This is a genomic window from Bradyrhizobium sp. DOA1 (assembly GCF_001593325.1).
Taxonomy (GTDB): domain Bacteria; phylum Pseudomonadota; class Alphaproteobacteria; order Rhizobiales; family Xanthobacteraceae; genus Bradyrhizobium.
In genome coordinates, this window is the sequence record NZ_JXJM01000001.1 from 2,333,971 (window position 1) to 2,391,641 (window position 57,671).

The following is a 57,671-nucleotide window of genomic DNA, read 5'->3' on the forward strand; positions in this document are numbered from 1 at the left end:
TGCCGCTCAACATCGCCTCCGCTATCTCGCCGCCGCTTCTTGCTGGATTGCTGACGGAGTTCGGCAGCCGCGCTGCGCTCGGTCTCACCTTCGTCTGCTCCTGCGCGGCCGTGGTGATCCTGGTGCTGCTGGGACGGCGACGGCCGCGGATTGCCCCGGTCCTGACCTAGCGTTATTCGCGGCGCGGAATTCGAGACCAGGCGATCCTGCTGCCGTGCAAGGGATAGCCGTATGCCGGGAGTGCAGTGCTCGGAGCCCGAAAATGGTGTATCGGCAGGGTGCGCGACCAGAGCTACGAGCCGCCGCGCCAAGATCCCAGTTCCCCGGAGGAAATCGACATGTCGGCCCTGCCGCTCTCAGGCATCAAGATCCTTGACCTCACCCGCGTGTTGGCCGGGCCCCTGTCGGCCCAGATGTTGGGGGATCTGGGTGCGGAGGTCATCAAGATCGAGCGGCCGGGCACCGGCGACGACGCACGCGCCTTCGGCCCGCCTTACCTCGCCGATCCCGAAGGCAGGGCCAACAACAACAATTCGTTTTATCTCTGCGCCAACCGCAACAAGAAGTCGGTCACCGTCAACATCGCCAAGCCCGAGGGGCAGGCCATCATCCGCGAGCTTGCCAAGGACGTCGACGTCTTCATGGAGAACTACAAGGTCGGCGACCTCAAGCGCTACGGCCTCGACTATGAATCGATCAAGGCGATCAACCCCGGCATCATCTATTGTTCGGTGACCGGCTTCGGTCAGACCGGGCCTTACGCACCGCGCGCCGGCTATGACGCGATCCTGCAGGCGATGGGCGGGCTGATGAGCGTCACCGGCCATATCGACGGCGAGCCGGGCGAGGGCCCGATGAAGGTCGGCCCCTCCATCGTCGACTACATGACCGGCATGAACTCGTCGATCGGCATCCTCTCGGCGCTGTACCATCGCGACGCCAATGGCGGGCAGGGACAGCACATCGACGTCTGCCTGTTCGACACCGTCATCGCCTCGTTGTCGCACTGGCTACAGATCTACCTCGTCAACGGCAAGACGCCGCCGCGCCGCGGCACCTGGGGCAATGGCGGCATGCCCGCCGGCGTGTTCCGTTGCACCGACGGCGAGCTGATGCTGGTGGTCGGCAATGACGGCCAGTTCCAGCGCACCTGCGCCGTGCTCGGCGAGCCCGGGCTCGCGACCGATCCGCGCTTCGTCAAGAACAACGACCGCGTCGTGCACGGCAAGGAGATCATGGCGATCTTCGCCGGCCTGTTCCTGAAGAAGCCGGTGGCCTACTGGCTGGAGAAGCTGGAGGAGACCGGCGTCCCCTCGGGCCCGATCAACAATTTCGAGCAGGTATTCTCCGATCCGCACGTGCAGTCGCGCGGCATGCGGGTGAAGGTCAATCATCCCTTCGAGCCCGATCTCTCGCTGGTCCGCAACGCACTCACGTTGTCGGAAACGCCGATCAAGGACTACCGCGCGCCCCCGCTGCTCGGCGAGCACACGGGGGAGGTGCTCGGCGGCAAGCTCGGCTATGATGCCGGCAAGATCGAGCAGCTGAAGCAGCAAGGCATCATCTAGCGCTTTGCTGCATCGGCCGCTCCGACGGATCGTTTCCGATCGCGCGGCGATGGCCGCGTGACGTTGCACTGCAGCCTTGCCCGAGGCTTGCCCGCAATCCCCAGATAATCCCGGTCCGTAGTCGCACAGGCTTCCGTTCCGCGCGAGACTCTGATTCGATCTCTCCACTTGAGTTCGGGAGGGAAGTGAATGTCCTACACGATCGGGTTCCAGGCAAAGAACCAGAAGGGAATTCTGGCGACCGAGGCGGCGACCGCCAATCAGGCCGTCGCCATCGTTGCCGCGCTGCGGCAAAGCTCCGACGAGATCAAGTTCATCCGTTCGCCTCAGGAAGGCGAGATGGGGATCGAGATGCTGCTGCTGCTGGCCAAGGAAGAGGCCGAGGAGATGCCGCAGCGGGTATAACCCGCGCTCTCTCTCCGATTGGAGACAAAAATCGAGATTGCCCGCGCCACCTGAGAGCTGGGCTTATCGCACGTCTCGCGCCAATGCGCGGGCCGGCGCCTTTGTTTCGACCTTTCCCGCCGTCAGCGCCATTGTCGCGACGGTGACGACGCGCGCGACCACGTCCTCGACGTCGTCGAGATCGCATTTGCCTTCCGACAGCTTGGTCAAACGCTCGCTTTCGCGGATGGTGTGGTGCGCCATGGCGAGCGCGAAGTTGAGGCCCCAGTAGATCTCGACGTCACTGCGGTCGGGCAGGGACCTGCGCATCGCCCCTGCGAATTTCCGCAAATGGTCGATCTCGCGGTTCTTGATGCGGCGGATCGGCGGCACGGATTCGATCGAGGCGCGGATCATGAAGCGTGCCGCGGTGGAGCGCTGGTTCTCGGGGCCGAGGCAGCCTCGCAGCGGCGGGCCGACCAGGGCGCGCAGGATCGCCTCGATCGGCGCGCGCCCGCCGCCTTGCTCCTCGGCATCCTTCAGTTGCCGCAGGCGCTCGCGGTTGGTCGCGATCGAGCGGGTGACGAACAATTCCGCAATCAACTCGTCCTTCGAGCCGAAATGATAGTTCACCGCGGCGAGGTTGACATTGGCCTCCGCGACGATGTCACGCAGTGTCACGTCGCTGAAGCCGCGATCGGCATAGAGCCGCTCGGCGGCGGCGAGAATGGCAGACCTCGTATGATCGCTGGCCATGGGTGCCTTGGATGGAGGGAGTTGCAATTCAAACACTTGTATGAAACTATCGTTTGAAGGCCGGAAAAGTCAATCCGCAATCGGGACTCGTTCGCAACTTGCGATCACATTCCGAAGTGGTCGCAAAGGCGCGCGCATTCGCGCTTGCGAGCCGCGCGCGGCGGGAGGACAGTCCGGCGCAAAACGAGATCGCAAAGCAAGACGAGGAGCGTCCCATGGATTTCGACCTGTCCCCCAAGCAGAAGGAATGGCTCGACCGCGTGCAGTCCTTCATGGCCAAGCATGTGCGTCCGGCGGTGCCGGTCTATGACCAGCAGGACAAGGCCGGCGATCGCTGGAAGGTCATTCCGGTCCTGGAAGACCTCAAGAAGAAGGCCAAGGCCGAGGGCCTCTGGAACATGTTCATGCCGCCGTCCGAGCACGAGGACGACGAATTCCGCGGCGCGGGACTGAGCAATCTCGAATACGCGCTGCTGTCGGAAGAGATGGGCCGCATCACCTGGGCCTCTGAAGTGTTCAACTGCTCGGCGCCTGATACCGGCAACATGGAAGTGTTCATCCGCTATGGCACCAAGGAGCAGAAGCGCAAATGGCTGCGCCCGCTGATGGACGGCGAGATCCGCTCCGCCTTCCTGATGACGGAACCCGCCGTGGCCTCGTCGGACGCCACCAACATCGAGACGCGGATCGAGAAGGACGGCGATCACTACGTCATCAACGGCCGCAAATGGTGGTCGTCCGGCGTCGGCGATCCCCGCTGCAAGATCGCGATCCTGATGGGCAAGACCGATTTCAAGGCGGCCAAGCACCAGCAGCAGTCGCAGATCCTGGTTCCGCTCGATACGACCGGCATCAAGGTCGAGAAGATGCTGCCCGTGTTCGGCTTCGACGATGCGCCGCACGGTCATGCCCAGGTGCTGCTCGAGAACGTGCGCGTGCCCAAGGAGAACATCCTGCTCGGCGAAGGCCGCGGCTTCGAGATCGCGCAGGGCCGTCTCGGTCCGGGCCGCATCCATCACTGCATGCGCACCATCGGCAAGGCCGAGGAAGCCCTGGAGAAGATGGTGAAGCGGCTGGCCTCGCGCACCGCGTTCGGCAAGAAGATCGTCGAGCACAGCGTGTGGGAGCAGCGCATCGGCGAGGCCCGCACCAACATCGAGATGACCCGGCTTCTGTGCCTCAAGGCCGCCGACATGATGGACAAGGTCGGCAACAAGACCGCACAGGCCGAGATCGCCATGATCAAGGTCGCAGCGCCCAACATGGCGCTGAAGATCATCGACGAGGCGATCCAGGCCTTCGGTGGCGGCGGCGTCTCGGATGAGGCGGGCCTTGCCAAGGACTACGCTCACATCCGCACGCTCCGCCTCGCCGACGGCCCGGACGAGGTGCACAATCGCGCCATTGCCAGGCTCGAACTTCGGAAGTATGCAAACTCTCCAAGTCACTGAGAGGGAGGGCCCCGCGGCGCTCCCGACCTGAAGAAACGACAGGGCGTGATCCGGTGACCGCTTGACGCAAGTGCGTCAGCGGTTACCGATTAGGATCATGCTCGACCTGAAATGGTCAGGACTGAAGAGGGAGCGTCACCGTGGCTGACGGCGTCAGGAAAGACGAAGAGTTCTCGGGCACCAAACCGGTCGAAGAGCGGCATCGCTTCGACGAGCTGCGGCTCGAGGCCTGGATGCGCGACAACGTCGAAGGCTATGAAGGCCCGCTGGTCGTTCTCCAGTTCAAGGGCGGCCAGTCCAACCCGACCTACCGGCTGAACACGCCGAACCGTTCCTATGTGATGCGGCGCAAGCCGTTTGGCAAATTGCTGCCGTCCGCGCACGCGGTCGATCGCGAGTACCGCGTCATTGCAGCCCTGGGAAAACAGGGCTTTCCGGTCGCGCGCGCCTACGCGCTGTGCCAGGACGACGGCGTCATTGGCGCCGCGTTCTACATCATGTCGATGGAGGAGGGCCGCGTATTCTGGGATCCGACGCTGCCGAGCCAGGATGCCGATGCGCGCCGCAAGATCTTCACCAGCAAGATCGAGACGCTGGCGAAGCTCCATATGTTCGATCCCGTCGCGATCGGCCTCGGCGACTTCGGCAAGCCCGGCAACTATTTTGCGCGGCAGATCGACCGCTGGACCAAGCAATACCGGGCGTCCGAAACCCAGCACATTCCCGAGTTCGAGAAGGTCGCCGAATGGCTGCCCAAGACCGTGCCAGAGCAGGCGCGCGTCTCGATCGTTCATGGTGACTATCGCCTCGACAACATGATTTTCCACGCGACGGAACCGCGCGTGCAGGCCGTGCTGGACTGGGAGCTGTCGACGCTCGGCGATCCCATGGCCGACTTCACCTATCTGCTGATGCAGTGGATCATGCCGGGCCTCGACGGCGTCGACCTCAAGGCGCTCAACATCCCGAGCCTGGAAGAGGCGGCGCAGATCTACTGCAACGTCACCAAGATGACCGTGCCGGATCTCAACTGGTACTTCGCCTACAACCTCTTCCGCCTCGCCGGCATCACGCAAGGTATCGCCGGTCGCGTCCGCGACGGCACCGCCGCCAACGCCAAGGCGCTGGAGTCAGCCAAGCGCACCGTGCCGCTGTCCAAGGCCTCATGGGAGTACGCGCAGAAGGCGGGTGCGGTGTAAGAGAACAAGGCGCGCCGATGGCCGCGCCTTTTTCGATTGTGTCAATCCCCGTCCCACACACTCGGTGTCATTGCCCGCGAAAGCGGGCAATCCAGTATTCCGGAGACAGGAATGCTCGAACCGAGAAGCCGCGGCGTACTGGATGCCCCGGTCAAGCCGGGGCATGACACCGAGGCGAGCTTGTTCCAGCGTCAGCGCGAGCGAAGCCATCGGAATATTCCTATAACGACGGTCGGGAGTACGCGTCGTCTCGCGCCTGGCGATTTGCGCGCCACACGTGCGCAACTCTTTCGAGGCGAACGCGTTCGCCCCCAAGGTTGTTGTGCGCGAGGCACTCGGCTTATGCGGAAGAATTCGGCTTAACATTTGTTACAAGCTCCTACGAAGAAGTACGGAGCTCAAATTTTACCGACCATAAAGCGTGTCTTTCTAGTTTTTCCCGATTGAGGAAAGCTGGGAGGCGCCGATGCCGACGATCAGAACGACGTTCATCATTCTAAGTAGCGTTTCAGTGCTTGCTGGAATGACGACGGCCGTGTCGATCATGAAATCGCGCGGCGCATCGGCGGACGAAGCGGCCGCCTATGACAATCGCTACCGCTCCTACCTGCTGGCCGACGAACTCCGCCAGAGCTCCGATGATCTCACCCGCCTCGGCCGGACCTACGTCGTGACCGGCGATGCCGCTTACAAGGCGCAATACCTCGATATCCTCAGCATCCGCAACGGCGAAAAGCCGCGACCGCAAGCCTATCACCGCATCTATTGGGACTTCGTCGCGGGCGGGACGGCGAAGCCGCGCCCGGATGCGGAGACCGTTGCACTCTCGGCGTTGATGAAGCGGCAGGGCTTCGCCGACGGCGAATTCAAGCAACTCGAACAGGCACAGAAGAATTCGGACGGCCTCGTCAATCTCGAAGTTGAAGCGATGAACCTGGTCGAGGGCAAGGACAAGAACGGCAAGCCGCTTGCGGCGCCGGATCGCGCGCGCGCGATCGAGCTGCTGCATTCAAAGACTTATCATCAGTACAAGTCGCAGATCATGGAGCCGATCGATCGCTTCTTCGTGATGCTGGACGAGCGAACCCAGGCGAGTATCGATGATGCGTCGTCGCGCGCCGCGCTGTGGCGAACCGCTTCGCTGGCCTCGATCGGGCTGTTGGTGATCTCCGTCCTGATGCTCTGCGCCTACATGTACCGCTTCGTGGTCCGCAGCCTGTCTAAAATCGAGAGCACGACCAGGACGTTGGCGGCCGGCAATCTGGATGTTGCGATCGAGGAGACCGAGCGTAGCGATGAGATCGGCATCATCGCGCAATCGATGGTAGAGTTCCGCGATGGGCTGAAGCGCGCCAGGGCCTTGCAAGGCGCGGAAGAGGCCGAGCGCGCCGCTAAGGATCGCCGGGCGAATCTGCTCGACAGTCTCGTGAAGCGTTTCGAACAGACGATGCAACAGATCGTCGGCAGTGTCAGCACCGCTTCGTCCGAGCTGGAGACGACCGCCAGCACGCTGACCAAAACGGCCGAACACACCCAGGAGCTGGCGGCCGTGGTGACCGGCGCGTCGGAGAATGCCTCGACCAACGTCCAGTCGGTGGCCTCGGCGACGGACGAACTCACCGCCTCGATCCACGAGATCAGCCGGCAGATGCAAGAATCGACCAGGATCGCGGCTGCGGCCGTCGAACAGGCTCGTGCAACCGACGACCGCATCAATGCGCTATCCGATGCCGCGAACCGGATCGGCGACGTGATCAAGTTGATCACCACCATCGCCGAGCAGACCAATCTGCTGGCGCTCAACGCGACCATCGAGGCCGCCCGGGCCGGGGACGCCGGTCGGGGCTTCGCGGTGGTCGCGCAGGAGGTCAAGGAACTTGCTGCCCAGACCGCAAAGGCGACGGGTGAGATCGGCGGCCAGATCACGTCGATTCAGAGTGCAACCAACGATTCAGTCGTCGCGATCAAGCAGATCGGCGACACCATCTCGCAGATATCTGGCATCGCCACGACGATCGCAGCTGCGGTCGAGCAGCAGGGCGCAGCTACCACCGAGATCGCCCGCAATGTGCAGAAGGCATCGGATGGCACCCGCGAGGTCTCCGGCAGCATCACCAAGGTCAATGCTGGCGCGCAGAAGACCGGCGCGGCGTCATCGCAGGTCCTGGCCTCGGCCAAATCGCTGGCCACCGAGAGCAGCAGGCTGCAGGACGAAGTCGCGCAATTCCTCAGCGAGGTCCGCGCGGCTTAGCTTTCGCAGTCGAGCAGCTCCTGCAGGGTGGGCAAGTGCGCGTAGCGCTGTGCCCACCATCTGTCTGCCGTTGCGTTGAATGGCGGGCTTACCCCTTACGCCGCGTCGCCAAAGAATCAGACTTCGCGCAATGCGCGATCAGCCGCTCCACGAACCCCGCGCATTTCTCCAGCTCCGCCATCTCGACGAATTCGTCCGGCGTATGCGCCTGTGCGATCGATCCCGGTCCGATCACGACGGATGGAATGTCGGCGATGTCGGCGAACAGGCTCGCTTCGGTGCCGAAGGCGACCTTGGCGTGGTCATTGCGTCCCGCAAGGCTCTTGGCGAGCGTGACGATCGCAGCGTCGGCGGCGGTGTCCAGCGCGGGATAGTCCAGGATCTCCTCGAAATCGATGCCGCATTCAGCGTGCTTCGCCTTCATCGCCGGCTCGAGCTCTGTCTTGGCCCAGGCGACGATCGCGTCGGTGACCTCGCGCGATTCCGTGATCCCGATGCCGCGGCATTCGAATTCAACCGTGCAGGTGTCGGGCACGATATTCAGCGCTGCGCCACCGTGCACGATGCTGGTGAGCAGCGTCGAGTGCGGAACGTCGTACAGGCTGTCGCTCGATCGCACGGCGGCGAGCTTCACGGCACGGCGGCGGATCTCGGTGATCAACTCGGCGGCATATTCGATCGCGTTGACGCCGTCCGGCGCGATCGAGGAGTGACGGGCGAGGCCGTGGAACGTGGCGCGGACGCCGTGCTTGCCCTTGTGGCCGATGATGACCTGCATCTGGGTCGGCTCGCCGATGAAAGCGCCGAGTGGCCTGACCTTCTTCTTCGCGATCTCGCGCAGCATCGGCCGCACGCCGACACAGCCGATCTCCTCGTCATAGGAGATCGCCAGATGAATCGGTGTTGCGAGCTTTGCCTCCAGCATCTCCGGCACCATCGCAAGGCAGACTGCGACGAAGCCCTTCATGTCGGTGGTGCCGCGGCCGTAGAGCTTGCCGTCGCGTTCGATCAGCTTGAACGGATCGTGGCTCCAGTCCTGCCCGACCACGGGCACGACGTCGGTGTGGCCTGACAGGACAAGACCCGGTCGGTCGGCCGGTCCGATCGTGACCCACAATGAGGCCTTCTCGCCGGTCTCATCGACGATGCGCTCGCCCTTGATGCCGAACGCGGCGAGGTAACTTTCGATATGGGCGATCAGGGGCAGGTTGCTGCGGTCGCTGACGGTGTCGAAGCCGACGAGGTCGGCGAGAAGGCGGCGGATGCGATCGGGTCTTGGGTTCTGCATTTTCAGGATCTAGTCAGGGGAATGGAAGCTGAAGGGCTTGCATGAACCATACCAACGGGATGGCGGGATGGGCAAATCAACACGACACTGGCCGTAGCCCGGGTGAGCGAAGCGACACCCGGGACGGTGCCGACGGAAATCCCGGATGTCGCTGCGCTCATCCGGGCTACCAGGCCTTGCGTTGCCCGTCGGGCAAAACACGCGAGCCCTAGGTCAACGCACGCCGCCAAAATATTCCACTTTACCGAAATTCGGAAACGGCGTATGTGTCACCGCAACCCGGCCCAACGAAGAGGGGCGTATCGCGATCGTCACGAACGCGGGCCGGGCGGCGGTGGACGTGGGTCACACCGGCGCGAAAAGCTTCGCAGGGCGGGCAACCGTGAGCGAACGCGTCGCGTCAACGACGGGTGCGGTTCGCGTACGGTAAAATCGTGTCGTCCTGGCGCCCGGGGTCTGTGCGCCAAGTCTCGCGGTGATGTGGCGGCCCAACCGGGCGCGCGCATCAGCCATCCGCAAGGCGACGGGGGCAATAGTGCATCGCTCCCCAGGGAGAGCACGACATAAGCCGTAAACCCACTGCGCAGGGAAGGCCGGCTGCTTGGCTTCACCTGTATGCCGCTGTGCAATCTTGTAAAGCACACGCTTTCGCACAGTGGACCGTGGGTGCCCGGCCGGCACCCGGTCTTCCCTGCGCCCTTTTCAATCGAGGGTGAGGCACCGACGCAAAGCTCGGGCGAGATCAGCCGCGAGGCTGCAAAGGTGTGTCTGCGGTTGAGTGCGAACGATCAAGCGGCCATGTCGCCCCATACTCAGTCATTGCGAGGAGCCCTTGCGACGAAGCAATCCAGACTGTTTCCGCGAAGAGATCTCTGGATTGTTTCCGCCTTCGCCAAGGCTTCGGCGGACAAGTCGCTCCGCTCGCAATGACGATGTGAAACAGCGTCGCGCCAAACTCCACTCTCGTGCCCCGGACGCAGCGCAGCGTCTCTTCGACGGTGCGCTGCAGAGCCGGGGCCCATGTATCAACGAGTGCCGTGGCCTTCTGGGTCCCGGCTCTGCGCAGCAACGCCAAGAGCGTTGCAGCGCGTCCGGGACACGAGAGCTACACCGGCTTGCCGGTATACGGCATCGACGCGGTGAGGCCACCGTCGACCGGGAACGCCTGGCCGTTCACATACGAGGCCTCGTCGCTCGCCAAAAACAGTCCCATCGCGGCGAGCTCGTGCGGCTGGCCGGGGCGCTTGAGCGGGTTGAGCTGGCCGATCTTGTCCTGGGTGCCGCGCTCCTTGGCGCGATCGAAGATCGGCTTGGTCATGCCGGTCTCGATCAGGCCGGGGCACACCGCGTTGATGCGCACGCCGGTTCCGGTGAGCGAATAGGCCGTGGTCTGCACCAGGCTGATCACGCCGGCCTTGCTTGCTGCGTAGGGATGTCCGCTGGCACCGGCCTTGAGGCCCGCGACGGACGCCGTCAGCACGATCGCTCCGGACTGTTGCTTGACCATGTGCGGCATGGCGTATTTTACCGCGAGGAACGGTCCGATCAGATTAACGCGCAGAATCTCCTGCCAGTGCTCCACGGTCTGCTCGGCAAGCGGAACGAGCCCGCCGGAGACGCCGGCATTGGCCCAGATCACGTCGAGCCGGCCATGCGCCTTCACGGCCTTGTCGATCACGGCGATGACGTCCTGCTCGGAGCCCGCATCCGCCACCATGGCTTCCGCGACGCCGCCGGCGGACTTGATTTCCGCGACGGTCTCCTTCACCGCCTCGGTGCGATCGACCGCGATCAGTTTTGCGCCTTCCCGGGTGAACAACAGTGCGGCGGCGCGACCGATGCCGCTGCCGGCGCCGGTGATGATGACGGATTTGCCTTGCAGGCGGCCCATGCGCTTCTCCCTTTGCTTCGTGCGCGCCCTTGCCGCGCGACGGAATTTCAAACAAGATTTCAAACGGTAAAGTGTCTTGAGACACGTTCACACCTGACGTACAGCGACATCACACGGGATGGAAGGGTTTCGATGGCAGGCGCAGACAAGCCGAACGTGGTCACGACGCGGTGGTGGTGGGTGCGGCACGCGCCGGTGCGCAATGACGGCGGCAACATCTACGGACAGTCCGACATCGCCTGCGACACCAGCGACAGCTATGTGTTCAACGCCGTTGCCAAGGTGCTGCCACGCAAGGCGGTCTGGTATTCGAGTAACCTGATGCGCACGCACCAGACCGCCGAGGCGATCTGGGCAACCGGCTTCCCGCGGCCCGCGTCAATGAAATGGGAAGCGGATCTCGCCGAACAGAATCTCGGCCGCTGGCAGGGTATGAACCGCGCCGCGTTCATCGCGAGCCGCCCCGTCGGCACGAGTTGGTTCGCCGACATCAACGAGCCCGCGCCCGGCGGCGAGAGCTTCATGGATCTCTACAACCGCACGCGCCGTACGATCGAGCGGATCAACAATGAGGCGGCTGGCCAGGACATCATCGCGGTCGCCCATGGCGGCACCATCAAGGCCGCCGTCGGGCTTGCGCTCGGTGACCTGCCGGAGCAGGGGCTCGCATTCGACATCGACAATGTGTCGGTGACGCGGCTCGATTATTTCGCAAGCCCGGAGCGGACCGTGTGGCGGTTGCCGATGGTGAACCAGCAGCCGTGGATCGCCGACGACGCACACGCGGCGATGCATCAGCCGGCGGGACCTGAAGTCAAGAAGCTGGCGTAGCTGAGCGGTCATTCCGGGTGGTGCAAAGCATCGACCCGGAATCTCGAGGTTCCGGGTTCGGTCCTGCGGACCGCTCCGGAATGACATCAAATACGAAGTTCATACTCTGGGAGAGAACCATGACCTTGTTCGATATGAAGGGGAAAGTCGCCGTCATCACCGGCTCGACACGCGGCATCGGACTCGCGATCGCCGAGCGCATGGCCGAGCACGGCGCCAAGGTCGTGATCTCCTCGCGCAAGGCCGACGTCTGCGATCAGGTGGCCAAGGGCATCAACGACAAATACGGCAAGGGCAGCGCGGTCGCGATCGCCGCCAACATCTCCTCGAAGGAGAACCTGCAAAATCTGGTCGACGAGAGCAACCGCGCCTTCGGCAAGATCGACGTTTTGGTTTGCAACGCCGCATCGAACCCGTATTACGGGCCGCTCGCCGGCATCTCCGACGACCAGTTCAGGAAGATCCTGGATAACAACATCGTCGCCAACAACTGGCTGATCTCGATGGTGGTGCCGCAGATGATCGAGCGCAAGGATGGCTCGATCATCATCGTCTCCTCGATCGGCGGCCTCAAGGGCTCGACCATCCTCGGCGCCTATGCGATCTCCAAGGCGGCCGACATGCAGCTCGCACGCAACCTCGCTTGCGAATACGGCAAGGACAACATTCGCGTGAACTGCATCGCGCCCGGCCTGATCAAGACCGATTTCGCCAAAGCGCTGTGGGACAATCCGGAGAACTTGAAGGCCTCGACCTCCCGCTCGCCGCTCCTGCGCATCGGCATCCCCGACGAGATCGCGGGCGCAGCGGTGTTCCTGGGATCGAAAGCCGGCGACTTCATGACGGGCCAGACCATGGTGATCGATGGCGGCGCGACGATCAGTTGACGCGGTGCGCGGGAAGGGGCCAGCAGCCCGCCCCAACATCGGTGTCATCGCCCGCCTTGTGCGCACTTGCGCACTGGGGCGGCAATCCAGTACGCCGCGGCGGCTCGATTCTAGCCGCGCTGCCCCGGAGTACTGGATGCCCCGCCTTCGCGGGGCATGACAGCGAGTGTGGATATATTGGCTTAAGCGAACGGACCTCAATCCACCGCCGCGTAAACCAGATCCCTGACCAGCGTGCGCGTGTAGTCGCGCTGTCCCGGGCCCTGGCTCATGAACACCGCGAACAGGTCTTCCTTCGGGTCGATCCAGAAGAACGTGCCCGCAATGCCGCTCCAGAAATACTGGCCGACGCTGCCGGGGAAGGGCGCGATGCCGGCCTCGCGGCGGACCGCAAAGCCGAGCCCGAAGCCGTGGCCGGGGGAGAGCAGCGTGCCGTTGGTGACGACGTGCGGGCCGAGATGATCGGACGCCATCAGCTCCAGCGTCTTGCGGCCGATGATCCTGTTGCCGTCGAGCGTGCCGCCATTGCGCAGCATCAGGCAGAAGCGGGCATAGTCCATCGTGGTCGAGACCAACCCGCCGCCACCGGATTCCATCACCGGCTGCTCGAGCATGTTGAAGAGCGCGACCTTGTCGCGGGTCCAGGGATCGGCCGCGAACGGCTCGGCGAGCCTGTTGGCTTTGGCCTCGGATGTCGCAAAGCCGGTCTCGGCCATCTGCAGGGGCGCGAGGATGCGCTCCGTGAGGAACGTGCCGAGCGATTGGCCGCTGACGACCTCGATGATGCGGCCGAGAACGTCGGTGGAGCGGCTGTAATTGAACTCGTCGCCGGGATGGCAGACCAGCGGCAAGCTCGCCACCAGCGCGGCGTGCTCGGCATTGGTGATCTTGCGGCTGCGGACGCGGGACTCCTGGTAAAGCTTGTGCACGGGCCCGTCACCCTGATGCTCATAGGTGAGGCCGGAGGTGTGGCGGAGCAGGTCCTGCACCGTCATCGGCCGCCTGGGCGGAACCAGCTCTAGCTTGCCGGCGCTGACCACGCCGACCTTCTGGTCGGCGAACTCCGGAATGAACTTGGCGACCGCGTCGCTGAGGAGCAGGTGGCCGTCCTCGACCAGCGCCATGATGCCGACCGAGACGATCGGCTTGGTCATCGAGAACACCCGGAAGATCGAGTCACGCGCCATCGGCGCGGCGGATGTCGGGCTCTGCCGTCCCAGCGCCTCGAACCAGCCGATCTGGCCGCGACGGGCGACCAGCACGGTGACGCCGGGAACGGTTCCCTTGTCGATCTCGCGCTCGAAGGCCTCCGACAGGACCTGGAGGCGCGGTCGCGACAGCCCGAGCGTCTCGGGGCGCGCTTCCGGCAGAGGCGGGGTCTGCGGCGCGCTTGTGCCCTGCGGGGCGGCTGGAGCGGTCGCTGTGGCTGTCATGGGCACTCCCGGTTGCTCTTGATTATCGGGAACGGACTGTGGCCCAAAAACCCCGGTACAAACAAGCGAAGCAGGCGCGGTTCACCCTTGCAAACCGGCCGTCCCCTGTGCTTGAAAGCGGCCCTGATCCCAAGGCGACGCGGGGTCCGTAGGAGTGTAGCTCAATTGGTAGAGCACCGGTCTCCAAAACCGGGGGTCGCAGGTTCGAGCCCTGCCACTCCTGCCAGAAAATCAAAGACTTAGCATTCTTAGCCCTTCAGTTTGAAAAGTGGTTGCTACCGCTTCTGTTCGCCCAATGTGCCCCCTTCCGTTGCTCATCAGGCAGTCGATGTAAGCAGACTTTGGCGCACTGTCTCGCGCTGTTCTTGCGCAAGGCAAAACGGAACATTGAATAGTAACTTAGCAACCGATCTCTAAATCAGCGCACGTTGCTATCGCAACGTCTTCCACTGTTTAAATGAGTTGCATTAACTTCACGCACCCGCTCACGCCGTCGTGGTTAGCGTGAAGGAATCCCAACTGCTCCAGTCGATACCGTCAAAGGCTCGGACGTACATTGTCTCAGTACCGGTGGCGGAGCCACCACGAAACCATATCTGCGGCACATCGCTCGCTGCGACCTCCAGGACCGTGCTTGCCGGCTGCTGGCCGGTCCCGACATCGCTCCAAACATAGCCGCTGTTGCCAGCCGTGCCGCCATCCCACAACTGATAGCGCGTAATTGTATCTCCTTCCGCGTCCGCCGATGACAGCCAATTCGACACGCGCGCCCATTCGTTGACGTGCAGCGCGTGGTCTGCGATGTTGGCTACGGGTGCCGTATTCGTCACCGTAGTGAAGTTGAATGAGTCCCAGGCACTCCAGGTGTAACCGTCAAAGGCGCGCACATACATCGTCTCAGCTCCGGTCGCGGCGCCGCCATGAAGCCAAATTTTTGAGACGTCGCTGGCCGCGACCGTGACTGCCGTGCTCGCCGCTTGCTGACCGGAGCCGGCATCGTTCCAGATGAAGCCGCTGTCGGCCGCGGTTCCGCCGTCCCAGAACTGATACTGGGTTATCGCATCACCGTCGGGGTCGGACGAGGAGAGCCAATTCGAGGCCCGTACCCATTGATTGACGTGTACGGAGTGGTCTTCGATGGTGGCGACGGGGGACGTATTCTGCGACGTCACGATGAATGAGTCCCACGCGCTCCAAGCCTGGCCGTCGTAGGCGCGCACATACATCGTGTCGGTTCCGGTCGCCGATCCGCCGTGAATCCAGATCTTCGAGACGTCATTTGCCGCGACCGTAATCGCTGTACCTGCGGCTTGAGGGCCGCCGGCGACATCGCTCCAAATATAGGCACTGGTGCCAGCGCTGCCGCCGTCCCAGAATTGATATTGCGTGGCTGCATCACCGTCCGGATCGGAGTAGGACAGCCAATTCGACGCCCGCGCCCATCCGCCGACGTGCATGGACTGATCTCCGATCGTCGCGACAGGCGCCAAGTTCGGCTGTGACGTCAGCGTAAAGGAGTCCCAGTTTCCCCAGTCGTGACCGTCAAAGGCGCGCACCCACATCGTCTCGCTGCCCGCGGCCGACCCGCCGCGTATCCAGATATTGTTGATTTCCGATGCCGCGACCTCCAGCGTTGTATTGGCCGCAAGCTGACCTGAGCCACCATCATTCCAGATGTAGCCACTGGTTGTGGCCGTTCCGCCGTCCCAGAACTGATAACGCGTGGCTGCCTCGCCATCTCCGTCGGAATAGGATAGCCAGTTGGAGACGCGCGTCCACTGGTCGAACTTCACCATATGATCACTGATGGTGGCGACCGGGCGCGAGTTGGGAATGGTGGTCAGCGTAAAGGAATCCCAGCTTCCCCAATCGCTGCCATCAAAGGCGCGCACCCACATCGTCTCGCTTCCGCCGGCCGCTCCGCCACGTACCCAGACTTGCGATAGGTCCGCAGCATTGATTTCTAGCGTCGTATTTGCTGCAAGCTGTCCAGAGCCGGCGTCATTCCAGATAAAACCGCTATTTGCGTCGGTGCCACCGTCCCAGAATTGATATTTGATTGCTGAATTGCCGTTGGCATCTGTGTAGGTCAGCCAACTGCCGATCTGATTCCACGCCAGTATACGAACCGAATGATCGTTTATTGTCGCAATGGGGGCCGTAATTGCCATGGCTTTGTTCCCTTCCTGGGACTGTTTCGATCAAATATCCTTCGAAATTGACTTCTCGATTAGCGTATCGTCTGCACCCGCGGCTTCGACTTCAAGTCGAGATCGCTCCAAAATGGTTTCGATCATGTTTCATCTCAGCTTCATTGGAACAGCCGCTTCGTCCCATACCGTGGGGCTGGAATAGGCGATCTGGAGCGCTCATCGCTGCGGTGCTTGGTGCGAGCGATCCCCACCGGCAATTGAAATCCCACTCCCAGCCGACTTGGGGAGCTTCTGAAAAATTTGCCGCGCGCAGCCGGGTCCCCGTGACTGGTGGAAGCGTCCTCCTTGCCAAACGAGCCCCAAGTCAAGACATTGGTGACTGGATAACCGCAAGCACGCCGTCGATGAAGGCTTGGCATTCAGCGTGAGTCTTGAAAGTCCCCTTGTATTTCCCAAATAAGAAGACGGTTCGACCCTGCCCCTTTCCGAATAGGTACTGGCCCACGGGCCGCCCGCGCTCGTCTTTGAGCTCATGGCTGACGATGGTTTGCACAGTCTTGAGGTCCGTATCGGGCAGGTTGATCTTCAAGTCAGTCTCCGGCTCTCTAACTGGTTGAGCTTCTTAGCGGAAGAGAGATCGGCAGCGACCGAGTGACAGCATCTATGGATGCGGGGACGAGCAGGCAAAGTCTGCTTCGTCAACTAAAGGCAGCCAAAGCGCGTGCGACCCCGTGCACTGTCCTCTGACTATTATCAAACCCCGCACTTCCAGCGGGGCAATAGGGGGCGACAGACGCGCGGTAGGTGGAGCCACTGCTCAATTTGCCGGCAGTTGTGGCGTACAGGTGACACTTTTAGAGCGACTCATGGGCTATATTGCATCATCAATTGAACTCGCATTTGTGCCTGAAATTTGGGGAAGATAATGAAGAAACTGGTCATCGCAGCTGCCGCTCTCGTCCTTGGCACCGCTGGCGCATCAGCCGCCGATCTGGCGGCTCGGCCTTACACCAAGGCTCCGGCACCCGTCGCCGCCGTTTACAACTGGACCGGCTTCTACGTCGGTGCGCAGGTCGGTTACGCCTGGGGTGACAACAGCACCCGTGAGTTCACCGATGCGACGGGCCTGCCCACGGGCTTTGTCCAGGGCTTCAACGCCGCTGGGGTCGTTGGCGGTGGCCACATTGGCTACAACTGGCAGTTCGGCCAATTCGTGTTGGGTCTCGAAGGCGACCTGGAAGCCGCGGACGTCAACGGCGGCTATCGTCTTGGAAACCTCAACGGCACGGATTTCCGGATCGATGCTCAGGCCTCTATCCGTGGTCGCCTCGGCGTCGCCTTCAACAATTCGCTGCTGTACGTAACGGGCGGTGCGGCCTGGGCAGACATGGACCATACCTACGTGCTCGCAAACGCTCTGTTTGAGACCGTCTCCACCACCCGCACCGGCTGGACGGTTGGCGCTGGCTGGGAATACGGCTTCACTCCCAACTGGTCGGCCCGCCTCGAGTATCGCTACACCGATTTCGGCAGCTTCCGGAACAATTCTACGGTGGCCTTCCCCGCCTTCTCGTACGAGCATGATCCGATATTCCACACCGTGCGTGCAGGTGTCAGCTACCGCTTCGGCGGCCCGGTTGTCGCGAAGTACTGATCTGTTCAACTGCTTCAAATCAGCAGCTCAAGGCCCCGGTTCGTCCGGGGCCTTTTCTGCTCTTGCGCCCACCAGGCTTTGAAGATTACTGCGCGAGGAGAAAAAGGGAGCGAGGAACAGGAAAACAAGTTGGAGCCGCAAGACCCGAGAACCCGCTAGGAAGCCCGTTCATGCGCCCAAACGACCCCGCGACGATCACAGACAGCCCCGAAACCGAAATAACGCACCAGCGAGCGGCTGTGCGGCGCTGTGGCTGGGGATGGCGCCGCCTGATGGGCCAAATGCGGCGATTCTTGATCGAGCGGGCGATCGATTTGGTGGTGCTGGTTGCCCCAGTAGAACATGACGACAGCGCGACGGTTTACAAAGCGGCGCGCCGCGAGCAGCGCCGGTGGGGAACGCAAGCCCCGGAGAAAACCCCGGAGCGTGGCGCGAACGGCGGCTAGGATATTGGTGAGAAGCGGAGGCGCCTCTGCACCCGGCTTGTTTCTACTCCGCGGGTGCAGGTTCGAGTCCTGAGGGATCGCCAGCCCTAACAAGCGAAACACACCCAAAGCCTAAGCTTGTGCGAGATTTTCAGGGTTGCGGCGCATGTTCTCGTCCCAGAACTGGTGCTACGCCCAGAACAGCTTTTCTGCGCTTTAGCTAATCCCGGCATCCTACACTGCAAAATGCTTTTCGAGCAGGCCCTTGATCGCCGACGAGTGATCTTCCACCTCGTCATAATTGGAGTCTGACTGGTGAAAACTCTTGGAAGGCGGAGATGAAGAGAGCCGTTGGGGTGTTGCTGCGGGTTTCAAGCGGATTCCTTGTCCTCGTTCTAGCCCTGATCGGGCACGAGGTAGTGGTTTTTGCTACCGGCTCGGAGAAGAGTGCACGAGAGAAGGCCACACGAGAATTCATCGCAGACTGCGCGAGACGTGGGCTCGCACCCGATGAATTCACGGGTCCTATCCGGATCCAATCGCCAGAATCGACTTATGGATATGTATGGACCAACCACTCTAATGGAGTGCAGATTTCTGCGATGGTTCGATTTTTTCCCGCAGGCGTCGAAACCTGGCTTGGCCAGAATGCTCGCTTCACTCCTTACTGCAATGGCGAGAAGTTAGCCTGTCCCTAGTCGCTCAACGCCTCAACTTCGCAAAGGCGTGGCTAGGGGAATTGATGCAAGTTGCCCCACGCAGCCCACACCCGGGGCTTGAGTTGTAAAGCGAAGTTATCGAGGCGTAACGGCGGCGCGAAAGTCGCTACCAAAGCCTCTTGTTGCGCACTTGTGACAATGCGGATTGATTCGGCGTCACGAAGCTCGAACTTCGTCAGTTCATGACCATTCATTCTGAATAGCGTCGTGATAACGGTGAGAGGCGGCAAATGACTGTGATCTCCGCCCGAACTATCGCAAACTCAAGTGTGTTGTAGAACCAAGGATCGCCAGGGGAGGGTACGGTTGGCTCACTCTCAAAAAAAGGCGAGGAGTTCATGGTCATGCGGAAATTCGCGGATCACGGGATGCCCTTGGCGGTCTGACTATCCCAACCCAGTCAAGTAGCAAAAGGCGACGTCGTCAACCAGCAGATCGGCTTCATCGGAATGTCAGCATATGGCCCGTAGCTGACCTCCACGGCGGTCTGGACTGACGTCCGCCTGTGACCGATTGTGTTGAAAAAGTATTTGGTTGCGCGGGTTGATGTTCGCTGATTCAGTCATTCCGAGAGGACTGAATCATGATGGGACATCAGCGAGTTGAGCAGGCCGCGTTGTTCTATGAGTTTTCGCTTGAGCGGCACGTTCCGGCCGACCATCTGCTGCGATCGATCGACAGGTTCGTGGAACTCGACGGATTGAGGCGAGAACTGTCTGCCTTCTACAGCACAATCGGGCGTCCTTCGATCGCTCCCGAGTTGATGATCCGGATGCTGTTAGTCGGTTACTGCTTCGGCATCCGCTCCGAGCGACGCCTTTGCGAAGAGGTTCACCTCAACCTGGCGTACCGTTGGTTCTGCCGCCTTGGGCTCGATGGTGACGTGCCCGACCATTCGACCTTCTCGAAGAACCGGCATGGCCGCTTCCGCGACAGCGATCTGCTGCGGCGGCTGTTCGAAGCCATCTTGCACCGCTGTATCGACGAGGGGCTGGTTGGCGGAGAAGGCTTTGCGGTCGATGCCAGCCTGATCAAGGCCGATGCGAACCGGCAGAACGGCGTCGAGGGCCAAAAGGGGCTGCCTCCACAGGCCACAAGCCGTGCCATCGACGAGTATCTAGCCGTCCTGGACGATGCGGCCTTTGGGGCTGCGACGGAGATCGTCCCCAAGTTCATCTCGCCGGCTGATCCAGCCGCACGCTGGACCGGCGCCCATGGCGGACAGGCCTTCTTTGCCTACTCCACGAACTATCTGATCGATGTGGAGAATGCGATCATTGTCGACGTTGAGCCGACCACAGCAATCCGGCAGGCAGAAGTTCTCGCTGCAAAGCGCATGATCGAACGGACCGCAAAGAACTTTGCTCTCCGCCCGTCCAGGCTCCTCGGTGACAGCGCCTATGGTTCAGCCGATATGCTGGGCTGGCTGGTTGATGAGCACGGCATCGAGCCTCATGTAACCGTGTTCGACAAATCAGCGCGCAAGGACGGCACCTTCGCACGGGAGGACTTCACCTATGATCCGGTCCGCGACCTCTATATCTGCCCTGGCAGCAAGACGCTGACCACGACCGGGACACGTGTAAATGATGGCGAGACGTTGCTTTATCGAGCGAGTAAGGCTGACTGTGATGCCTGTGCCTTGAGGCCGCGCTGCTGCCCGAATACACCTGCTCGAAAGGTGCCTCGCTCGATCCATGAGAGCGCCCGGGACATGGCGCGGGCGATTGCCAAATCCTGGGAGGGACGGACATCACGGCGACTGCGCAAGAAGGTCGAGATGCTGTTCGCTCATCTCAAACGCATTCTCAGGCTGGACCGACTACGACTACGCGGACCAAATGGTGCCCACGACGAGTTCATCCTCGCAGCAACCGCCCAGAACCTCCGGAAACTTGCCAAGCTAGTGCCAATGCCGCAGCCAAAACCAGCCTGAGAGGCGTTCGGTTCGCGCTACTGTCTCAGCCACCTCGGTCGCAAACGGACTTCTTCAACGGAATCGACCCATAGCGGACGTCAACTATCCTTCAGCGCAACATCTTCGCCGCAGATAGCTTGGCATAAGACTCGTCCCCCGTTCTGAAGGCGGGAGCGCTCGTCTCCGTCAGCCACCGACGCCTACGGCAAGCTTCGGAATGTCACATGACAGACATAGTGCGGAGATATTCCCCTAATAGATCACCCTGTCAAAGTAGAATGTAATGGACACGTTCGTTCTCAGCGATCTTCGCAGGCGTTGTGCAGGCAAGAGACAGAGAGTCTAGCCGCACAACCGAGACATGACGTCGCGACCTCCCATTACTCCGAGCTCTTATGCTGCCTAGACACCTAAGCCGCCTTGAATCCGAATCGATTGATATCATGCGGGACGTGATTGCCGCATTCGGACGTCCCGTCATGCTTTACTCGATCGGCAAGGACTCGAGCGTCATGCTCCACGTTGCAATGAAGGCTTTCTTCCCGGCACCACTTCCCTTCCCCCTGCTCCATGTCGACACCACATGGAAGTTCCGCGACATGATCGCGTTCAGGGATGAGACTGCGCGCCGCATCGGTGCGAATCTGATCGTCTACATCAACAAGGACGGGCTCGCGCGCGGCATCGATCCGATCGGATCGGGCTCTTCGCTGCACACCCAGGTCATGAAGACCGAGGCGCTGAAGCAAGCGCTCGATAAATATAAATTCGATGCCGTTTTTGGCGGAGCGCGCCGCGACGAGGAGAAGATCCGTGCCAAGGAGCGCATCTTCTCGTTTCGCTCGGCAGGCCATACTTGGGATCCGCGCAATCAACGCCCCGAGCTGTGGAATCTTTTCAACGCGCGAGTTCGTCAGGACGAAATGATGCGGGTATTTCCGATGTCGAACTGGACCGAGCTCGACATCTGGGAATACATCATGCTGGAAAACATCCCGGTGGTGCCGCTCTACTTCGCGAAGCGGCGTCCCGTCGTGCGGCGCAACGGGATGATGATCATGGTCGATGACGATCGGCTGGCCGTCGGGCCGAGTGAGAAGATCGAACAACGCATGATCCGCTTTCGCACCCTGGGCTGTTACCCCCTCAGCGGCGCCATCGAGTCGAGCGCGGCAACCGTGCACGATATCGTCACGGAAATGCGGACCGCCACTGCCTCCGAACGCCAGGGCCGGCTGATCGACATCGATGAAGCAGCGTCGATGGAGAAGAAAAAGCGCGAAGGCTACTTCTGATGGACGACGGACGGTTCGACGTCACGGGAGCGGCCGCGGACAAGGATCAGCTGCGCTTCATCACCTGCGGCTCGGTCGACGATGGAAAGTCGACGATGATCGGGCGCCTGCTGCATGACAGCAAGCTGATCTACGACGATCAGCTTGCTGCACTTCTCCGCGACAGTTCGAGGCATGGCACGACTGGTGGAGAAGTCGACTTCGCGTTGCTGGTCGACGGACTGGAGGCCGAGCGCGAACAGGGCATCACCATTGATGTCGCATACCGCTTCTTCAGCACGCGGCGTCGATCATTCGTGGTGGCGGATACGCCTGGTCACGAACAGTACACGCGCAATATGGCGACCGGGGCTTCGACTGCGGTGGTGCTGATCGATGCACGCAAGGGCGTGCTGGTTCAGACCAGACGACATTCGTTCATTTGTTCCCTGCTCGGCATCCGGCACGTGGTCGTCGCGGTCAATAAGATTGATCTCGTCGACTACAGCCAGGAGATATTCGACCGGATCGTGAAGGGCTACACCTCCTTCGCAGCGGGGCTTGATTTCGCGTCGATGACTTTTGTTCCGATTTCGGCGCGATACGGCGACAACGTCATCGAGCGCTCCCGTCGTACCGGCTGGTATCAAGGCCCGTGCCTGCTCGATCATCTCGAAAGCATCAACATATCGTCGGGCGCCGCGAAACTCCCCTTTCGATTTCCGGTGCAGTGGGTTAACCGGCCGAACCTAGACTTCCGCGGCTATGCAGGCACGGTCGCATCCGGGCGCATTACTGCCGGAGAAGGCGTCGTTATCGCGGCGACGGGACAGAAAACCCGCATCGCACGGATCGTCACGTTTGACGGCGATATCGCGAGCGCCGAGGCAGGTGACGCGATCACGCTGACGCTTGCTGATGAGCTCGACATCGGCCGTGGCGATGTTCTCACCAGGCCGACCGAGCACGCCGAGGTGGCGGATCAGTTTGCAGCCCACCTAATCTGGATGGATCAGGAGCAGCTAGTTCCCGGCCGCAGCTACGCCCTCAGGATCGGAACCCAGTCCGTGCCCTCGGCCTCCGTGACGGCAATCAAATACCTCATCGACGTCAACACACGAGAGCATCTGGCGGCATCAACGCTCAAGCTGAACGAGATCGCGTTCTGCAATTTCTCGACGATCTTACCGGTCGTGTTCGATCCGTATCAGACCAATCAGCGGACGGGCGCCTTCATCGTCATGGACCGCCGCACCAACAGAACCGTCGGAGCGGGGATGATCGCATTCCCGCTGCGGAGAGCGACCAATATTGCCTGGCAGCCGGTGCTCGTCAGCAAGAATCAACGCGCCGCGCTCAAGAACCAGAGACCATGCATTCTCTGGTTCACCGGTCTCTCCGGCGCCGGAAAATCTACCATCGCGAATCTCGTCGACCAAAAGCTGTTTGCCATGGCGCGTCACACCATGCTGCTGGACGGCGACAATGTACGCCACGGGCTCAACCGCAATCTCGGCTTCACCGAAGCCGACCGCGTCGAGAACATCAGGCGCGTCGGCGAAGTCGCCAAGCTGATGATGGAGAGCGGCCTCATCGTCATCTGCTCCTTCATATCGCCCTACAAAGCGGAGCGCGACATGATCAGGGCGCTGGTCGACGAGAACGCTTTCATCGAGATCTTCATCGACACCCCAATCGACGAATGCGTCAGACGGGATCCAAAGGGACTTTATGCCAAGGCCCGGGCCGGCGAGCTGAAGAACATGACCGGCATCGATGCACCCTATCAGCCGCCGGATGCTCCGGATCTGCATCTTACGACGGTCGGCCGGCAGCCTGAATGGCTTGCCGATGAAGTCGTAGACGCCCCAGTGAGCCGGCAGTTCATCGAGCCGGTCCGGAACGACTAGCCGCAGCAATCAACCACTTCATCGCGGTCGCTGACGGGCAGGCTATCACGACGACGAGGAACTACCATGAGGCCGCCAATCATCTTCACTGGCATGCATCGCTCCGGCACCAGCATGATCGGTCGTATGCTCGAGGCGCTCGGCCTCTTCGTCGGGCTGCGAAAGGACGAGAACAACGAAGCGCTGTTCTTTCAGGAAATGAATGAATGGCTTTTGCATCAATGCGGTGCGAGCTGGGACGACCCGACCCAGCTTCGCAAATACTTTTGGCGTAACGAGGCGGTCGTCGGCTGGTCCGAGCGTTACCTGCGAAACCTGATCTCGTCGCCGCGCAGCATCAGCTTCACCGGCCCGATGCAGTATCTGAAGGGCGGCGTCAACAGCCTCGATACGCCATGGGGCTGGAAGGACCCGCGCAACACCTTCGCTCTTCCCATCTGGCTAAAAATCTTTCCCGATGCGAAGATCATCTACATCAAACGCAACGGCGTCGACGTGGCCCAGAGCCTGAGGGTACGCGAATTGAAGAAACTGGCCGATGCCGCCCGCTTCTACGCGAAATGGCAATACGTCTTTTTTCTCAGGCCTAGAAAGGGCGGCTTTGTCGGCTCGTCCCGCTGCCTTGAGCTCGATGACGCTTTCTCACTCTGGAGAGAGTATATCGAGGAAGCCGAGGCCGTTCTGAGCGCGGTGCCGAGCGAACGCCTGCTGCGTCTCCGCTATGAGGATGTCCTCGATGATCCTGCGGCCGCTATCAAGATCGCCGTGCCATTCTGCGGCCTGTCCGCGACGGATGAACAGATCAACTCGATCGCAGGTAGCGTGGTTCGGGAACGGTCCGGCGCCTATGAGGCGACGCCCGAGCTGAGGGCTTTTGCAAGCCGTCATGCGGCTGAGCTGAGGGCGGTGGGGTACGAGCCGTAGCAGGCGCCTTTTGGCGCTTCACCGGCCTCGGCCTTAATTATGTCGTCGATCGGACCATCGGCTGCTCGCGCAAGCGGGTTTGCCCGCAGTGCTGATCGCGCTCGCCGTAAGGGCGACGATCTGATCTATGCCGGCAAGGTGGACCATGGCTTCGGCAAGGCGTCGACCGGCGAATTGCGTCCGACGAACCCAACCCTACACCAAGCGGATCGCGCACAAGGGCGTTTGGGTCGAGCCGAAGCTGCTGGTTGAGATCGAATACCCGGCCTAATCGGACGAGGGAAAGGTCCGGCTTCCCTTCTTCAAGGGCCTGCGGGAAGACCCGCAAACGGGTGACCGGACGGCCGTAAAATCAAAATAGGACGTACCAATCTGCCTCCGGTTGACCGGCAAAACCTGAGGAAGACACTTATGCTGAAATTCTTGAAGTGGCTCGAGCTACGCTACCAACACTCCGCCAGCGAGTTCGCTTGTGGCCCATAACCGAACAAGGCTAATGCCATCGTCGGCTATGGGCAGTAGACCGCGCAAGAGGCGCCCCTCTGTGACCTAAGCGGCCCAGAATATGTAGGGCTACGGGTATTCTCCATCCAACGTGTCGCGGCGATCGCGGATGAAGCCCTTCTGCTGACAGGATAGGGGCAAGCGTCCCCGTTCGGCGAATCGCGCGCCATCCGGCATTGCGCAGCCCAATGGTGCGAACGCGGAGCCGCGCGCTAGCCGTTGACCAGCCCCTTCCAGATCGCTTCCGCGATCGCGATGTCGGTGATCGAATCCTCGCCGGACGCAAGGGGCGCGCTTCGTCCGAGGATGTCCGAGACGAACGCCTCGGCCTGGCGTCGAAATGCCCAGCTCTGGCCGCGCTTCAGCGGCGTGATACGGCCGTGGTCGTCGAGGGTGATCTGCGCCTCGGCCTCGGCAAAGGGGGGAGGCAGTTGGATGGTCAGGGCGCCGCGCTCGAAATTGATCGTCAGGCCTTCGCGCCAAGCGCCTTCCGATCCGTGCGCGAACTCCAGGACGCAGGCGATGCCGCTGAAGTCGAGCGTGACGCGTGCCGTACCCGATGGCTCGATATTGCTTTCGGCGACGTTCGGCGCGGGACCGAGCACATAGCGGGCCAGGTTGATGATATGGCTGAAGACGTTCAGGAAGCCGTCGTAGCCGGACCGCATCGAATCCGGCATCCAATCCGGTCCGTCCTGCCACAGCGCGAGCCCGTCCGGCCGGATCTCGCCGGTCATGACGAACGTGTCGCTTGATCCCCCGGTGTTGCCGCCGAAGCACCAACCTCGCGCACCGACGATGCGTCCGAGCGACCGGCCGGTTCGGATGCGGGCCAATTCATCCATCGCGCGCGCCACTCCGGCGTCGTGGCGCTTCATATAGCCGATGCTGTAAACGAGATCCTGCCGCCGCGCAGCTTCGATTAGTGAGGTCGCCTGGGCCGTAGTGTAGGCCATCGGCTTCTCAGACAGCACGTGCCGGCCGGCGTTCAGTGCGTCCAGGACGATCGGACCCGTGGCGCGACGCTTGGTCACCACGACGACGCCGGACACCTCGCTGTCTGCGAGCAGCTCCCGGTGTGTTGCGTAGATCCGTGAGATGCCGAATTTCCGAGCTGCTGCCGTTGCGAGATCCGGCCGGAGATCTGCGATCGCGACAACGCGGCAGGCGGGATTGGCGGCAAAATTGGCAAGGTGGCACATCTGGCCCACCATGCCTGTTCCTATGATGCCGATGCCTGGCCTCACCGGCCGGGATCCTCGAAGCGCTTCCGGACGACGAGGAAATGCGCCGGCTGTCCCCAGGTGTTGATGAATGCCGGGTCGGTCCGGGTGAGGGCGGCGACTGCGGACGCATCCCGTCGCCCGATTGCACTGAAGATGCGATGGAAACTATCGAGCGTCGCACGAATAGTGTCGATATCGGCAGCATCGTCGGCGAGAATGGCGCTTGTGCGGACCGTCTGGCGCAACGACGCCAATCCGGAAATCACCCGGGGCAGGCAGTCGCCGAAGGGGTCGTCGATCATTCCGTCGACATCTTGAACCAGCGCTTCGATCGACGCCGAAATCGCATTGACCGCTTCGATGTTGCCGACCAGATATAGTTTGCATCCGCCGAGGAAGCTCAGACGGCTGCGGCCGAGATGGCGTACTGCACGCTGCAGCTTCTCGTCGTCGGACAAGACCTTCTTGTGCCAGTAGACGTCGAGATTGTCGCGATACGCCGGCCACGCCGAGTGGACGTCGAAGCCCTGCTCATGCGCCGCCGCGCACAAGGCACCGGCGTCGACAAAGTACCGGTGCCGGACGAAAGGATTTTCGAGCACGTCCATCAGCCAGGAATCGAAGCTGCGGGTGTGCGGGATGCTGTTCCATTTCGCCTCGAACAGCATCTTCGCCGTCTCCAGCGCAGGGCGGGCCGTCAACGCCTTGCCCGCCCCATGGATCGCCTTGAGCGCGAGCTCGAAGAAGCCGCCATAACGTTCGTAGTAGGAGACGACGGCATAACCGTACGGATTTAGCAACCGGTGAAAGATGCCGAGCCATTTTTCGCTCGGCTGCACCGTGTAGATGAACCCCTCGGCATCAATGATGTCGAAGCGACGATCGCCGCGAAATCCTTCGACGTCGGAGAGGGCGAGCTCGCGCAGACGCTCGGTCAGGTCAAAATGCGCGAAGTAGGCCTGAATTTTTTCGTGCGCGTGCCTGTTCGGCTCGGCGAGCGTCATGTTCGCGCCCCAGCCGGCAAACACCAGGGCGTTCTCGCCGGAATCAGGACCGAATTCGAGCAGTTCGGCATCGCGGAACAGCAACTGCGGAAGCATCAGCTTGTCCGAAAACAGCTCGCGCCTCTGGCCGGCATAGGCTCCGAGTTCGGCGGACGACTTGAAATTTCCGAACGTCGGCAGAACGTTCTGACGTTCGTAATAATTGAAGAGCTTGTCCTCAGCCATGCCGCGACCCTGCGGCCGCCTCAAGGCGATCGAGTTCGCTCCAGATGTCGGAGGGTGCGAAGATCGAGACAATGTGCAGCGGGCGCTTCACGCTGTCGCGCAGCCGGCTGCTGACCTTGGCTTCATTCTCCTGGTTCACCGCCAGAAGACAGATCAGCGGATCCGACTTGCTTGCGAGGTCCTCGGGCGCGCGGATCGGAATACCGGTACCAGGCAGGAACAGTCCCTGGCGCTCCTTCTGGTCGTCGACCGAGAGGTCGACCAGCTCCGCCAGCTCGTGGGCATTGGTGAAGGTGCAGGCGCGGCAGCCGGCGCCATAGATGCCGATCTCGGCGCCACTAGCGCGTGCCTTGGCGAGGATCGGACGGAGGCGCGCGCCATACTCCCTGGCGCGCTGACCGAATTTCTCGCCGACGCCGGATGGCGCGGGCGGCGGCGCCATGTCGCGCGTGGCACGGCGGGCTGCGATGGCGAGGCTGCCGCCGCTGAAATTGTACTTCTTCACGGACACCGCCTCGAAACCGTGGCGCGCCAGCAGTGCGAGCAGGGTCGGTTCGGTGAAATAGCTGACGTGCTCCTCCCAGAGCACGGAGAGGTCTCCGGCCGTCGAGCCGGGAGCGAAATCAGGCACATCGATGAACAGCAGCCCGTCGTCGCGCAGCGCGATCTTCACGCAGTCGAAGAAGTTTTCGAAGTCGACGATGTGCTCCAGCACCTGGCGCGAGACGACGAGGTCGAACTTGCCGGCCGCAGCGACCGCGTCGTGACATAGCGCCGGGCTGATCATGTCGGAATACACATTGATGCCGCGCTCGCGGGCGATCTTGCCGGACACGGGGTTGGGCTCCACGCCCACCAGAACCTTCGCGCCGCGGTCGCGCAGCTTGTCCATGAACAGGCCGTCGTTGCATCCGATTTCGAACACGGACTGGTGCTTCGAGAACTTCGCGATGGTGTCGAGCTCGTCGACCTGGTGCGGCTCGGGCTTCCAGGTGCTGAAATTGTAGTTGAACTGCCGATACAGGATGTCCGGATCGATCGGCTTGACGATCTGCGGCAGGCCACACTCGCCGCATGCCAGCACCTCGAACGGATATCGCTCATCCTGCTCGTTTCGGCTATGCCGAAGCCGATGCGCAATCGGCATCTGTCCAAGATCGATGACGGGCCGCAGATTGGTCGAATGGCAAAGGCGGCAATGGTCGGTCACGGCTTTAACTCTTTGCAAGAGTGGTACGATCGGCATGCCTCGAGGGGCGCCAGCTTAAATGAAGTCTATGGCCTCGTCAGAGGCTTTAGGACGCGTGTACGTATCTTGGTGACATAGGCCTGGACCGCGGCAGCGTCGCCGCCATCGGGGGCCCAGTCCGGAAATGCGGTGCGGGAGGGATCGAACGGGCCGGCGGTGGTCTCGTGAAACACCAGCCACTCCGAGGTGATCAGGATCGAGTGGAAGACCTTTTCGGGCATGCGGTAATAGCAAAGGCCGCCATGGCCGTAGGGCGCCATCTCGAGCACGTCGCGAATGCGGCCGTCATCCTCGAAGATCACGACCTGGGCGGTGCCCTCGATCAGGTGAAACGATTCAGGCTTGCCAAAATGTTTGTGGGGCCGGACATAGGCCTCGCGATGATGCACGATCAGCATCTCGTGCAGATCGGACGAGGGGTCCGGATGCGTGCACAACCGGCTGCGCAGCCGCGGGTTGCCGGCGGCGATGCGCTTCAGCTCCGCGATCGTGGCGTCGTCGGCCGTGACGATGGCATCGTCGGAATAGTAGACTTCCGGATTCTGCGCACGCAGCGAGGTCGGCCGGCGCAGGCCGGCTTCATTCGAAGAAGATGAACCCATGGTCGCCCCGGTATCCGCATTTGTCGTAGATCCAGGCCCAGGTTTCCGGACCGTGGAAGCTCAGGCAAGTGAGCTGCCAGTAGAGGAGGTTCGCCTTCTCGTGCTCGTTGCGGAACGATTCCACCATCAGATATTTCGAAGCACCGCGCCCGACGCGCTCGATCTCCGTCACGGCGCGGAAGACCTCCTCGAGCGGAAGGTTGTGCAGCACACCGAGCGATACCACGAGGTCGAAACTGTGGTCGGCGTAGGGCAGCTCGACGGCGCTGCCGACCTTAAGCTGCGGCCGCACCTCCTCCTTGGCATTGGCGATGCCGTAGTCGGAGATGTCGATGCCGGCGATGGTCAGGTCGGGGACGAGCTGGGTGAATTCGTAGAGCAGGTAACCCTTGCCGCAGCCGACATCGAGCACGCTCATGCCGGGCTTGATGCCGTAGCGATCGATCAGGGTCTGGGCAAGCGGGCGCCACCGTCCGTCGTAGCGATAGCCTCCATAGCCATAGCGGCGGTCGCCGTCCCAGTAATCGCGCCCCCATTGTCGTGCCACGGTGGCGGATTCCGCCTTGTCGTGCTCGACGACCCGCTGAACGTAGTTCCGCTTGGTCGAGGCATGCATCGGCTGGAGCAGGTTGATCTCGGCCATGATCGTCAACCGTTCCGTGTCATCGTCACAGGATGGTCGCGTATTTGTTGACGAGCAGGATATCCTCGACCGCCTGGATGCCCTCGCGCGAGGACAGCGTGATCTCCTCTACGGCGGCGTGCAGATCGCAGCCCTCGCGCAGCACACGGTCGTAGATCTCCCGTCGGCGCGCCTCGTCGGGCGGCAGCATGAAGATGCTGTAGAGGATCAGGCCGTTCAGGCGCGGCAGCTCGTCCACGATGTCCTCGAGCACCATGTAGCTGCCGGGCATGATGTGCTCGACGGCGCTGAGCAGGTATTGCAGGTTCTTCCGTCGCGCGTAGTCGCGGATCACGATGTTCTGGACGTGCTGCGGGGTGCGGCTGCCGTTCAGCGGCCGGGCGCCGATGTAGCCGCGATGGCCGGCTCGCTCAGCCATGGAAGCCTCCCGGCAGCTTGTATTGCATGCCGACCCGCGTTGCCGGGCGCAGCAGGATCGGCTCGAAGAACTCGCCGAAGCGCTTGTCCGCGTAGGGCGACATGATGCTCTTGAAGCGGCAGTTCATGCTCCAGCGCGTGCCTGGCTCCTCGTTGATGCGATTGCCGTGCATCAGGGTCTGGTTGAACAGCATCACGTGACCGTAGGGAATCTCGATGAAGGTCGCGTGCGGCTTGATTGTCTTGTACAGTTCCTCGGCGCTGCGCAGGGTCGCCATCCGGTCCTGCATGTCGCCGTTCAGGGACGGCGGCAGCAGATACATCGCCTTGGTGCGGTGGACGTCCACCAGCGGCACCCACACCACAACCTCGAACGGCGAGTCGCCCGACCAGACATCGGAGTGCGTGGCGAGCAGCGAGGAATCGTCGCCGGGCATCTGGATGCTGAGATTGACGCGGCGCTGCATGCAGAGCTCGTTGCCGACGATGGTCTCGATCGTCGAGCGTGCCAGGCGGAAATAGGTCGGCCGGAACCAGGGCTCAGCATTGAGGCCGTTGAAGACGTGGAGCCGCAGTCCGTTGAGATCGTCGACGCTCACGCGCGTGTGGATGGTGTCCAGCATCGCGTACGGATCGTTGCTGTGCGGCAGCTTCAGATAGTCCGCCGCGAGCTCTGCGGCGCGGCGTTGGATCCGGTCCAGTCCGCCGCGGTCGTCGGCCGGCGTGGTGACGAAGCCGTCGTCGATGAAGCGTTGCGCCAGCGCCTGCTCGTCGGCCTGGAGGAAGTCCGTATCGATCATGCAAAATACTCCCGGGCGGTCGCGCAAATATAGCTGATGTCGAAGGCCGAGAGGAACTGGTTGATCGGGAGAGTCAGGATCTGATCCCCCTGCCGTTCCGTCACTGGGAACGCGCCGCGACCGTGGCCGAGATGCGCCGCCGCCGGTTGGAGATGAATCGGTATCGGATAGTGGATCGCGGTCTCGATGCCCTTGTCGGCCAGATACTTCTGGAAGTCGTTGCGCCGGTCGGTCTGCACGACAAAGGTGTGGAAGGTGTTGAACTCGATGTTGCGGCAGGGCGGAATGAACAGCGGCAAACCTGCGAGCTCGGCCCGGTACCGCGCAGCGTTGCGGCGCCGGCGCTCGATCACGGAGGGCAAGTGGCGCAGACGGATGCGCAGCACCTCAGCCTGAAGCGTGTCGAGCCGTGATACGATGCCCCATTCCTGGACGTCGCTGCGGTTGATCAGGCCGTGATTGCGCAGGCTGCGGATGCGTGCGGCCATCTCGGCGTCGGCCGTGACGAGAAAGCCGGCATCGCCCGCGGCATTGAGATTCTTCAGCGGATGCGCGGAGAAGCAGCCGAACGTTCCCATGGTGCCGCTCATCCGTCCGTCATAGGTCGAGCCGACGGCCTGGGCGCTGTCTTCGATCACGGCGAGGGCGTGCTTGCTCGCGATCGCCATCAGCGGGTTCATGTCGGCCATGCGCCCGGTCAGGTGCACCGGCATGATCGCCTTGGTCCGCGGCGTGACGGCGGCCTCGACTGCGGCCGGATCGATGTTCTGGTCCGGCAGCACGTCCGCAAAGATGGGCGTGGCGCCGACCGCGATGATCGCGGCGGTCGATGCCACGAACGAATTCGGCGGGGTGATGACCTCGTCGCCGGGGCCGATGTCGAGCGCCCGCAGGGCGAGGATCAACGCGTCGGTGCCGGAATTCAGCGTCACCACATGCGGCGAGCCGAGATAGGCGGACAATTCCTCCTCGAGCTTTGCGACCGCCGCTCCGCCGATGAAGTCGCCGCGCTGGAATACGCCCTCGACCGCCTGCATGATCTCGGCGCGCTCTTCCTCGAACTGCGCGGGAAGATTGACGTAGCCGATGCGCCGGCGGCCGGGATCAGCGTCCATGGCAGAACTTCCGAACGGTCTCGATGACGCGATCCTGCTGCGCCCGCGTCAGATGCTGGTCCACGGGGAAGCTGATGACTTCCTTGGCATGGCGGTCGGTGACCGGGAAAGTCCCCGGAGCGTAGCCGAGATGCTTGAGGCCTTCCTGCTGATAGAGCGGGATCGGATAATGGATCTTGGCCTCGATGCCGTTGTCCAGGCAGTATTTGTAGAGCTCGTCGCGCCGCTCGGCGAACACCATGTAGAGGTGGTAGACGTGCTTCACGTTAGGCCGGCGCGGCGGGATGCGCAGGCCGGGCAGGCCGGCGAGGCCCGCGTCGTAATAGGCCGCGTTCTCGATCCGGCGCCGCGTGATCTCGCTGGTCTGGCCGATCAGCCAGTTGCCGACCACCGCCTGGAGCGAATCCAGCCGCGAATTGCAGCCGAGGATCGCGATCTCGTCGCGGTTCTTCATGCCGTGATTGCGGATGAGGCGCAGTTGCTCGTTCATGCCATCGTCATTGGTGACGACGACGCCGGCATCACCCCAGACGTTGAGGTTCTTGAGCGGATGCAGCGAGAAGCCGGCCGCAATGCCGTGGGTGCCGGAGCGCTTGCCGGCAAACTCGGACAGGATGCCCTGGCAGGCGTCCTCGACGACGGGGAGATTATGGCGTTGGGCGATCGCCATCAGTTTGCCCATGTCGGTGACCTCGCCGGTCAGCTGAACCGGCATGATCGCCTTGGTGTTCTTGGTAATGGCGGCTTCGACCTGGTCGACATTCATGCAGAAGGAATCGTCGCAGTCGACCAGCACCGGTGTCGCTCCGGTCTCCGCGATGGCGCCGACGGTGGCGATGAACGTGTTGGCGGCCGTGATGACCTCGTCGCCATGGCCGATGCCGAGCGCCTTGAGCGGGAGCTTGAGCGCGTCGGTGCCCGATCCGACGCCGATGGCGTGACGCACGCCGATCAATTCGGCAAACCGTCGCTCGAATTCGGCGACGGGCTTGCCAAGCGTGAAGTCACCAGTCGCGACCAGGCGGCCGATCTCGGCCAGGATCGGAGCGGGGTCGGCGAACTGCTCGAGCAGATAGGAATAACGAACGTCGTACATGTGACCCGTCAGGTGGAATGAAGTTGAGGGGAAGTGTGCGAGGCGAGCGCGCGTTCGATCGAGGTCGCGATCGCGTTGGGAGCGAGGCCGTGCTTCTTCAGCAGCGAGTCCTGCGAGCCGTAATTGTGCATGAAGCGGTCCGGCAGCGACAGCCGCAGCATCGCGGGCAGACCCGAGCCGAGCTTGTCGATCAGCGCCTCGGCGACCGCACTGCCGAGGCCGCCAGAGGGCACGTGCTCCTCCAGCGTCGCCACGAGCTTGGTGCCGCGGATCGCTTGCAGCAGCGCCGCGGTGTCGAGCGGCTTCACGGTGTGCATGTGCAGGATGCCGGCGCGAATGCCTTGGCCAGCCAGCAGGTCGGCTGCGGCCAGCGCCCGCTGCAGCATGATCCCCGTGGTCACCATGAGGACGTCGCCCGGCGGCCGCATCAGGATGGCCTTGCCGATCTCGAAGCCGTGCTCGGCCTTCGAGACGATGGCATCGCCGCCCTTGCCGAGCCGGATGTAGATCGGTCCTCCCCAGTCGAGCGTCTGCTCCATCATGCGCGCCGCTTCGTCGGCGTCGCATGGGCAGATCACCGTCATGTTCGGCAGCGCCCGCATGATCGCGATGTCTTCGATCGCCTGGTGGGTCGGGCCGAGCGGCGCGTAGACGAGCCCGCCGCCATTGGCGATCAGCCGCACGGGAAGGTTGTGCAGGCAGAGGTCGACGGCCACTTGCTCGTAGCAGCGGCGGGTGAGGAAGGTCGCGATGGTGTTGACGTAGGGCACGAAGCCCTCCATCGCGAGGCCGGCCGACATGCCGATGATGTGCGCTTCCGAAATGCCCTCGATCAGATGGCGCTTGGGAAATTCCTTGCTCATGGCGCGCAAGGTACCGGCGCCGGGATCGGAGCCGATGTAAAGCACACGCTCGTCGCGTCCGGCGAGCTTGTGGACCATGTTCATCGCTGTGTTGCGCATGGGGAGCCGATCAGAAATCGCCGACGGCGACGCGGATGGCGTCGAGCTCGCTGTCGGTCAGCTTGTTCTTGTGATGCCAGTCGGCATTGGATTCCGCCTGCGGCAGACCCTTGCCCTTGACGGTATGGCAGATGATCCCCGTGGGCTTGCCCGGAACGGCCGGAACCTGCTTGAGGACAGTGCGCAGAGCGCCGACGTCGTGGCCGTTCAGCTCCTGCACGGCGAAGCCGAAGCTGCGCCATTTGTCCGCGAGCGGCTCCAGCGGCAACACGTAGTCGGTGGGCCCGTAGCTCTGCAGCTTGTTGTAGTCGATCAGCGCGACCAGATTGTCGAGCCCGTGCTTGGCCGCGCCCATGGCGGCTTCCCAGACCGATCCCTCGTTGATCTCGCCGTCGCCGAGCAGCACGAAGGTCCGGTAGCTGCGTTCGCGCATGCGCGCGGCGAGCGCGAGGCCGACGCCGATCGACAGGCCATGGCCGAGCGCACCGGTCGAAGCCTCGACCCCCGGCACCATGCCGTATTCGGGATGTCCGCCGAGGATGCTGTCGGGACCGCAGAAGCCGTCCAGCTCCGACAGGGGAAAGAAGCCGCGATCGGCCAAGAGCGCATAGAGCGCCAGGCAACCGTGTCCCTTGCTGAGGATCGCACGGTCGCGATTGGGATCGCGCGGGTTCTTCGGGTCGATCCGCAGCACGTCGTCGTAGAGCACGCGAACCATCTCGATCAGCGACAGGGCAGGACCGACATGGCCGCGTCCTGCTGAGCGGACAGAACCGAGGACCAGACGGCGCAAATAAAGGCTCCGCTCGTCTAGCGTGCAGGTGAGAGCAGCTTCAGCGTGGGGTGAGATCTGGATCACGTTGGCAAATCGTTTGGTGGAGCCGACGGGCTTTGTCGAGCTGGCCGGCAAGGCGGACCGTCAGATCACCACCTTGCGCAGCCAGGGCACGCCGGGAGCGGCTTTCCGGCAAATAGGCATTCAGGACAATCAGGCACCAAATCGCTCCGAACACAGGATACAGTACGTCAAGGCGGATCGCAAACGTGTCATCGCCAGCTTCGAACGCACGCGAGAGCCGTTCGATCAATCGATTTGCGTCGGCCTCGCTCAGATCGCTGCCCGGATGGATTGCGGTGTCGGACACGAGCTTGACCGGATCGTCCCAGCCGAAATATTCGAAGTCGATGAATCGCAACCTGCGGTCGTTGGCGCGCAGCGCGTTGTGCAATCCGAAATCCGACGGACTCAATGCGCGATGGGTGGGCGCGAGGTCCACTGCGGGATTCCGGCCCAGTTCCGCATAGCGTCGACGAAGTTGCCGGATAGAGATCGCCGTGCTGGGAACCAGGCTGCCCTCCACGAACGCGCGCAGCTCCGGCTGATCCTGCGATACGTGCCGCAACCCGTCCAGGCGCTGCTCGTACTGGGCAATGGCGGCCTCGGGCGAGAAGATGCTGGCCGAGGCGTTTCGCAAGATCCGTGCACCGTCGGCGTTGCGCAGTTCCTGAAGCGCGATCAGGAAATCGGCCATCTGATCGGCATCGTCGTCCTGGGGATGCAGCACCGCCGCATCACCGTCGAACCATTGATACAGCGCGCAGGACGCGTCGGTGTCTTTCGCGATCGGCCGCGGTGTCGACGTGATGCCGTGGTGCGCCAGAAACGAGAGTGCGTCGTATTCCTGTCCGAGGCGATCACGTCCATCCGACGGATAATGCTTGAGGGCGAGTGGCGGTCCCTGCGCCATCTCCAGCCGAAACACACGGTTGTTGCCGCCTGACCGCGCCGGTTGCGCGGCCGCGACCCGCGCCCCGGCCAGGCGGCTTCCGATCGAGATCGCATCCTGCGCGCTGATGTCCGGCTCGCTCATGCCGCGAACACTCCGCGGTGGATGTCGACCCAACTCGCGATCGGTTCGCAATGGACGGGATGGGAAAGCCGCGATTGCGTGAACAGGATCGAGCGAGTCGTCTTAGGATAATGCGGCTGCTCGAACACATCGACGAGATCGTCGATAAAGATATCGAGCTCCAGGATTGCGAGCCGCTCGACCTTGGCCGCCAGCGTGTCCTCGAAATAGATGTTGCCCGCAGCCAGCGCCGCATCAGTGGCGTCGATCAGACCTGCGCTGCGCAACCAGCCGCGCGCGGCCTCGCGCAGGTCGACGCGGTCGGGATCCTGATGGCCGAACTGCGTCTTGTGGCTGACGATATAGACGCTTGCGCCGGCCTTGCGGCACGCTGCGAGGAATTCGCTGACGCCGGGAAATATCTCGGCGTCGCCAATTCCCTTGCCGTACACGAAGCCTTGCAGGCCTTGCCAGGCGAGTTCGCCGCCTGCGCGGGATCGCAGATGATCCCGCACGTCCGTCTTCAGCCCTTGCCATCCCTCGGGCACCAGGCCACGCTGGCGCGCGACGGCGGCAAAGACCTTGTCGTAGCAGATGATCGTGTTGTCGAAATCGATGCCGATCCGCACGCCGCTCACTTCAGGCTGATGTTCTGCATCATCTTGATGTTGAAATACCGGGGATCGTTCAGCGAGTTCGGCAGGCGGCCGCCCCTGAAGGCGTCCGCGAGCCCGGACACGGCTTGCTCGATCGTGTGCGCAGGCGCAAACCCGAGCTCGCGGCGGATCTTCTCCGAGGAGACGTGGTAGGACCGCAGATCGTCGGTCGGCTCGACGGCCACGTCGACGTTGTTTCCGACCACCGATTTGACGATGTCGGCGATCTTCATCAGCGAATGGTTTTCGTAACCGATGTTGTAGGTCTTGCCGTCGATCTTCGCATCGTCCTGTTGAAGCAGGAACAGATAGGCCGCGGACATGTCCTCGATGTGCAGATTGGGCCGCTTCTGCGTTCCGCCGAACACACGGATGCGGCCGGTGTTGACCGCCAGATTGGTCAGGATGTTGACGACGACGTCGAGCCGCTGCCGCGGCGCGTAGCCGCAGACCGTGGCCGGACGAACCGTGCAGGTGACGAAGCCGAAGGCGCCCTCATCGGCCAGATCGGTCTCGCACATCGCCTTGAACTTGGAGTAGTCCGTGAGCGGCTCGCAGGACAGTTCCTCGGTCACCTCGGTCTCGTCCTTGATGCCATAGACGCTCGAGGAGGACGCGTAGATGAAGCGCTTGATGCCGGCCTTCTTCGCCGCGCGCACCATCGGCCGGAAGCAGTCATAGTTGATGGATTTTCCGAGCGCCGGATCCAATTCGAACGAAGGGTCGTTGGAGATGCAGGCGAGGTGGATCACCGCGTTGTTGCCGCGCAGGGCCTCGTTGACGGCGGCCTCATCGCGGATGTCGCCCTTGATCAGGCGCAGATTCGGATTGTCGCGAACCGCGTCGAAGACGTCCTCGCCATACATGAACAAATCGAGCACGGTGACCTTGTGACCCGCGGCGAGCAATTGCGGGATCAGCACGCTGCCGACATAGCCGGCGCCGCCGGTGACCATCACGTTCCATTTCCGATCAATCACTGTCGTTCTCCGGATTCTTCGATCGCGCTACTTCAACAACGCGGTGACGAACTTGACCAGCGGCGCCTTCTCGACCGAGTTGCGGTGACCGACGATGCCGACCTTGATCGCGCCCGCCGCATTGCCGATGAACGCGACGTCCTCGATGTTGCCGCCAGCCGCCACCAGCGGCGCCGTGATCGTCAGGAAGGCATCGCCCGCACCGACGGTGTCGACGACGGTCTTGGTGAAGGCCGGTACGCGCGCAACGCCGGTCTTCGACGAGAAGGGGTAGCAGCCGAAGGAGCCGTGCGTGATGATCATGTTGTCGCAATCGATCTTGCGATGCAGGCCGTCCTGGATCACCGATGCGATCTCGTTGAACTTGTCCGTGGCCGCCAGCCGCGCTTCCGGTGCGTCGATGCAGATGTAGTCGGCCCGCGGATACTTCGTGATCAGGTTGTAGCCGTGGTTGCCGCTGTTGCTCTGAGCGTTGACGGCCAGGAACCTGGAATTTGCGATCAGGGTGTCGATCGTGCTGGACGCGATCATGCCGTGACCGAAATCGGTGACGATGACCACGTCGGCGCCGCGCACGCGCTCGGCGGTGACACGGTCGATCTCCTTGCGCTCGGTCTCGTCGAGCGGCGTATCGTCCATGGTGTAGACTTCGAAGAGCTTGTGCAGATAGCCCATCTCGACGTACCGCAATTTGCGGGTCGTCGGACGGCCCTGAATGCGGATCGGCGTGAGCGTGACATTCGGGCGGACATGCGCGCGGATGAACTCTTCGGGATAGTCCTTGCCACCCAGCGTGGTGACGATCTCGACCGATTTGCAGAAGCTCGCCACGTGATTGGCCGCGGCAATCACGCCACCCGCAAATTGTTCGCCGTTCTTGAACAGCGTAGCGACGATGTTTTCCTTCGAGGCCTTTCCGAGCGCCGTGACGTATTGGTATTCGTCGATGATCGTGTCGCCGACCAGAACGACGTGCATGTCCTGGATCTTGTCGATCAGCTTCAGCAGGCGTTCGGCGCCGCCGCTCTCGCGCACCTTCTGGAGGTAATCCCGCAGAGGGGGGTCGTAGATGTCGAAGTAGCGGTTCAGCAGTGACGACGAGCTGAACGTCACGTCGCGCGTGAAGACGATGCGTCCGCCGTGACGCTCGACCGCCTCGCGCTCCATCGCGATCTTGCCGGTTACGTCATCCTCAAGATTCTCGTAGTCCGAGCCCTTCACGTAGATGTCGGGGCGCACGGTATCGAGGACCGGTTCAGCGCTGGAGGTCTGATTGATGCCGACCCAGTCGACCGTGCCGAGCGCGGCCAGCATCTCGGCGCGCATGTTCTCCGGAAAGATCGGCCGCCCCGGGCCCTTGTTGACGTAACGGTCGGCTGTGATGGTCACCATGACCACGTCGGCCTCGTTGCGGGCTGCCAGGATGTGCCGGACGTGGCCGAGATGCACCAGATCGAACACGCCGTGACAGAGCGCGACGGTCAGACCCCTTGCCTGCGCGGCGCGCGCAATCTCGCCGAGCTCCTCGATCGTCTTGACCTTCTCGTGCGGTGCCGGATGGCCGGTCGGCTTGTCTGTCGCAGCATTACCCATGTGAATGCACCCAAAGGCACCGGTCGGTCTCAGAGGGCCGCCCGGGAGACGATCGACTCGCAGCAACGATAACAGGTGAGCCTGTTCAGGAGCTTGCCTTCTGCGACAAGCCCTTGTCATCACCGAGATATTTGAACCAGTCCTTGGTAGCGTCGGTGATCTTGTCGACGGTCCACAGCGGCGCGTCCTTGTACTGATCCATCGACTTCAGCATCGTCGCGACGCCGTCCTCGAATCTCACCTTCGGCGTCCAGTTCAGGACCCGCTTGATCTTGGAGATGTCGGCATAGGTGCAATCCGGCTCGCCCGGACGTTTGGGGATATGAACCCTGTCGCCGCCGAGAAGCTCGACCAGCCGGTTGACGCTGTAGGTGTTGTCCGAGCCGACGTTGAGGACTGCATGCGAGATATCGGACCGCGCGGCGGTAACGAAGGCGTCGGCGACATCGCTGACGAAGGTAAAGTCACGCGTCTGTTCGCCGTCACCCACTACTGTAAAGGGCTTGCCGGCGAGCTTCTGTGCCATGAACACGCCGAACACGGCACCGTAAGTGCCGGTGGTGCGATGGCGCGGTCCGTATACGTTGAACAGGCGCAGCGCCACCGCGGGCAGCTTGTAGACCTGGCACCAGTGCATGACGCACTGCTCTCCGAGATTTTTGGTCAGTGCGTAAGGATACATCGGCCGAATCTCGGCGCTCTCCGGCGTCGGATAGACGTCGGGAATTCCGTAGCAGGACGACGAGGCGGCGTAGACGAAGCGCTTGACGCTCGCGTGCCGTGCCGCCTCGAGAACGTTGACTGTGCCGTCGACATTGGCGCGATGGTAGGGAATCGGCGATTCGATCGAGGGTACGATGTCAGCCAGAGCGGCGAGATGGAAGACCCAATCGATTCCGTGAAAATACGGCTCGATCGATTCGAGCTCGGTGACGTCCGCCCGCACGATCTTCAGCCGACTCGAATCGGCGCGCGAGGCCAGATTTTCAGGGCGACCGATGAAGAAATTGTCGAGTGCGACGACCTCGTTGCCATCATCGAGGAGGCGGTCGACAAGGTGACTTCCGATGAACCCTGCGCCGCCGGTGACAATGCATTTCATGGGGGAACATCCGTGCTGCGAATGCCCTGTGAAACAGGCTCGCCATTGTTAAGTCAAACTCGAACGCCGACTATCAGCCGCTCGCCGACTCGGTAAGGATTATACCTTTGCAATCCCTGATAATAGCCGATATCCCAGTATTATGTTGCAGCCGAGTCGCCAGCCGATTTCCGTCGAGTCCATCGACCCCGATCCCAAGGCTTTCCTCGACGATTATGTGGGACGCCTGCATCGCGCGACGGCGGTCGACGACGACGTCCTTGCTGGGGTTTCCGCCACCCGCGCCCTCTGGTTGCGTACGCGCGAGCAGGGGGGGCGCGTCATCTTCATCGGTAACGGTGGTTCGGCCGGTATCGCTTCGCATCTGGCGATCGATCTTTCGAAGAACGCTGCGGTGCCCGCGCTCTGCTACAGCGATGCGAGCATGATGTCGTGCCTTGCCAACGATTACGGTTTTGAGGACTGGATCGCGCACGCCGTGAGGCTGAATGCCCGTGCCGGAGACTGCCTTGTCGCGATCAGCTCGTCGGGGCGCTCCAAGAATATCCTCAATGGGGTTGCGCAGGCGCGGACGATGAAGCTCGACGTGATCACGCTGTCCGGGATGAGCGCGGACAATCCGCTGCGCGATCTCGGCGACGTCAATTTCTTCGTCGACAGCCGCAGCTACAATATCGTCGAGACCACGCACCAGTTCTGGATGATGGCCGCGATCGACCTCGTGATCGGTCGTGCGGAATATCCGTCCTCGTGAAGCGGGTCTGGTCCTTAAGGGGGGAGGATGACCTCACCCGATCGCGTACCTTAAATTTTTGGCTGCTCGATGAAAGAACTGTTCTACGTCCGCAATACCTGCCGCCTCTGTCATTCCGACAAGCAAGAGCAGGTCGTCCCGATGGCGGGCATGCCCATCGGCACGCCGAACTTCCAGGTGCCGAACGCCAGCGTCGACGATCCCGTCTTCCGGGCTGCGGTGCCGATGGCGCTGCATCTGTGCCGGGACTGCGGCCATCTCCAGATTCTCGAAGTCGGCAATCCGGAGATCCAGTATCGCAATTACGTCTACACCACCTCGCTCTCACTCGGCCTGCGGGAGCATTTCGCAGGCTATGCCAACGATGTCGTGAGCCGATTCGGCATCGCGCCGGGCTCGCTGGTGGTCGAGCTCGGCAGCAACGATGGGTCGCTGCTCGGCTTCTTTAGGGAGCGGGGCATGCGGGTGCTGGGCGTCGACCCCGCCGTCGACATTGCGCGGCGTGCGACCGAAGCCGGAATCGAGACCATCGGTGATTTCTTCACGGATACGATTGGACGCCGCATCCTGCAAAGCCACGGGGCGGCGAGCGTCGTGATCGCCAACAACATGATCGCCAATGTCGACAATCTCGACCCGCTGGTGATCGGGGTTCGCGACGTGCTCGCGCCGGACGGATTGTTCGTCTTCGAGACGCAATACGGCGTCGACGTCACCGAGAAGAACCTGCTCGACACCGTCTATCACGAGCATCTGTCGTATTTTAACATCAAGCCGCTGACGCGCTTCTTCGCCCGGCTCGGCATGGAAGTGATCGACGTCCAGCACATCTGGACCAAGGGCGGCTCGATCCGCGTGACCGTGCAGCGGGCGGGCGGGGCCAAGAAGCCGTCCTCCGAGGTCGCGAAGTTCATCGCCGAGGAAGACCGGCTCGGCGTCGATCAGCCAGCCTATTATGCGCCTTATGTGAAGCGGATCGCCGCCATCCGCGACGAGCTGGTCGCGATGGCCGATGCCGCCCACGCGCGCGGTCAGCTGGTCGCCGGTTATGGCGTTTCGGTCGGTACCACGACGCTGCTGCCGCAGTTCGGCCTGGAGAACAAGATCGACTTCCTGGTGGACGATGACCCCAAGAAGGGGAACGTGATGGCCGGACCGGGTTACGACATCCCGATCCTGCCGCCCGCGACCCTTTATGAGCGCAAGCCGGCCTTCGTCGTCGTTTTCGCCTGGCGCTACGTCGACCCGATCCGGGCCAAGCACGCCCGTTATTTCGCCGAGGGCGGAAAGTTCGTTGTGCCGCTCCCTGGTGTCTCGGTCGTCGACCGGGCCGACTGACCTGGACAGATCGGTCGGGCGGGGTCCCGAGCGGGGGCTGGATCTCGTCCCCAAGCGGGACGAGTTGGATAAACCCTTGATCCGCCTTGGGCTGTGCGCGGTCGCCGAGGGCGGCGGGCCTGCCGGCGCGAGCCCCGGATATCTTGACCTTTGGCCCCATCCGCAGTATCTACCCGGCACTCGCAGCCGGCCCGTTAGACGCGGATTTCCGGCGCGGCTTTGAAATCCCTGAACAATCGAGCCCGGTTTCCGGCTCATCCTTCAGACGAGGGCTGGGCCAACGGCGGCTGTTCGGATCCTTCTGAAATCAGTAGCCGTCGTGCGACGGACGTTGGACATCAAACGATGGCAGTCAGCCCGTTCAAATTCTTGCAGGAAGTGCGTTCGGAGACCGCCAAGGTCACTTGGCCGACCCGTCGTGAGACCACGATCACCACCATCATGGTGTTCGTCATGGTCGCGGTGGCCTCGATCTTCTTCTTCGCCGCCGACCAGATTATCCGCTACCTCATCACCTTCCTTCTGGGCATTCACTGATGGCAACAGCAACCGCTCAAGTGTCCGACAAGCGCTGGTACATCGTCCACGCCTATTCGAACTTCGAGAAGAAGGTCGCCGAATCGATCCGCGAGCAGGCCAAGCAGCGCGGGCTCGAGGAGCTGTTCGAGCTGGTGCTGGTTCCGACCGAGAAGGTCACGGAAGTGCGCCGCGGCCGCAAGATCGACGCCGAGCGCAAGTTCTTCCCGGGCTATGTGCTGGTGAAGATGAAGCTGACCGACGAGGCGTTCCATCTGATCAAGAACACGCCGAAGGTGACAGGCTTCCTAGGCGCCGAAAACAAGCCGATGCCGATCTCGGAGAACGAGGCCATGCGCATCCTGCACCAGGTGCAGGAGGGCGTGGAACGGCCGAAGGCGTCGGTGTCGTTCGAGATCGGCGAGAACGTGCGCGTGGCCGACGGCCCGTTCGCCTCGTTCTCGGGTGTGGTCGAGGAAATCGACGAAGCGCGCTCGCGCGTGAAGGTCGCGGTGTCGATCTTCGGTCGCGCCACGCCGGTCGAGTTGGAATTCGGTCAGGTCGAGAAGGTCTGACCGTTCGTCATTGCCGGGTTTGACCCGGCAATCCATCTCCTTCGTAGAAGTCTTGCGAAGATTGATGGATGCCCGGGTCAAGCCCGGGCATGACAGAACTGGAGGCGGCGACGTCTCTAATGGAGGCCGTGGGAGGACGAGGGCGGTTGCCAGCCGCTCGGGTTCCCGACCACGAACCTGAAACCGCCGGCGGCATGCCGGCACAACAGGAGTAATACATGGCAAAGAAAGTGACCGGATACCTGAAGCTTCAGGTCCCGGCCGGTGCGGCGAATCCTTCGCCCCCGATCGGTCCCGCGCTTGGTCAGCGCGGTCTCAACATCATGGAGTTCTGCAAGGCGTTCAACGCCCAGACCCAGAAGGAAGAGAAGAACACCCCGATTCCCGTCGTGATCACGATCTACGCCGATCGTTCGTTCACGTTCGAGATGAAGACTCCCCCGATGTCCTTCTTCCTCAAGCAGGCTGCCAAGATCCAGTCCGGCTCGAAGGCGCCGGGCCGTGACAAGGCCGGCAAGGTGACCAAGGCGCAGGTGCGCGAGATCGCCGAGAAGAAGATGAAGGATCTCAATTGCGACACCATCGAATCGGCCATGAAGATGGTCGAGGGCTCGGCCCGCTCGATGGGTCTGGAAGTGGCGGGGTAAGCGGTCATGGCAATCGGAAAGCGTTTGAACAAAGCCCGCGAAGGTGTTGATCGCGAAAAGCTTTACCCGCTCGCGGACGCCATCAAGATGGTCAAGGAACGTGCGAAAGCGAAGTTCGACGAGACCATCGAGGTCGCCATCAATCTCGGCGTCGATCCGCGTCACGCCGACCAGATGGTCCGTGGCGTCGTGACCCTGCCGAACGGCACCGGCCGTACGCTCCGCGTCGGCGTGTTCGCCCGCGGCGCCAAGGCCGACGAGGCCAAGGCCGCAGGTGCCGACGTCGTCGGCGCCGAAGACCTGGTCGAGAAGGTGCAGAACGGCTCGATCGATTTCGACCGCTGCATCGCCACCCCCGACATGATGCCGCTGGTCGGCCGTCTCGGTAAGGTGCTCGGCCCGCGCGGCCTGATGCCGAACCCGAAGATCGGCACCGTGACCATGGACGTCACCGGTGCGGTGAAGGGGGCCAAGGGCGGCTCGGTCGAGTTCCGTGTCGAGAAGGCCGGCATCCTGCAGGCCGGCGTCGGCAAGGCCTCGTTCACCGAGGAGAAGCTGGTCGAGAACATCAAGGCTCTGGCTGACGCTGTCACCAAGGCGAAGCCGGCCGGTTCCAAGGGCACCTACATCCAGCGCGTTGCCGTGTCCTCGACGATGGGCCCGGGCGTGAAGGTCGAGCCGGGCACCATTCTCGGCTGAGGTTTAGAAATTGCATGAGGCGAGGGGCGGAATTGGGCAACCGATTCCGCCCCTCGTCGTTTGTGACGGCGCTTACCGGAAACAAGAACAATGGCTGACAAGGTCCTGATCTATTCGCGCTTTCCCAAGACGATGATGGTGCGCTTCGCGGAGCGGTTCGAGCTGCTCGACACCGGCGGCAAGCCCGTGCGCGAGGTGTTTTCGGCCGACGACCTCGGCGGCATCCAAGCGGTGCTGACGGCGGGCGGCACGCCGCTCGGAGGGGAGGCGATGGACCTGTTTCCCAAGCTCGGCGCCATCGTCTGCTACGGTACCGGCTATGACGGCGTCGACCTGGAGGCGGCGGCCAGCCGCAACATCGCGGTCGGCCACAGTCCGGGTGCCAATGCGGCCTCGGTCGCCGACATCGCGATGACCTTGATGCTGGCGACGACGCGGCGGATTTTGGTCGCCGACCAATATGTCCGTAGCGGCGATTGGGCCGCCTCGAAGCAGTCCCCGATGATGCGCCCGCAGGCCGGTATGCCCGGCCGCCGCATCGGCGTTTACGGCATGGGCGAGATCGGCCGCAAGATCGCCGCGCGCTGCGCCGCATTCGAGAGCGAGATCGGCTATTTCAGCCGCACCAGATACGATCTGCCCTATCAATATTTCCCGTCGTTGGAGGCGCTGGCCGAGTGGTGCAGCGTGCTGATGATCGCGGTCCGGGCAGGAGCCGACACCCAGCATGTCGTCAACGCCGACATCCTGAGGCGCCTCGGCGCAGACGGCTATGTCGTCAACATTTCGCGGGGCTCGGTGATCGACCAGAAGGCCCTGATCGCGGCCCTCACCGACAAGACCATTGCGGGGGCCGGCCTCGATGTCTTCAAGAAGGAACCGCACGCCCCGGATGCGCTGACCGCGCTCCCGAACGTGGTGTTCGCTCCGCATATCGGCGGCCACACCCTCGAATCGCACGTCGCCATGCAAAACTGCGTCTTGGCGAACCTGACCGCGTTCTTCGAGGGCAAGCCGCTGCCTTATGCGGTTAAATGGGTCTGAACCAGTCCCTATCGGCTCGGGTCAAGCGCCCGCGCCAACGGATTGGAACTGGTGTGAATTTTGCTCTTGGCAAGCAGGCAGAGAGCGGTTAAAGAACCGCTTCCGGACGTACCGGCCTCGGCTGGCGCGTTCGTGCGCGCATTCCGAAAACCCGACGACAGGAAATCATTCCTTTCAGGACGTCCGCGAGGATTTGCCCGAAAAAGGAAAGAAAACCCGTCAGTTGGTGGAGTGCGGGCAGAGGTCGGGCGGTTCGCCGGCTGACCTTGTCCTGTCCAAGACTGCAGGCGCCCGCAGGAAATTTCGATTTCTCAACGGCTTAATCGCATGGCCTGCATAGACGGGTGAAGACCGGATTTCACTTCGCATCCAGCTTTAACGGCTGGCTTCGCGGAACGGGTCTGGTTCGGACCTCGACACGCCGTGGGCCTTCGTGGCTCCCGGAGGGCAGGCTTGAATTGTCGTCCTCGCCCGGCGTGTCCGATGGGTTTTTGGCCCGGAGGTTCAGGTTTGGGCGGGACGATGGGTGCAACCCGGCGGTCCCGCTTCTCGCGATGACCGCCAACCGGAGAGAGCTTGCTGTGGAACGAGCGGCAAAAAAAGAGGCGGTCGAACAGCTCAATGAGGTCTTCAAGACCACGGGCGTCGCGATCGTTGCTCAATATTCCGGCCTCACCGTTGCCCAGATGCAGAAGCTGCGTATGCAGATGAAGCTGGCTGGCGCCTCGGTGAAGGTCTCGAAGAACCGTCTCGCCAAAATTGCTCTTGATGGCACTGACGTCGTTGCCATCGGCCCCATGCTGAAGGGGCCGACCGTGATCGCGACTTCCAACGATCCGGTGGCGGCGCCAAAGGTCGCCGTCGAATTCGCCAAGGCGAACGAAAAGTTCGTCATCATCGGCGGTTCGATGGGCAAGACCGTCCTGAATGTCGACGGCGTGAAGGCGCTTGCCTCGCTGCCGTCGCTTGACGAACTGCGCGGCAAGATCGTCGGCCTCATCGTGGCCCCGGCGACCAAGCTGGCCCAGCTCGCCAATGCGCCCGCGGGCAAGCTCGCGCGCGTCATCCAGGCTCATGCCTCAAAGGGCGAAGCGGCCTGACGCCCTTCGCAAAACTCAAACCCGAACCAGACTTACACGTAAGGAAACTGAACAATGGCTGACTTGCAGAAGATCGTTGACGACCTCTCGAGCCTCACCGTGCTCGAGGCTGCCGAACTCGCGAAGCTTCTCGAAGAGAAGTGGGGCGTTTCGGCTGCTGCGGCTGTCGCCGTGGCCGGCCCGGCCGGTGGTGGCGCTGCCGCCGCTCCGGCGGAAGAGAAGACCGAGTTCACGGTCGTTCTCGCCGCTGCCGGCGACAAGAAGATCGAGGTCATCAAGGAAGTCCGCGCCATCACCGGTCTCGGCCTGAAGGAAGCAAAGGACCTCGTCGAGGGTGCTCCGAAGCCGCTGAAGGAAGGCGTGAACAAGGAAGAAGCCGAGAAGATCAAGGCCCAGATCGAGAAGGCTGGCGCCAAGGTCGAGCTCAAGTAGCGCAAGTTACTTCAGCAATATCCCGGGCTCGCGGAGCGAGACCCGGGATCTCGTCCCAAGATCGTGGATGGCCGGGCAAGCCCGGCCATGACGATCGGAAGGCTCGGGGCCGGAATGCAAAAGGCGTGCGACGGAACGTCCCGACGCAGGCCGAACACGAAAAAGTGTGGGGATTTGAGGGTTTACCCCTCGAATCTCCATTATTGTCGCCCCATATCGGGTCGGCAGCACGAAAGCGCGGTGGGCAGGGATGCCGGATTTCCCTGTAAGCCGTTGGGAGAGCAGGCTATTTCGGGCTTTTGCAGTCCGTGAAGACGATCGTTGTGACGGGCGGGCGCGCTTCTGCGCCCCGCGCGTCGTTTTGCGTTTTGAAGGTCTGAAGAACAGATTCAGGACATTCCCAGCCTGAAACTGAGCTTCCGGCCCCCAAGGCGGGTTCAAAAATTCAACCCGGGGCGCGGTGGCAGCCGCGTTCCGGACGGTTCGCCCAGAGCGGGCGACGAAATGAGAGGCCACGATGGCGCAGCAGACATTCACCGGTCGCAAACGCGTTCGCAAGTTCTTCGGACACATCAAGGAAGTCGCCGAGATGCCGAACCTCATCGAGGTTCAGAAGGCGTCCTACGACCAGTTCCTGATGGTCGACGAACCGCAGGGCGGCCGTCTCGACGAGGGTCTGCAGGCGGTGTTCCGCTCGGTGTTTCCGATCTCCGACTTCTCGGGCACCTCGATGCTGGAATTCGTCCGCTACGAGTTCGAGCAGCCCAAATACGACGTTGACGAGTGCCGCCAGCGCGGCATGACCTTCGCGGCACCCCTCAAGGTGACGCTGCGCCTCATCGTGTTCGATATCGACGAGGAAACCGGCGCGAAGTCGGTGAAGGACATCAAGGAGCAGGACGTCTACATGGGCGACATCCCGCTCATGACGATGAACGGCACCTTCATCGTCAACGGCACCGAGCGCGTCATCGTCTCGCAGATGCACCGGTCGCCGGGCGTGTTCTTCGACCACGACAAGGGCAAGACCCATTCGTCGGGCAAGCTGCTGTTCGCTGCCCGCGTGATCCCATATCGCGGTTCCTGGCTCGACATCGAGTTCGACGCCAAGGACATCGTCTATGCGCGTATCGACCGTCGTCGCAAGATTCCGGTGACGTCGCTGATGTTCGCCCTTGGCCTCGACGGCGAGGCGATCCTGTCCACGTTCTACAAGAAGATCCTCTACAAGCGGACCAAGGAAGGCTGGCGCGTTCCGTTCGACGCCAACCGTTTCCGCGGCTACTCGACCGTCAACGACCTGATCGACGCCGACACCGGCAAGGTCGTGCTCGAGGCCGGCAAGAAGCTCACCGTCCGTGCCGCCCGCCAACTCCAGGAGAAGGGGCTGAAGGCGCTGCGCATGGCCGATGAGGAGCTGGTCGGCAATTACGTCGCCGAGGACCTCGTCAACCCGAAGACCGGCGAGATCCACGCCGAGGCCGGTGAGGAGATCACCGACAAGCTGATGAAGGCGCTCAACGAGCAGGGCTACAAGGAACTGCCGCTGCTCGACATCGACCACGTCAATGTCGGCCCCTACATCCGCAACACGCTCTCGGCCGACAAGAACATGACGCGTGAGGACGCGCTGTTCGACATCTACCGCGTGATGCGTCCGGGCGAGCCGCCGACGCTGGAATCGGCGCAGGCCATGTTCCAGTCGCTGTTCTTCGACGCCGAGCGCTACGACCTCTCCGCGGTCGGCCGCGTCAAGATGAACATGCGCCTCGACCTCGATGCGCCCGACACCCAGCGCACACTGCGCAAGGAAGACATCCTCTCCGTCATCAAGACGCTGGTGGACCTGCGCGACGGCAAGGGCGAGATCGACGACATCGACCATCTCGGCAACCGCCGTGTGCGCTCGGTCGGCGAGCTCATGGAGAACCAGTACCGCATCGGCCTCCTGCGCATGGAACGCGCGATCAAGGAGCGCATGTCCTCGGTCGACATCGACACGGTCATGCCGCAGGACCTGATCAACGCCAAGCCGGCGGCCGCCGCCGTGCGCGAGTTCTTCGGCTCCTCGCAGCTCTCGCAGTTCATGGACCAGACCAACCCGCTCAGCGAGATCACCCACAAGCGCCGCCTGTCGGCGCTTGGACCGGGCGGTCTGACGCGCGAGCGCGCCGGCTTCGAGGTGCGCGACGTGCATCCGACGCATTACGGCCGCATCTGCCCGATCGAGACGCCGGAAGGTCCGAACATCGGCCTGATCAACTCGCTCGCGACCTTCGCGCGCGTGAACAAGTACGGCTTCGTCGAGACGCCGTACCGCAAGGTCAAGGACGGCCGCGTCACCGACGAGGTCGTGTACCTCTCGGCGATGGAGGAGGGCCGTTACACGGTCGCGCAGGCCAACGTGCCGCTCGATCCGAAGGGCCGCTTCACCGAAGACCTCGTGGTGTGCCGTCACGCCGGCGAAGTCTTGCCGGTGACGCCCGACAAGGTCGACTACATGGACGTGTCGCCGAAGCAGCTCGTTTCGGTGGCCGCGGCGCTGATCCCGTTCCTCGAGAACGACGACGCCAACCGCGCGCTGATGGGCTCGAACATGCAGCGCCAGGCGGTGCCGCTGGTTCGCGCCGAGGCGCCGTTCGTCGGCACCGGAATGGAAGGCGTGGTTGCGCGTGACTCGGGTGCCGCCATCGCGGCGCGCCGATCGGGCGTGATCGACCAGATCGACGCGACCCGCGTCGTCATCCGCGCCACGGAAGATCTCGATCCGACCAAGTCGGGCGTCGATATCTACCGTCTGATGAAGTACCAGCGCTCCAACCAGTCGACCTGCATCAACCAGCGTCCGCTGGTGAAGGTCGGCGACGTCGTCAAGAAGGGCGACATCATCGCCGACGGTCCCTCGACCGATCTCGGCGAGCTCGCGCTCGGCCGCAACGTGCTGGTCGCGTTCATGCCGTGGAACGGCTACAACTTCGAAGACTCGATCCTGCTCTCGGAGCGGATCGTGAAGGAAGACGTCTTCACCTCGATCCACATCGAGGAGTTCGAAGTGATGGCCCGCGACACCAAGCTCGGACCTGAGGAAATTACCCGCGACATTCCGAACGTCTCGGAAGAAGCGCTGAAGAACCTCGACGAAGCCGGTATCGTCTACATCGGTGCGGAAGTGCGCGCCGGCGACATCCTGGTCGGCAAGATCACGCCGAAGGGCGAAAGCCCGATGACGCCGGAAGAAAAGCTCCTGCGCGCCATCTTCGGCGAGAAGGCTTCCGACGTCCGTGACACCTCGCTGCGCGTTCCTCCGGGCGTGCAGGGCACGATCGTGGAAGTGCGCGTGTTCAACCGTCACGGCGTCGACAAGGACGAGCGTGCGCTGGCGATCGAGCGGGAAGAGATCGAGCGTCTGGCCAAGGACCGCGACGACGAGCAGGCGATCCTGGACCGCAACGTCTACAACCGTCTTGCCGAACTGCTCGAAGGGCGGCAGGGCATCGCAGGTCCCAAGGGCTTCAAGAAGGACACCAAGATCACCCGTGCGGTGCTCGAGGAGTACCCGAAGTCGCAGTGGTGGCTGTTCGCTTCGCCGAACGACAAGCTGATGGCCGAGATCGAGGCCATGCGGAAGCAGTACGACGAGTCGAAGAAGGGGCTGGAACAGCGCTTCCTCGACAAGGTCGAGAAGCTTCAGCGCGGCGACGAATTGCCGCCCGGCGTGATGAAGATGGTCAAGGTCTTCGTCGCGGTGAAGCGCAAGATCCAGCCCGGCGACAAGATGGCCGGCCGCCACGGCAACAAGGGCGTGGTGTCGAAGATCGTGCCGATCGAGGACATGCCGTTCCTCGAAGACGGCACGCACGCCGACATCGTGCTCAATCCGCTGGGCGTGCCCTCGCGCATGAACGTCGGACAGATCCTCGAGACCCATCTCGGCTGGGCCTGCGCCGGCCTCGGCAAGCGTATCGGCCAGACGGTCGATGCGTACCTGTCGAAGCAGGACATCAAGCCGCTGAAGGAAACCTTGAAGAAGGTGTACGGCGAGGACGAGACGATCAAGTCGCTCAACGACAACGAACTGATCGAGCTCGGCCATAACCTCAGCCGCGGCGTGCCGATCGCAACCCCGGTGTTCGACGGCGCCAAGGAAGCCGACATCGAGGAGATGCTGAAGCTCGCCGGTCTGGACGCTTCGGGTCAGTCGACCGTCTATGACGGCCGCACCGGCGATCCGTTCGATCGCAAGGTGACGGTGGGCTACATCTACATGCTCAAGCTGCACCATCTCGTCGACGACAAGATCCATGCGCGTTCGATCGGTCCGTACTCGCTCGTCACCCAGCAGCCGCTGGGCGGCAAGGCGCAGTTCGGCGGCCAGCGCTTCGGCGAAATGGAGGTGTGGGCGCTCGAGGCTTATGGCGCGGCGTACACGCTCCAGGAGATGCTGACGGTGAAGTCGGACGACGTCGCCGGCCGCACCAAGGTGTACGAGGCGATCGTGCGCGGCGACGACACGTTCGAGGCCGGTATTCCGGAATCGTTCAACGTGCTGGTCAAGGAAATGCGCTCGCTCGGCCTCAACGTCGACCTGCACAATTCCAAGATGGGACCGGCGCCGACGTCGGAAGCGGCCGAGTAATTCGACCTGTCATGCCCGGCCGTCGCGGCCGGGCATTGGCGCCCCTCCCGAGGCCTTGAGGGCAGGGCGCCTCGCTAAGTGATTTTCGAATTTGCGGCCGGAGGCGACCGGCACGCGAGGAGAAGACGATGAACCAAGAAATTATGAATCTCTTCAATCCGACGACGCCGGCTCAGGTCTTCGACCAGATCCGGATCTCGATCGCGTCTCCGGAAAAGATTCTGTCCTGGTCCTACGGCGAGATCAAGAAGCCGGAGACCATCAATTACCGTACCTTCAAGCCCGAGCGCGACGGCCTGTTCTGCGCCCGCATCTTCGGGCCGATCAAGGACTACGAGTGCTTGTGCGGCAAGTACAAGCGCATGAAGTACAAGGGCATCATCTGCGAGAAGTGCTCGGTCGAGGTCACGCTGTCGCGCGTCCGGCGCGAGCGCATGGGCCATATCGAGCTCGCAGCCCCCGTCGCCCATATCTGGTTCCTGAAGTCGCTGCCCTCGCGCATCGGCCTTCTGCTGGACATGACGCTGAAGGATCTCGAGCGGATCCTCTATTTCGAATACTACGTCGTTCTTGAGCCGGGTCTCACCGCGCTGAAGGACCGTCAGCTGCTGTCGGAAGACGAGTATCTGAAAGCGCAGGACGAGTACGGCCAGGATAGCTTCACCGCCATGATCGGCGCGGAAGCGATCCGCGAACTGCTCAAGGGCATGGACCTGGAGAAGCTCGAGCTGTCGCTGCGTGCGGAGATGCAGGAGACCGACTCCGACATCAAGCACAAGAAGCTCGCCAAGCGCCTCAAGATCGTGGAAGCGTTCCGCCACTCCGGCAACAAGCCGGAATGGATGATCATGACGGTCGTTCCGGTGATTCCGCCGGACCTGCGTCCGCTGGTGCCGCTGGACGGCGGCCGTTTCGCGACCTCCGACCTCAACGACCTCTATCGCCGCGTCATCAACCGCAACAACCGCTTGAAGCGGCTGATGGAGCTGCGCGCGCCCGACATCATCATCCGCAACGAGAAGCGCATGCTTCAGGAAGCGGTCGATGCGCTGTTCGACAACGGCCGCCGCGGCCGCGTCATCACCGGCGCCAACAAGCGCCCGCTGAAGTCGCTCGCCGACATGCTCAAGGGCAAGCAGGGCCGCTTCCGTCAGAACCTGCTCGGCAAGCGCGTCGACTATTCCGGCCGATCGGTGATCGTGGTCGGTCCCGAACTGCGCCTGCATCAGTGCGGCCTGCCGAAGAAGATGGCGCTCGAGCTGTTCAAGCCGTTCATCTACTCGCGGCTCGACGCCAAGGGTCTGTCCACCACGGTGAAGCAGGCCAAGAAGCTGGTCGAGAAGGAGCGGCCCGAGGTCTGGGACATCCTGGACGAGGTGATCCGCGAGCATCCGGTGCTGCTGAACCGCGCGCCGACGCTGCACCGTCTCGGCATCCAGGCGTTCGAGCCCGTGCTGATCGAGGGCAAGGCGATCCAGCTGCACCCGCTGGTCTGCTCCGCGTTCAACGCCGACTTCGACGGCGACCAGATGGCCGTGCACGTTCCGCTGTCGCTCGAAGCGCAGCTGGAAGCGCGCGTGCTGATGATGTCGACCAACAACATCCTGCATCCGGCGAACGGCCAGCCGATCATCGTGCCCTCGCAGGACATCGTGCTGGGCCTGTACTACGTCTCGATCATGCGCGAAGGCCTGCCCGGTGAGGGCAAGGTGTTCGGCGACATGGCCGAGCTCGAGCACGCGCTGCATGCGAAGGTCATCCACCTCCACACCAAGATCAAGTACCGGTGGGAAGGCATGGACGAGACCGGCAAGGTCTCCAAGCGCTGGATCGAGACCACCGCCGGCCGAGTCATGCTCGGCAATCTGCTGCCGAAGAACCCGCGGATCTCGTACGAGATCATCAACAAGCTGATGACCAAGCGCGAGATCTCCGGCGTCATCGACCAAGTCTACCGCCACTGCGGTCAGAAGGAGACCGTGATCTTCTGCGACCGCATCATGGCGCTCGGCTTCTACAACGCGTTCAAGGCCGGCATCTCGTTCGGCAAGGACGACATGGTCGTGCCGCACGGCAAGTGGAAGATCGTCGACACCACCCGTACGCTGGCGAAGGATTTCGAGCAGCAGTACAACGACGGTCTGATCACCCATGGCGAGAAGTACAACAAGGTCGTCGACGCCTGGTCGAAGGCCACGGAAGAAATCGCCAAGGCGATGATGAAGGAGATCTCCGCCACCAAGAAAACGGCGAGCGGAGCCGACGCCGACATCAACTCGATCTACATGATGGCCCACTCCGGCGCCCGCGGTTCGCCGGCCCAGATGCGCCAGCTCGCCGGCATGCGCGGCCTGATGGCCAAGCCGTCGGGTGAGATCATCGAGACGCCGATCATCTCGAACTTCAAGGAAGGCCTCTCGGTGCTCGAGTACTTCAACTCGACCCACGGCGCCCGCAAGGGCCTCGCGGACACGGCGTTGAAGACCGCGAACTCCGGCTACCTGACCCGCCGTCTGGTCGACGTCGCGCAGGACTGCATCATCACGCAGAGCGACTGCGGCACCAAGCTCGGCATCAAGATGCGCGCCATCGTCGATGCCGGCACCGTGGTGGCTTCGCTCGGCTCGCGCATCCTCGGACGCACGGCCTGCGAAGACATCCGCGACAGCTCGGGCAAGGTGATCATCAAGCGCGACACGCTGATGGAAGAAAGCCATCTGGATGCCATCCAGCAGGGTGGCGTGCAGGAGGTGAAGATCCGTTCGGCGCTGACCTGCGAACTCGTCAACGGCATCTGCGGCAAGTGCTACGGCCGCGACCTCGCCCGCGGCACGCCGGTCAATCACGGCGAAGCGGTCGGCGTCATCGCGGCGCAGTCGATCGGCGAGCCGGGTACCCAGCTCACCATGCGCACCTTCCACATCGGCGGTGCGGCGCAGCTCAACGAGCAGTCTTTCGTCGAAGCCAATTTCGACGGCAAGATCGTGATCAGGAACAAGGCCATCGCCCGCAACAGCGAAGGTCACCTGATCGCGATGGTGCGCAACATGGTGGTGGCGATCGTCGATGCTGACGGCACCGAGCGTGCGACGCACCGCGTCCAGTACGGCTCGCGCCTGCACGTCGACGAAGGCGACATGGTCAAGCGCGGCCAGCGCATCGTCGAGTGGGATCCCTACACCCGTCCGCTCCTCACCGAAGTCGAAGGTACGATCGGCTTCGAGGATCTGGTCGAGGGGCAGTCGATCTCGGAAACGCTCGACGAGGCCACCGGTATCGCCAAGCGCGTGGTCATCGACTGGCGCTCGACCCGCGGCGGCTCGGACCTGCGTCCGGCCATCGTGGTCAAGGGCAAGGACGGCAAGGTGCTCAAGTTGCCCCGTGGCGGCGATGCCCGCTACATGCTGTCGGTCGACGCCATTCTCTCGGTCGACGTCGGAGCCAAGGTCAACCCGGGTGACATCCTCGCCCGTGTCTCGACCGAAAGCGCCAAGACGCGCGACATCACCGGCGGTCTGCCGCGGGTGGCGGAGCTGTTCGAGGCCCGGCGTCCGAAGGATGCGGCGATCATCGCCGAGATCGCGGGCACCATCCGGTTCGGGCGGGACTACAAGAACAAGCGTCGCATCTCGATCGAGCCGATGGACAAGACCGAGGAGGCGCGCGAGTACCTGATCCCGAAGGGCAAGCACATCCACCTTCAGGACGGCGACGTCGTCGAAAAGGGCGACTTCATCGTCGAAGGCAACCCGGCGCCGCACGACATCCTTGCAGTCAAGGGCATCGAGGAACTCGCGGCCTATCTGGTCAACGAGATCCAGGAGGTCTACCGGCTCCAGGGCGTGCTCATCAACGACAAGCACATCGAGGTGATTGTCCGTCAGATGCTCCAGAAGGTGGAAGTCACCGACCAGGGCGACACGGACATGATCTCCGGCGAGCAGGTCGACAAGATCGAGTTCGACGCGCTGAACGAGAAGGCCAAGGAAGAGGGCAAGAAGCCCGCCACCGGAACGCCGGTTCTGCTCGGCATCACCAAGGCGAGCCTCCAGACCCGCTCGTTCTTCTCGGCGGCCTCGTTCCAGGAGACCACCCGCGTCCTCACGGAAGCGGCGGTCAACGGCAAGGTCGATCCGCTTGAAGGCCTCAAGGAGAACGTCATCGTCGGCCGGTTGATCCCGGCGGGCACCGGCGCCTCCATGGCCAAGATCCGCGAAGTCGCCATGAAGCGCGACAAGCTGATCCTGGACGAGCGCGAGAAGCAGGCGGCCGTCGTGTCGCCCGCGCCGGAAGCAGAGCTTCCTGCGTTGCCGCCCGCGGAATGATGGTTCATCCGTAGGACTACCGAGGACAATGAAAAGGCCGGCTTTTGCCGGCCTTTTTGCTGCTTTCTTTGCCTGCTGCGATGCAGGATCAGCCTTTGTTCATCTTTCCTTCAGTCGCAAAAGCGCTTCTGCTAGGAGAGCTTAGACCGGTGGTCCCGTGACGGGGGCAGCGCCGAAAGACCACGGAACTCACATGCTTGATCTCGCAATCGTAGGCGGCGGCCCCGGCGGGCTGATGAGCGCTTGGTATCTGAAGCGCAAGCTCGGCGACCTCTGCCGCGTCACCATCTTCGAGGCGTCCGATCGGCTCGGCGGCAAGATTGTCACGCGCAAGTTCGATTCGGCGCCTGCCATGTATGAAGCCGGCGTTGCCGAAATCTACGACTACTCGATGACCGGCCCCGATCCGCTGCGCGAGCTGATCCAGCATTTCGGGCTCCAGACCATTCCGATGGACGCCGAGCAGGTGCAGTTCGGCGGTGAGCTCCTCAACGACGTCGCCGGCATGCGCCGCAGATACGGCGCCAAGACCGCGACCGCGATCGAGGCATTCCGCAATCGCTGTGCCGAAATGATGTCGCCGATCGAGTATTACGAGGGCGTCGGCGCGCACGACAACGAGAACCCCTGGGCCTACAAGACCGCCGAGCAGGTGCTCGACGAGG

48 protein-coding genes, 1 tRNA gene and 1 pseudogene (2 of these 50 only partly in view) are annotated in these 57,671 nt (G+C 62.5%); 28 read left to right on the top strand and 22 right to left on the bottom strand.

Annotated elements, in window-relative coordinates; translation table 11 throughout:
• The 3 genes from SE91_RS10980 to SE91_RS10990 form a co-directional block, all read left to right on the top strand.
• Nucleotides 1-170 carry the final stretch of an MFS transporter gene (locus SE91_RS10980; protein ID WP_061847621.1) on the top strand. It extends 1,033 nt beyond the left edge of the window, so the window shows 170 of its 1,203 coding nt (coding positions 1,034-1,203); its start codon lies off the left edge, out of view; its stop codon occupies nucleotides 168-170.
• A 168-nt stretch (nucleotides 171-338) separates the two neighbouring features.
• The gene (locus SE91_RS10985) at nucleotides 339-1,568 is read left to right on the top strand and encodes a CaiB/BaiF CoA transferase family protein (RefSeq protein WP_061851087.1); all 1,230 of its coding nucleotides are present in this window, start codon (nucleotides 339-341) and stop codon (nucleotides 1,566-1,568) included.
• A 189-nt stretch (nucleotides 1,569-1,757) separates the two neighbouring features.
• Nucleotides 1,758-1,973 (top strand): hypothetical protein, encoded by a 216-nt coding sequence (locus SE91_RS10990; RefSeq protein WP_060736389.1) that lies wholly within the window; start codon nucleotides 1,758-1,760, stop codon nucleotides 1,971-1,973.
• Between the two features lie 63 nt (nucleotides 1,974-2,036).
• On the opposite strand, the gene SE91_RS10995 is transcribed toward SE91_RS10990, so the two are convergent.
• On the bottom strand, nucleotides 2,037-2,708 hold the full coding sequence (locus SE91_RS10995; RefSeq protein WP_060736388.1) for a TetR/AcrR family transcriptional regulator: 672 nt from the start codon (nucleotides 2,706-2,708) through the stop codon (nucleotides 2,037-2,039).
• A 215-nt stretch (nucleotides 2,709-2,923) separates the two neighbouring features.
• On the opposite strand from SE91_RS10995, the gene SE91_RS11000 reads away from it, so the two are divergent.
• The 3 genes from SE91_RS11000 (at nucleotide 2,924) to SE91_RS11010 (ending at nucleotide 7,609) form a co-directional block, all read left to right on the top strand.
• Nucleotides 2,924-4,159 carry an acyl-CoA dehydrogenase family protein gene (locus SE91_RS11000; RefSeq protein WP_061851088.1) on the top strand — a complete coding sequence of 412 codons (1,236 nt, stop codon included), beginning with the start codon at nucleotides 2,924-2,926 and terminating at the stop codon, nucleotides 4,157-4,159.
• Between the two features lie 140 nt (nucleotides 4,160-4,299).
• Complete coding sequence (locus SE91_RS11005) at nucleotides 4,300-5,358, top strand: phosphotransferase family protein (RefSeq protein WP_061847622.1); 1,059 nt, start codon at nucleotides 4,300-4,302, stop codon at nucleotides 5,356-5,358.
• Between the two features lie 466 nt (nucleotides 5,359-5,824).
• Entirely contained in the window at nucleotides 5,825-7,609 is a 1,785-nt protein-coding gene (locus SE91_RS11010) for a methyl-accepting chemotaxis protein (protein ID WP_082813707.1), read from the top strand.
• An 88-nt stretch (nucleotides 7,610-7,697) separates the two neighbouring features.
• Here the strand turns inward: SE91_RS11010 and argE are convergent, their stop codons facing one another.
• Both argE and SE91_RS11020 read right to left on the bottom strand, forming a co-directional pair.
• Nucleotides 7,698-8,897: an acetylornithine deacetylase gene (gene argE, locus SE91_RS11015; RefSeq protein ID WP_061847625.1), complete on the bottom strand. Its 1,200-nt coding sequence runs from the start codon at nucleotides 8,895-8,897 to the stop codon at nucleotides 7,698-7,700.
• A 1,105-nt stretch (nucleotides 8,898-10,002) separates the two neighbouring features.
• Nucleotides 10,003-10,788: an SDR family NAD(P)-dependent oxidoreductase gene (locus SE91_RS11020; protein ID WP_008549480.1), complete on the bottom strand. Its 786-nt coding sequence runs from the start codon at nucleotides 10,786-10,788 to the stop codon at nucleotides 10,003-10,005.
• A gap of 132 nt (nucleotides 10,789-10,920) precedes the next feature.
• Here SE91_RS11020 and SE91_RS11025 point away from each other — a divergent pair, with 132 nt between their 5' ends.
• Together SE91_RS11025 and SE91_RS11030 are read left to right on the top strand one after the other, a co-directional pair.
• Complete coding sequence (locus tag SE91_RS11025; RefSeq protein WP_061847626.1) at nucleotides 10,921-11,619, top strand: histidine phosphatase family protein; 699 nt, start codon at nucleotides 10,921-10,923, stop codon at nucleotides 11,617-11,619.
• A gap of 119 nt (nucleotides 11,620-11,738) precedes the next feature.
• Nucleotides 11,739-12,506, top strand: coding sequence for an SDR family NAD(P)-dependent oxidoreductase (locus SE91_RS11030; protein WP_061847628.1), 768 nt, complete (start codon nucleotides 11,739-11,741; stop codon nucleotides 12,504-12,506).
• Between the two features lie 197 nt (nucleotides 12,507-12,703).
• Here SE91_RS11030 and SE91_RS11035 read toward each other — a convergent pair whose 3' ends face one another.
• On the bottom strand, nucleotides 12,704-13,939 hold the full coding sequence (locus SE91_RS11035) for a serine hydrolase domain-containing protein (RefSeq protein ID WP_061847630.1): 1,236 nt from the start codon (nucleotides 13,937-13,939) through the stop codon (nucleotides 12,704-12,706).
• A gap of 150 nt (nucleotides 13,940-14,089) precedes the next feature.
• Between SE91_RS11035 and SE91_RS11040 the strand changes: the two genes are divergently transcribed.
• A tRNA-Trp gene (locus SE91_RS11040) sits at nucleotides 14,090-14,165 on the top strand.
• Nucleotides 14,166-14,424: 259 nt separating this feature from the next.
• On the opposite strand, the gene SE91_RS11045 is transcribed toward SE91_RS11040, so the two are convergent.
• Both SE91_RS11045 and SE91_RS11050 read right to left on the bottom strand, forming a co-directional pair.
• Nucleotides 14,425-16,110 carry a hypothetical protein gene (locus SE91_RS11045; RefSeq protein ID WP_061847631.1) on the bottom strand — a complete coding sequence of 562 codons (1,686 nt, stop codon included), beginning with the start codon at nucleotides 16,108-16,110 and terminating at the stop codon, nucleotides 14,425-14,427.
• 346 nt (nucleotides 16,111-16,456) lie between these two features.
• A complete protein-coding gene (locus SE91_RS11050) occupies nucleotides 16,457-16,681 on the bottom strand; it encodes a hypothetical protein (protein ID WP_061847632.1) in 225 nt (74 codons plus the stop codon).
• 336 nt (nucleotides 16,682-17,017) lie between these two features.
• On the opposite strand from SE91_RS11050, the gene SE91_RS11055 reads away from it, so the two are divergent.
• From SE91_RS11055 to SE91_RS37595, 7 genes and pseudogenes are all read left to right on the top strand, one after another.
• Complete coding sequence (locus SE91_RS11055) at nucleotides 17,018-17,746, top strand: outer membrane protein (RefSeq protein WP_061847633.1); 729 nt, start codon at nucleotides 17,018-17,020, stop codon at nucleotides 17,744-17,746.
• Nucleotides 17,747-17,916: 170 nt separating this feature from the next.
• A complete protein-coding gene (locus SE91_RS36160; protein WP_156489571.1) occupies nucleotides 17,917-18,192 on the top strand; it encodes a hypothetical protein in 276 nt (91 codons plus the stop codon).
• A gap of 1,281 nt (nucleotides 18,193-19,473) precedes the next feature.
• Nucleotides 19,474-20,826, top strand: a complete 1,353-nt coding sequence (locus SE91_RS11065; RefSeq protein WP_061847637.1) for an IS1182 family transposase — start codon at nucleotides 19,474-19,476, stop codon at nucleotides 20,824-20,826.
• A 377-nt stretch (nucleotides 20,827-21,203) separates the two neighbouring features.
• On the top strand, nucleotides 21,204-22,103 hold the full coding sequence (gene cysD / locus SE91_RS11070; protein ID WP_061847638.1) for a sulfate adenylyltransferase subunit CysD: 900 nt from the start codon (nucleotides 21,204-21,206) through the stop codon (nucleotides 22,101-22,103).
• A complete protein-coding gene (cysN, locus tag SE91_RS11075) occupies nucleotides 22,103-23,992 on the top strand; it encodes a sulfate adenylyltransferase subunit CysN (protein ID WP_061847640.1) in 1,890 nt (629 codons plus the stop codon). The genes cysD and cysN overlap by 1 nt, the downstream gene beginning before the upstream one ends.
• Nucleotides 23,993-24,058: 66 nt before the next feature.
• Nucleotides 24,059-24,916, top strand: a complete 858-nt coding sequence (locus tag SE91_RS11080) for a sulfotransferase (RefSeq protein WP_082813708.1) — start codon at nucleotides 24,059-24,061, stop codon at nucleotides 24,914-24,916.
• Nucleotides 24,917-25,018: 102 nt separating this feature from the next.
• Nucleotides 25,019-25,187 (top strand): annotated as a pseudogene (locus SE91_RS37595) (non-homologous end-joining DNA ligase); the annotation flags it as partial.
• A gap of 445 nt (nucleotides 25,188-25,632) precedes the next feature.
• On the opposite strand, the gene SE91_RS11085 reads toward SE91_RS37595, so the two are convergent.
• The 16 genes from SE91_RS11085 to SE91_RS11160 all read right to left on the bottom strand — a co-directional run bounded on the left by SE91_RS11085 (nucleotide 25,633) and on the right by SE91_RS11160 (nucleotide 40,940).
• On the bottom strand, nucleotides 25,633-26,667 hold the full coding sequence (locus tag SE91_RS11085) for a Gfo/Idh/MocA family protein (RefSeq protein ID WP_061847643.1): 1,035 nt from the start codon (nucleotides 26,665-26,667) through the stop codon (nucleotides 25,633-25,635).
• Nucleotides 26,664-27,875 carry a class I SAM-dependent methyltransferase gene (locus SE91_RS11090; RefSeq protein ID WP_061847646.1) on the bottom strand — a complete coding sequence of 404 codons (1,212 nt, stop codon included), beginning with the start codon at nucleotides 27,873-27,875 and terminating at the stop codon, nucleotides 26,664-26,666. The genes SE91_RS11085 and SE91_RS11090 overlap by 4 nt, the downstream gene beginning before the upstream one ends.
• Complete coding sequence (locus tag SE91_RS11095) at nucleotides 27,868-29,085, bottom strand: class I SAM-dependent methyltransferase (protein WP_061847647.1); 1,218 nt, start codon at nucleotides 29,083-29,085, stop codon at nucleotides 27,868-27,870. The genes SE91_RS11090 and SE91_RS11095 overlap by 8 nt, the downstream gene beginning before the upstream one ends.
• A 65-nt stretch (nucleotides 29,086-29,150) precedes the next feature.
• Nucleotides 29,151-29,726 carry a WbuC family cupin fold metalloprotein gene (locus SE91_RS11100; RefSeq protein ID WP_061847649.1) on the bottom strand — a complete coding sequence of 192 codons (576 nt, stop codon included), beginning with the start codon at nucleotides 29,724-29,726 and terminating at the stop codon, nucleotides 29,151-29,153.
• Nucleotides 29,704-30,369, bottom strand: a complete 666-nt coding sequence (locus SE91_RS11105) for a class I SAM-dependent methyltransferase (protein ID WP_061847650.1) — start codon at nucleotides 30,367-30,369, stop codon at nucleotides 29,704-29,706. The genes SE91_RS11100 and SE91_RS11105 overlap by 23 nt, the downstream gene beginning before the upstream one ends.
• 25 nt (nucleotides 30,370-30,394) lie before the next feature.
• Nucleotides 30,395-30,787: an LIC12192 family sporadic carbohydrate cluster protein gene (locus SE91_RS11110; RefSeq protein WP_008549438.1), complete on the bottom strand. Its 393-nt coding sequence runs from the start codon at nucleotides 30,785-30,787 to the stop codon at nucleotides 30,395-30,397.
• On the bottom strand, nucleotides 30,780-31,586 hold the full coding sequence (locus SE91_RS11115; RefSeq protein ID WP_008549436.1) for a sporadic carbohydrate cluster 2OG-Fe(II) oxygenase: 807 nt from the start codon (nucleotides 31,584-31,586) through the stop codon (nucleotides 30,780-30,782). The genes SE91_RS11110 and SE91_RS11115 overlap by 8 nt, the downstream gene beginning before the upstream one ends.
• On the bottom strand, nucleotides 31,583-32,701 hold the full coding sequence (locus SE91_RS11120; protein WP_061847651.1) for a DegT/DnrJ/EryC1/StrS family aminotransferase: 1,119 nt from the start codon (nucleotides 32,699-32,701) through the stop codon (nucleotides 31,583-31,585). The genes SE91_RS11115 and SE91_RS11120 overlap by 4 nt, the downstream gene beginning before the upstream one ends.
• Nucleotides 32,691-33,797 carry a DegT/DnrJ/EryC1/StrS family aminotransferase gene (locus SE91_RS11125; protein WP_061847652.1) on the bottom strand — a complete coding sequence of 369 codons (1,107 nt, stop codon included), beginning with the start codon at nucleotides 33,795-33,797 and terminating at the stop codon, nucleotides 32,691-32,693. Before SE91_RS11125 ends, SE91_RS11120 begins: the two co-directional genes overlap by 11 nt.
• A gap of 8 nt (nucleotides 33,798-33,805) precedes the next feature.
• Nucleotides 33,806-34,759, bottom strand: coding sequence for a transketolase family protein (locus SE91_RS11130; RefSeq protein ID WP_061847653.1), 954 nt, complete (start codon nucleotides 34,757-34,759; stop codon nucleotides 33,806-33,808).
• A 10-nt stretch (nucleotides 34,760-34,769) separates the two neighbouring features.
• Complete coding sequence (locus SE91_RS11135; RefSeq protein ID WP_245318431.1) at nucleotides 34,770-35,552, bottom strand: transketolase; 783 nt, start codon at nucleotides 35,550-35,552, stop codon at nucleotides 34,770-34,772.
• A gap of 40 nt (nucleotides 35,553-35,592) precedes the next feature.
• Nucleotides 35,593-36,630, bottom strand: coding sequence for a phosphotransferase (locus SE91_RS11140; RefSeq protein WP_061847655.1), 1,038 nt, complete (start codon nucleotides 36,628-36,630; stop codon nucleotides 35,593-35,595).
• Nucleotides 36,627-37,238, bottom strand: a complete 612-nt coding sequence (locus SE91_RS11145; protein WP_245318432.1) for an HAD family hydrolase — start codon at nucleotides 37,236-37,238, stop codon at nucleotides 36,627-36,629. Before SE91_RS11145 ends, SE91_RS11140 begins: the two co-directional genes overlap by 4 nt.
• A 5-nt stretch (nucleotides 37,239-37,243) precedes the next feature.
• Nucleotides 37,244-38,245: an NAD-dependent epimerase/dehydratase family protein gene (locus SE91_RS11150; RefSeq protein WP_061847657.1), complete on the bottom strand. Its 1,002-nt coding sequence runs from the start codon at nucleotides 38,243-38,245 to the stop codon at nucleotides 37,244-37,246.
• A 27-nt stretch (nucleotides 38,246-38,272) separates the two neighbouring features.
• Nucleotides 38,273-39,838, bottom strand: a complete 1,566-nt coding sequence (locus SE91_RS11155; protein WP_061847658.1) for a PfkB family carbohydrate kinase — start codon at nucleotides 39,836-39,838, stop codon at nucleotides 38,273-38,275.
• An 85-nt stretch (nucleotides 39,839-39,923) separates the two neighbouring features.
• Nucleotides 39,924-40,940, bottom strand: a complete 1,017-nt coding sequence (locus SE91_RS11160; protein WP_061847659.1) for an SDR family oxidoreductase — start codon at nucleotides 40,938-40,940, stop codon at nucleotides 39,924-39,926.
• A 142-nt stretch (nucleotides 40,941-41,082) separates the two neighbouring features.
• Here SE91_RS11160 and SE91_RS11165 point away from each other — a divergent pair, with 142 nt between their 5' ends.
• The 12 genes from SE91_RS11165 to SE91_RS11220 form a co-directional block, all read left to right on the top strand.
• Nucleotides 41,083-41,694 (top strand): SIS domain-containing protein, encoded by a 612-nt coding sequence (locus SE91_RS11165; protein ID WP_061847660.1) that lies wholly within the window; start codon nucleotides 41,083-41,085, stop codon nucleotides 41,692-41,694.
• A 69-nt stretch (nucleotides 41,695-41,763) separates the two neighbouring features.
• Complete coding sequence (locus SE91_RS11170) at nucleotides 41,764-43,032, top strand: class I SAM-dependent methyltransferase (RefSeq protein ID WP_061847661.1); 1,269 nt, start codon at nucleotides 41,764-41,766, stop codon at nucleotides 43,030-43,032.
• Between the two features lie 345 nt (nucleotides 43,033-43,377).
• Nucleotides 43,378-43,569 (top strand): preprotein translocase subunit SecE, encoded by a 192-nt coding sequence (gene secE, locus SE91_RS11175; RefSeq protein ID WP_007611620.1) that lies wholly within the window; start codon nucleotides 43,378-43,380, stop codon nucleotides 43,567-43,569.
• On the top strand, nucleotides 43,569-44,123 hold the full coding sequence (nusG, locus tag SE91_RS11180; RefSeq protein WP_060736376.1) for a transcription termination/antitermination protein NusG: 555 nt from the start codon (nucleotides 43,569-43,571) through the stop codon (nucleotides 44,121-44,123). The genes secE and nusG overlap by 1 nt, the downstream gene beginning before the upstream one ends.
• A 218-nt stretch (nucleotides 44,124-44,341) precedes the next feature.
• The gene (gene rplK / locus SE91_RS11185; RefSeq protein ID WP_008136439.1) at nucleotides 44,342-44,770 is read left to right on the top strand and encodes a 50S ribosomal protein L11; all 429 of its coding nucleotides are present in this window, start codon (nucleotides 44,342-44,344) and stop codon (nucleotides 44,768-44,770) included.
• Between the two features lie 6 nt (nucleotides 44,771-44,776).
• Nucleotides 44,777-45,469 (top strand): 50S ribosomal protein L1, encoded by a 693-nt coding sequence (gene rplA, locus SE91_RS11190; protein ID WP_018322253.1) that lies wholly within the window; start codon nucleotides 44,777-44,779, stop codon nucleotides 45,467-45,469.
• A 90-nt stretch (nucleotides 45,470-45,559) separates the two neighbouring features.
• Nucleotides 45,560-46,513 carry a 2-hydroxyacid dehydrogenase gene (locus SE91_RS11195; protein WP_061847662.1) on the top strand — a complete coding sequence of 318 codons (954 nt, stop codon included), beginning with the start codon at nucleotides 45,560-45,562 and terminating at the stop codon, nucleotides 46,511-46,513.
• 581 nt (nucleotides 46,514-47,094) lie between these two features.
• The gene (rplJ, locus tag SE91_RS11200; RefSeq protein WP_156489574.1) at nucleotides 47,095-47,613 is read left to right on the top strand and encodes a 50S ribosomal protein L10; all 519 of its coding nucleotides are present in this window, start codon (nucleotides 47,095-47,097) and stop codon (nucleotides 47,611-47,613) included.
• Nucleotides 47,614-47,667: 54 nt separating this feature from the next.
• Nucleotides 47,668-48,045: a 50S ribosomal protein L7/L12 gene (gene rplL, locus SE91_RS11205; RefSeq protein WP_060736373.1), complete on the top strand. Its 378-nt coding sequence runs from the start codon at nucleotides 47,668-47,670 to the stop codon at nucleotides 48,043-48,045.
• A gap of 517 nt (nucleotides 48,046-48,562) precedes the next feature.
• Entirely contained in the window at nucleotides 48,563-52,681 is a 4,119-nt protein-coding gene (rpoB, locus tag SE91_RS11210) for a DNA-directed RNA polymerase subunit beta (RefSeq protein WP_060736372.1), read from the top strand.
• A gap of 128 nt (nucleotides 52,682-52,809) precedes the next feature.
• Entirely contained in the window at nucleotides 52,810-57,006 is a 4,197-nt protein-coding gene (gene rpoC, locus SE91_RS11215; RefSeq protein WP_061847664.1) for a DNA-directed RNA polymerase subunit beta', read from the top strand.
• A gap of 193 nt (nucleotides 57,007-57,199) precedes the next feature.
• Nucleotides 57,200-57,671, top strand: the 5' portion of a protein-coding gene (locus SE91_RS11220; RefSeq protein WP_008549307.1) for an FAD-dependent oxidoreductase. Its footprint extends 1,589 nt past the window's final position; 472 of the gene's 2,061 nt are visible here — the first part of the coding sequence; its start codon is at nucleotides 57,200-57,202; the stop codon falls past the right edge of the window.

Excerpts from the sequence above, each read along its gene's own strand:
- SE91_RS11160 (WP_061847659.1), bottom strand. The coding sequence starts at position 40,940 with ATGAAATGCATTGTCACCGGCGGCGCAGGGTTCATCGGAAGTCACCTT.
- SE91_RS11045 (WP_061847631.1), bottom strand. The coding sequence starts at position 16,110 with ATGGCAATTACGGCCCCCATTGCGACAATAAACGATCATTCGGTTCGT.
- SE91_RS11130 (WP_061847653.1), bottom strand. The coding sequence starts at position 34,759 with ATGCGCAACACAGCGATGAACATGGTCCACAAGCTCGCCGGACGCGAC.
- rpoC (WP_061847664.1), top strand. The coding sequence starts at position 52,810 with ATGAACCAAGAAATTATGAATCTCTTCAATCCGACGACGCCGGCTCAG.
- SE91_RS11105 (WP_061847650.1), bottom strand. The coding sequence starts at position 30,369 with ATGGCCGAGATCAACCTGCTCCAGCCGATGCATGCCTCGACCAAGCGG.
- SE91_RS11170 (WP_061847661.1), top strand. The coding sequence starts at position 41,764 with ATGAAAGAACTGTTCTACGTCCGCAATACCTGCCGCCTCTGTCATTCC.
- SE91_RS11025 (WP_061847626.1), top strand. The coding sequence starts at position 10,921 with ATGGCAGGCGCAGACAAGCCGAACGTGGTCACGACGCGGTGGTGGTGG.
- SE91_RS11140 (WP_061847655.1), bottom strand. The coding sequence starts at position 36,630 with ATGAGCGAGCCGGACATCAGCGCGCAGGATGCGATCTCGATCGGAAGC.
- SE91_RS11010 (WP_082813707.1), top strand. The coding sequence starts at position 5,825 with ATGCCGACGATCAGAACGACGTTCATCATTCTAAGTAGCGTTTCAGTG.
- rplA (WP_018322253.1), top strand. The coding sequence starts at position 44,777 with ATGGCAATCGGAAAGCGTTTGAACAAAGCCCGCGAAGGTGTTGATCGC.
- rplK (WP_008136439.1), top strand. The coding sequence starts at position 44,342 with ATGGCAAAGAAAGTGACCGGATACCTGAAGCTTCAGGTCCCGGCCGGT.
- SE91_RS11165 (WP_061847660.1), top strand. The coding sequence starts at position 41,083 with ATGTTGCAGCCGAGTCGCCAGCCGATTTCCGTCGAGTCCATCGACCCC.
- SE91_RS11195 (WP_061847662.1), top strand. The coding sequence starts at position 45,560 with ATGGCTGACAAGGTCCTGATCTATTCGCGCTTTCCCAAGACGATGATG.
- SE91_RS11115 (WP_008549436.1), bottom strand. The coding sequence starts at position 31,586 with ATGATCGATACGGACTTCCTCCAGGCCGACGAGCAGGCGCTGGCGCAA.
- SE91_RS36160 (WP_156489571.1), top strand. The coding sequence starts at position 17,917 with ATGCGCCCAAACGACCCCGCGACGATCACAGACAGCCCCGAAACCGAA.
- SE91_RS11155 (WP_061847658.1), bottom strand. The coding sequence starts at position 39,838 with ATGGGTAATGCTGCGACAGACAAGCCGACCGGCCATCCGGCACCGCAC.
- argE (WP_061847625.1), bottom strand. The coding sequence starts at position 8,897 with ATGCAGAACCCAAGACCCGATCGCATCCGCCGCCTTCTCGCCGACCTC.
- cysD (WP_061847638.1), top strand. The coding sequence starts at position 21,204 with ATGCTGCCTAGACACCTAAGCCGCCTTGAATCCGAATCGATTGATATC.
- SE91_RS11035 (WP_061847630.1), bottom strand. The coding sequence starts at position 13,939 with ATGACAGCCACAGCGACCGCTCCAGCCGCCCCGCAGGGCACAAGCGCG.
- rplL (WP_060736373.1), top strand. The coding sequence starts at position 47,668 with ATGGCTGACTTGCAGAAGATCGTTGACGACCTCTCGAGCCTCACCGTG.
- SE91_RS11120 (WP_061847651.1), bottom strand. The coding sequence starts at position 32,701 with ATGGACGCTGATCCCGGCCGCCGGCGCATCGGCTACGTCAATCTTCCC.
- SE91_RS10985 (WP_061851087.1), top strand. The coding sequence starts at position 339 with ATGTCGGCCCTGCCGCTCTCAGGCATCAAGATCCTTGACCTCACCCGC.
- SE91_RS10990 (WP_060736389.1), top strand. The coding sequence starts at position 1,758 with ATGTCCTACACGATCGGGTTCCAGGCAAAGAACCAGAAGGGAATTCTG.
- SE91_RS11110 (WP_008549438.1), bottom strand. The coding sequence starts at position 30,787 with ATGGCTGAGCGAGCCGGCCATCGCGGCTACATCGGCGCCCGGCCGCTG.
- SE91_RS11125 (WP_061847652.1), bottom strand. The coding sequence starts at position 33,797 with ATGTACGACGTTCGTTATTCCTATCTGCTCGAGCAGTTCGCCGACCCC.
- SE91_RS11030 (WP_061847628.1), top strand. The coding sequence starts at position 11,739 with ATGACCTTGTTCGATATGAAGGGGAAAGTCGCCGTCATCACCGGCTCG.
- SE91_RS11000 (WP_061851088.1), top strand. The coding sequence starts at position 2,924 with ATGGATTTCGACCTGTCCCCCAAGCAGAAGGAATGGCTCGACCGCGTG.
- rpoB (WP_060736372.1), top strand. The coding sequence starts at position 48,563 with ATGGCGCAGCAGACATTCACCGGTCGCAAACGCGTTCGCAAGTTCTTC.
- cysN (WP_061847640.1), top strand. The coding sequence starts at position 22,103 with ATGGACGACGGACGGTTCGACGTCACGGGAGCGGCCGCGGACAAGGAT.
- secE (WP_007611620.1), top strand. The coding sequence starts at position 43,378 with ATGGCAGTCAGCCCGTTCAAATTCTTGCAGGAAGTGCGTTCGGAGACC.
- nusG (WP_060736376.1), top strand. The coding sequence starts at position 43,569 with ATGGCAACAGCAACCGCTCAAGTGTCCGACAAGCGCTGGTACATCGTC.
- SE91_RS11065 (WP_061847637.1), top strand. The coding sequence starts at position 19,474 with ATGATGGGACATCAGCGAGTTGAGCAGGCCGCGTTGTTCTATGAGTTT.
- SE91_RS11020 (WP_008549480.1), bottom strand. The coding sequence starts at position 10,788 with ATGGGCCGCCTGCAAGGCAAATCCGTCATCATCACCGGCGCCGGCAGC.
- SE91_RS11055 (WP_061847633.1), top strand. The coding sequence starts at position 17,018 with ATGAAGAAACTGGTCATCGCAGCTGCCGCTCTCGTCCTTGGCACCGCT.
- SE91_RS11080 (WP_082813708.1), top strand. The coding sequence starts at position 24,059 with ATGAGGCCGCCAATCATCTTCACTGGCATGCATCGCTCCGGCACCAGC.
- SE91_RS10995 (WP_060736388.1), bottom strand. The coding sequence starts at position 2,708 with ATGGCCAGCGATCATACGAGGTCTGCCATTCTCGCCGCCGCCGAGCGG.
- SE91_RS11090 (WP_061847646.1), bottom strand. The coding sequence starts at position 27,875 with ATGGCTGAGGACAAGCTCTTCAATTATTACGAACGTCAGAACGTTCTG.
- SE91_RS11100 (WP_061847649.1), bottom strand. The coding sequence starts at position 29,726 with ATGGGTTCATCTTCTTCGAATGAAGCCGGCCTGCGCCGGCCGACCTCG.